This is a genomic window from Micromonospora sp. H61, from assembly GCF_018070325.1.
Classification (GTDB): Bacteria; Actinomycetota; Actinomycetes; order Mycobacteriales; family Micromonosporaceae; genus Micromonospora; species Micromonospora salmantinae.
In genome coordinates, this window is the sequence record NZ_JAGPXY010000050.1 from 1 (window position 1) to 47,979 (window position 47,979).

44 protein-coding genes and 2 pseudogenes are annotated in these 47,979 nt (G+C 70.4%); 22 read left to right on the forward strand and 24 right to left on the reverse strand.

The window, feature by feature from the left end; genetic code table 11:
- Positions 1-168: 168 nt before the first annotated feature.
- From KBX08_RS22485 to map, 3 genes and pseudogenes are all read right to left on the reverse strand, one after another.
- Positions 169-1,824 (reverse strand): sulfatase-like hydrolase/transferase, encoded by a 1,656-nt coding sequence (locus KBX08_RS22485; RefSeq protein ID WP_247669865.1) that lies wholly within the window; start codon positions 1,822-1,824, stop codon positions 169-171.
- Between the two features lie 302 nt (positions 1,825-2,126).
- Positions 2,127-2,819 (reverse strand): annotated as a pseudogene (locus KBX08_RS22490) (CDP-alcohol phosphatidyltransferase family protein); the annotation flags it as partial.
- Positions 2,820-3,005: 186 nt separating this feature from the next.
- On the reverse strand, positions 3,006-3,779 hold the full coding sequence (map, locus tag KBX08_RS22495; RefSeq protein ID WP_210785396.1) for a type I methionyl aminopeptidase: 774 nt from the start codon (positions 3,777-3,779) through the stop codon (positions 3,006-3,008).
- Positions 3,780-3,844: 65 nt separating this feature from the next.
- On the opposite strand from map, the gene KBX08_RS22500 reads away from it, so the two are divergent.
- Together KBX08_RS22500 and KBX08_RS22505 are read left to right on the forward strand one after the other, a co-directional pair.
- On the forward strand, positions 3,845-4,147 hold the full coding sequence (locus KBX08_RS22500; RefSeq protein ID WP_210785397.1) for a helix-turn-helix domain-containing protein: 303 nt from the start codon (positions 3,845-3,847) through the stop codon (positions 4,145-4,147).
- Between the two features lie 194 nt (positions 4,148-4,341).
- Positions 4,342-5,196: an aldo/keto reductase gene (locus KBX08_RS22505; protein ID WP_210785432.1), complete on the forward strand. Its 855-nt coding sequence runs from the start codon at positions 4,342-4,344 to the stop codon at positions 5,194-5,196.
- Between the two features lie 174 nt (positions 5,197-5,370).
- Here the strand turns inward: KBX08_RS22505 and KBX08_RS22510 are convergent, their stop codons facing one another.
- Together KBX08_RS22510 and KBX08_RS22515 are read right to left on the reverse strand one after the other, a co-directional pair.
- On the reverse strand, positions 5,371-6,543 hold the full coding sequence (locus KBX08_RS22510) for a beta-propeller fold lactonase family protein (protein WP_210785398.1): 1,173 nt from the start codon (positions 6,541-6,543) through the stop codon (positions 5,371-5,373).
- Positions 6,544-6,818: 275 nt separating this feature from the next.
- On the reverse strand, positions 6,819-7,568 hold the full coding sequence (locus KBX08_RS22515) for a glyoxalase (RefSeq protein WP_210785399.1): 750 nt from the start codon (positions 7,566-7,568) through the stop codon (positions 6,819-6,821).
- A 167-nt stretch (positions 7,569-7,735) separates the two neighbouring features.
- Between KBX08_RS22515 and KBX08_RS22520 the strand changes: the two genes are divergently transcribed.
- Genes KBX08_RS22520 through KBX08_RS22535 form a run of 4 tightly spaced genes read left to right on the forward strand, consistent with a single transcriptional unit; the run spans position 7,736 to position 10,990 of the window.
- Complete coding sequence (locus tag KBX08_RS22520; RefSeq protein ID WP_210785400.1) at positions 7,736-8,662, forward strand: hypothetical protein; 927 nt, start codon at positions 7,736-7,738, stop codon at positions 8,660-8,662.
- On the forward strand, positions 8,659-9,111 hold the full coding sequence (locus KBX08_RS22525; RefSeq protein WP_210785401.1) for an ABA4-like family protein: 453 nt from the start codon (positions 8,659-8,661) through the stop codon (positions 9,109-9,111). Before KBX08_RS22520 ends, KBX08_RS22525 begins: the two co-directional genes overlap by 4 nt.
- 5 nt (positions 9,112-9,116) lie before the next feature.
- Positions 9,117-10,367, forward strand: coding sequence for a sensor histidine kinase (locus KBX08_RS22530; RefSeq protein ID WP_210785402.1), 1,251 nt, complete (start codon positions 9,117-9,119; stop codon positions 10,365-10,367).
- Positions 10,364-10,990 carry a response regulator transcription factor gene (locus tag KBX08_RS22535; protein WP_210785403.1) on the forward strand — a complete coding sequence of 209 codons (627 nt, stop codon included), beginning with the start codon at positions 10,364-10,366 and terminating at the stop codon, positions 10,988-10,990. Before KBX08_RS22530 ends, KBX08_RS22535 begins: the two co-directional genes overlap by 4 nt.
- A 3-nt stretch (positions 10,991-10,993) precedes the next feature.
- Here the strand turns inward: KBX08_RS22535 and KBX08_RS22540 are convergent, their stop codons facing one another.
- Positions 10,994-11,710, reverse strand: coding sequence for a YoaK family protein (locus KBX08_RS22540; protein ID WP_210785404.1), 717 nt, complete (start codon positions 11,708-11,710; stop codon positions 10,994-10,996).
- A gap of 70 nt (positions 11,711-11,780) precedes the next feature.
- On the opposite strand from KBX08_RS22540, the gene KBX08_RS22545 reads away from it, so the two are divergent.
- Positions 11,781-12,461: a GntR family transcriptional regulator gene (locus tag KBX08_RS22545; RefSeq protein ID WP_210785405.1), complete on the forward strand. Its 681-nt coding sequence runs from the start codon at positions 11,781-11,783 to the stop codon at positions 12,459-12,461.
- A gap of 23 nt (positions 12,462-12,484) precedes the next feature.
- Here KBX08_RS22545 and KBX08_RS22550 read toward each other — a convergent pair whose 3' ends face one another.
- From KBX08_RS22550 to KBX08_RS22585, 8 genes are all read right to left on the reverse strand, one after another.
- On the reverse strand, positions 12,485-14,275 hold the full coding sequence (locus tag KBX08_RS22550; RefSeq protein ID WP_210785406.1) for a gamma-glutamyltransferase family protein: 1,791 nt from the start codon (positions 14,273-14,275) through the stop codon (positions 12,485-12,487).
- Positions 14,272-15,303 (reverse strand): ABC transporter ATP-binding protein, encoded by a 1,032-nt coding sequence (locus KBX08_RS22555; protein WP_210785407.1) that lies wholly within the window; start codon positions 15,301-15,303, stop codon positions 14,272-14,274. Before KBX08_RS22555 ends, KBX08_RS22550 begins: the two co-directional genes overlap by 4 nt.
- Entirely contained in the window at positions 15,300-16,187 is an 888-nt protein-coding gene (locus KBX08_RS22560; protein ID WP_238690068.1) for an ABC transporter permease, read from the reverse strand. The genes KBX08_RS22555 and KBX08_RS22560 overlap by 4 nt, the downstream gene beginning before the upstream one ends.
- Positions 16,184-17,140, reverse strand: a complete 957-nt coding sequence (locus KBX08_RS22565) for an ABC transporter permease (RefSeq protein WP_091399352.1) — start codon at positions 17,138-17,140, stop codon at positions 16,184-16,186. Before KBX08_RS22565 ends, KBX08_RS22560 begins: the two co-directional genes overlap by 4 nt.
- 6 nt (positions 17,141-17,146) lie before the next feature.
- The gene (locus KBX08_RS22570; protein ID WP_210785408.1) at positions 17,147-18,823 is read right to left on the reverse strand and encodes an ABC transporter substrate-binding protein; all 1,677 of its coding nucleotides are present in this window, start codon (positions 18,821-18,823) and stop codon (positions 17,147-17,149) included.
- Positions 18,824-18,940: 117 nt separating this feature from the next.
- The gene (locus KBX08_RS22575) at positions 18,941-20,122 is read right to left on the reverse strand and encodes an MFS transporter (RefSeq protein WP_210785409.1); all 1,182 of its coding nucleotides are present in this window, start codon (positions 20,120-20,122) and stop codon (positions 18,941-18,943) included.
- A 129-nt stretch (positions 20,123-20,251) separates the two neighbouring features.
- Positions 20,252-24,286 (reverse strand): discoidin domain-containing protein, encoded by a 4,035-nt coding sequence (locus KBX08_RS22580; protein WP_210785410.1) that lies wholly within the window; start codon positions 24,284-24,286, stop codon positions 20,252-20,254.
- A gap of 169 nt (positions 24,287-24,455) precedes the next feature.
- The gene (locus KBX08_RS22585) at positions 24,456-25,067 is read right to left on the reverse strand and encodes a TetR family transcriptional regulator (RefSeq protein WP_307850607.1); all 612 of its coding nucleotides are present in this window, start codon (positions 25,065-25,067) and stop codon (positions 24,456-24,458) included.
- A gap of 17 nt (positions 25,068-25,084) precedes the next feature.
- On the opposite strand from KBX08_RS22585, the gene KBX08_RS22590 reads away from it, so the two are divergent.
- Entirely contained in the window at positions 25,085-25,543 is a 459-nt protein-coding gene (locus KBX08_RS22590; protein WP_210785411.1) for a hypothetical protein, read from the forward strand.
- Between the two features lie 499 nt (positions 25,544-26,042).
- Here KBX08_RS22590 and KBX08_RS22595 read toward each other — a convergent pair whose 3' ends face one another.
- Genes KBX08_RS22595 through KBX08_RS22610 form a run of 4 tightly spaced genes read right to left on the reverse strand, consistent with a single transcriptional unit; the run spans position 26,043 to position 31,032 of the window.
- Positions 26,043-27,977: a Na+/H+ antiporter NhaA gene (locus tag KBX08_RS22595; RefSeq protein ID WP_238690064.1), complete on the reverse strand. Its 1,935-nt coding sequence runs from the start codon at positions 27,975-27,977 to the stop codon at positions 26,043-26,045.
- 43 nt (positions 27,978-28,020) lie between these two features.
- Entirely contained in the window at positions 28,021-29,526 is a 1,506-nt protein-coding gene (locus tag KBX08_RS22600; RefSeq protein WP_210785413.1) for a tripartite tricarboxylate transporter permease, read from the reverse strand.
- Positions 29,527-29,546: 20 nt separating this feature from the next.
- On the reverse strand, positions 29,547-30,008 hold the full coding sequence (locus KBX08_RS22605) for a tripartite tricarboxylate transporter TctB family protein (protein ID WP_210785414.1): 462 nt from the start codon (positions 30,006-30,008) through the stop codon (positions 29,547-29,549).
- Position 30,009: 1 nt separating this feature from the next.
- Positions 30,010-31,032 carry a tripartite tricarboxylate transporter substrate-binding protein gene (locus KBX08_RS22610; protein ID WP_210785415.1) on the reverse strand — a complete coding sequence of 341 codons (1,023 nt, stop codon included), beginning with the start codon at positions 31,030-31,032 and terminating at the stop codon, positions 30,010-30,012.
- Between the two features lie 145 nt (positions 31,033-31,177).
- On the opposite strand from KBX08_RS22610, the gene KBX08_RS22615 reads away from it, so the two are divergent.
- On the forward strand, positions 31,178-31,861 hold the full coding sequence (locus tag KBX08_RS22615) for a response regulator transcription factor (RefSeq protein ID WP_210785416.1): 684 nt from the start codon (positions 31,178-31,180) through the stop codon (positions 31,859-31,861).
- A gap of 4 nt (positions 31,862-31,865) precedes the next feature.
- On the forward strand, positions 31,866-33,287 hold the full coding sequence (locus KBX08_RS22620; protein WP_210785417.1) for a HAMP domain-containing sensor histidine kinase: 1,422 nt from the start codon (positions 31,866-31,868) through the stop codon (positions 33,285-33,287).
- Between the two features lie 24 nt (positions 33,288-33,311).
- Here KBX08_RS22620 and KBX08_RS22625 read toward each other — a convergent pair whose 3' ends face one another.
- Positions 33,312-34,256 (reverse strand): TAXI family TRAP transporter solute-binding subunit, encoded by a 945-nt coding sequence (locus KBX08_RS22625; protein ID WP_210785418.1) that lies wholly within the window; start codon positions 34,254-34,256, stop codon positions 33,312-33,314.
- A 180-nt stretch (positions 34,257-34,436) separates the two neighbouring features.
- Between KBX08_RS22625 and KBX08_RS22630 the strand changes: the two genes are divergently transcribed.
- Genes KBX08_RS22630 through KBX08_RS22645 form a run of 4 tightly spaced genes read left to right on the forward strand, consistent with a single transcriptional unit; the run spans position 34,437 to position 36,769 of the window.
- Positions 34,437-34,880: a YbaB/EbfC family DNA-binding protein gene (locus KBX08_RS22630; RefSeq protein ID WP_247669867.1), complete on the forward strand. Its 444-nt coding sequence runs from the start codon at positions 34,437-34,439 to the stop codon at positions 34,878-34,880.
- Positions 34,867-35,235: a type VII secretion target gene (locus tag KBX08_RS22635; protein WP_210785419.1), complete on the forward strand. Its 369-nt coding sequence runs from the start codon at positions 34,867-34,869 to the stop codon at positions 35,233-35,235. The genes KBX08_RS22630 and KBX08_RS22635 overlap by 14 nt, the downstream gene beginning before the upstream one ends.
- Positions 35,232-36,425, forward strand: coding sequence for a WXG100 family type VII secretion target (locus KBX08_RS34760; protein ID WP_210785420.1), 1,194 nt, complete (start codon positions 35,232-35,234; stop codon positions 36,423-36,425). Before KBX08_RS22635 ends, KBX08_RS34760 begins: the two co-directional genes overlap by 4 nt.
- Positions 36,425-36,769: a hypothetical protein gene (locus KBX08_RS22645; protein ID WP_210785421.1), complete on the forward strand. Its 345-nt coding sequence runs from the start codon at positions 36,425-36,427 to the stop codon at positions 36,767-36,769. The genes KBX08_RS34760 and KBX08_RS22645 overlap by 1 nt, the downstream gene beginning before the upstream one ends.
- Positions 36,770-36,837: 68 nt before the next feature.
- Here the strand turns inward: KBX08_RS22645 and KBX08_RS22650 are convergent, their stop codons facing one another.
- Positions 36,838-37,089 (reverse strand): hypothetical protein, encoded by a 252-nt coding sequence (locus tag KBX08_RS22650; RefSeq protein ID WP_210785422.1) that lies wholly within the window; start codon positions 37,087-37,089, stop codon positions 36,838-36,840.
- Positions 37,086-37,388: a DivIVA domain-containing protein gene (locus tag KBX08_RS22655; RefSeq protein ID WP_210785423.1), complete on the reverse strand. Its 303-nt coding sequence runs from the start codon at positions 37,386-37,388 to the stop codon at positions 37,086-37,088. Before KBX08_RS22655 ends, KBX08_RS22650 begins: the two co-directional genes overlap by 4 nt.
- Positions 37,389-37,616: 228 nt before the next feature.
- On the opposite strand from KBX08_RS22655, the gene KBX08_RS22660 reads away from it, so the two are divergent.
- Positions 37,617-38,504 (forward strand): helix-turn-helix transcriptional regulator, encoded by an 888-nt coding sequence (locus KBX08_RS22660; protein ID WP_210785424.1) that lies wholly within the window; start codon positions 37,617-37,619, stop codon positions 38,502-38,504.
- Positions 38,497-38,700: a DUF397 domain-containing protein gene (locus KBX08_RS22665; RefSeq protein WP_210785425.1), complete on the forward strand. Its 204-nt coding sequence runs from the start codon at positions 38,497-38,499 to the stop codon at positions 38,698-38,700. Before KBX08_RS22660 ends, KBX08_RS22665 begins: the two co-directional genes overlap by 8 nt.
- 370 nt (positions 38,701-39,070) lie before the next feature.
- On the opposite strand, the gene KBX08_RS22670 is transcribed toward KBX08_RS22665, so the two are convergent.
- Positions 39,071-39,418 (reverse strand): hypothetical protein, encoded by a 348-nt coding sequence (locus tag KBX08_RS22670; RefSeq protein WP_210785426.1) that lies wholly within the window; start codon positions 39,416-39,418, stop codon positions 39,071-39,073.
- 1,009 nt (positions 39,419-40,427) lie between these two features.
- Between KBX08_RS22670 and KBX08_RS33965 the strand changes: the two genes are divergently transcribed.
- From KBX08_RS33965 to KBX08_RS22690, 4 genes are all read left to right on the forward strand, one after another.
- Positions 40,428-40,757: an aldo/keto reductase gene (locus KBX08_RS33965; protein WP_307850608.1), complete on the forward strand. Its 330-nt coding sequence runs from the start codon at positions 40,428-40,430 to the stop codon at positions 40,755-40,757.
- A gap of 297 nt (positions 40,758-41,054) precedes the next feature.
- Positions 41,055-41,390: a nucleotide pyrophosphohydrolase gene (locus KBX08_RS22680; RefSeq protein ID WP_210785427.1), complete on the forward strand. Its 336-nt coding sequence runs from the start codon at positions 41,055-41,057 to the stop codon at positions 41,388-41,390.
- Between the two features lie 194 nt (positions 41,391-41,584).
- A complete protein-coding gene (locus tag KBX08_RS22685) occupies positions 41,585-43,438 on the forward strand; it encodes a DUF2075 domain-containing protein (protein ID WP_247669868.1) in 1,854 nt (617 codons plus the stop codon).
- A gap of 73 nt (positions 43,439-43,511) precedes the next feature.
- On the forward strand, positions 43,512-44,348 hold the full coding sequence (locus KBX08_RS22690) for an aldo/keto reductase (protein WP_210785429.1): 837 nt from the start codon (positions 43,512-43,514) through the stop codon (positions 44,346-44,348).
- A gap of 146 nt (positions 44,349-44,494) precedes the next feature.
- Here the strand turns inward: KBX08_RS22690 and KBX08_RS22695 are convergent, their stop codons facing one another.
- Both KBX08_RS22695 and KBX08_RS22700 read right to left on the reverse strand, forming a co-directional pair.
- Positions 44,495-45,712: an alkaline phosphatase family protein gene (locus KBX08_RS22695; protein ID WP_307850609.1), complete on the reverse strand. Its 1,218-nt coding sequence runs from the start codon at positions 45,710-45,712 to the stop codon at positions 44,495-44,497.
- A gap of 69 nt (positions 45,713-45,781) precedes the next feature.
- Entirely contained in the window at positions 45,782-46,708 is a 927-nt protein-coding gene (locus tag KBX08_RS22700; RefSeq protein WP_210785430.1) for an AraC family transcriptional regulator, read from the reverse strand.
- A 103-nt stretch (positions 46,709-46,811) separates the two neighbouring features.
- Here KBX08_RS22700 and KBX08_RS22705 point away from each other — a divergent pair, with 103 nt between their 5' ends.
- Together KBX08_RS22705 and KBX08_RS22710 are read left to right on the forward strand one after the other, a co-directional pair.
- Entirely contained in the window at positions 46,812-47,642 is an 831-nt protein-coding gene (locus tag KBX08_RS22705; protein ID WP_210785431.1) for an NAD(P)H-binding protein, read from the forward strand.
- A 92-nt stretch (positions 47,643-47,734) separates the two neighbouring features.
- Positions 47,735-47,979: pseudogene (locus KBX08_RS22710) on the forward strand (hypothetical protein); the annotation flags it as partial.

Below are 47,979 nucleotides of genomic sequence, written 5' to 3' on the forward strand. Positions count from 1 at the left end.
GCGGGAGTAGAAGGCGTCCATCCTCGCGTCCCGCTCGGGATCGCCGTAGTAGACGTCCAGCGACCGGTGCAGCAGGGACAGGGCCGGGTCGGTCCGGAGCGCGGCGATCCTGGTGTCGGTGGTAGCCGTCATCTGTCTGGGGTCCAGTCCGTGAGAGAGGTGGCCGGGTTACGGTCCGAAGGCGGTCAGGAACCGGTCCCGGAAGGCGTCCATTCGCCAGACCGGCGCCTGCGGTCCGGGCTTCAGCCCGTCCTGCCAGCCCCACCCGGAGATCCGGTCCAACACGGCCCGATCACGGGTGATGATCGAGATCGGCACGTCGTGGCTGGCGTTCTCGCCGGTGACGACGGCGGCGGGTTGGTGGTCACCGAGGACGATGAACACGAGGTCGTCGTCTCCGTAGGTCCGCACGTAGGAGATGAGCGCGCCGAGGGTGTACTCGATGGACTTTCGGTAGTCCGCCCGGATCTGGCCGGTGTTGCGGCGCTTGTCGTCCGACCTGCCCGCGCCGGCCCCACGGTAGACCGCGCCGTCGCCGACGTCGGCCCAGTCGAGCAGCGGCGGGACGGGCGTCCAGGGCGCGTGACTCGACACCAGCGCCAGCTCGGTCATCACGTTGCCGTCGCGCTTCGCCTGCTCCAGGCGCTGCCAGCTTGCCAGGGTGTACTGGTCGGGCGGGGTGCCGAAGCTGAACTTCGGGCCACGGTACGCGAGCGCCTTGGCGTCGTAGAACCGGTCGTAGCCGAAGAAGGAACCCTCCGGCCACGGCCTGGTGACGGCGGGCATCACGCCGACGGTCTGCCAGTTCGCCCGCCGGAAGGCGCCATTGAGGGTCATCCGGTCACTGGCCAGCAGGGTGCGGTGCCGCTGGTCGTTGTCGATCCAGAGGCCGGAGAGCAGCGTGTCGTGCGCGAGCCAACTGCCGCCGCCGAAGGTCGGCGAGGTGAGGAAGCCGCTCTGCGCGGCGAAACCCGCCGCGCTCAGCTCGCTGGCGCCGCGGTCGAGGACCGCACCGACCTGCGGCGCGAACTCCGGGTCCTCGACGGCGTCCCGGCCGTAGCTCTCCACGAAGGCGACCACCACGTCCTTGCCGCGCAGCGCGGTCAGTAGCTGGTCACCGGGGGTGTCGCCGAACCTGTCGTCCTCGATCAGCGCGCCGAACGTCTCGCGGTCGTCGAGGCGCAGGCGCACCTGGAAGCCGTGACCGTTGGCCAGTGTGGTCGCGGACGTGTCGGCGACCGGCACGCCCTCGACCACCCGCACGTTGAACGCGGCGCACGCCACCCAGACGACCACCAGCGCGGCCACGATCCGGGTGGTCCCGGTGCGGTGCCGGACCATCAGCCGCCGCAGTCGCCGCATCGACAGCGTGACCAGTGTGGGCAGACCCACGGCCACCACCGCCAGGGTGATGGCGACGCCGGTGGCGGCGGGTCGACCGTACGATTCGCTGAGGAAGGCGAACCCCTCGTCGAGCAGCGCCCAGTCGAGCACCGGGTCGAACGCCCGGCTCAGCGAGGCGGTGAACCCCAGGTCGAGCAGCTTCAACACTCCGAGCAGGCCGAGGGCCACGCCGGCCAGCGTCGCGACCAGTCGGCTGCCACGAGACGGCAGGGCGAGCAGGAGGGCCACGACAAGCAGCGCCTCCAGGGGGATCCGCGCGAACGCCGCCGGGCTGAGCCGGCCGAAGTCGTACGGCACGGTGAGGACGAGCAGCACGAGCAGCGCGGCGAGCACTGTCGACAGCCGGGCGGCGATGGAGCGTTTCGGCCGATCCTCGACGTCGGTGCCGTCGGCGGTGCCGTCCGAGACCTCGTCCCTCATCGCCCTCCGTCCCTGGTTCGGCAGCTGACGTACGCGCGTCAAGAGCGACAACCCGGGCATCCTTCCATGATCTTTGTTGGGCGCGGCATCCGGGCGGATCAGACGCGGGCGATCCCTCGTCGGGCCACGGCGACCGTGGGACGGTCCGACCACGGCAGCCCGTCCGTCCGGCCCGAGCCCAGCGCCGCTGCGGCGCTCGGGGCACTGTGGCTGACCGGGCTGCTCGCGTGGACCATCGCGACCGGGGCGTCGTGAATGTCCGGGGCGTGTCGGCTGCCCGCAGTGTCGTGGATGACGGTGCGGCGGAGGTGACGGGTCGTCCACAGCCACGCGACGTCACGCCCGAACGACTCGACCAGCAGCGCCAGTGACGCCAGCAGCACGACTGTCGTCAGCGGCCCGGGCAGCGCGTCGCCCATCGCCACCGTCAGCACCACGCCCTGGATGGCGGCGACGACCTTGCGCCAGTAGCGCGGCGGCAGGGATCCGCGCATCCACCCCACCACCCAGCTGGCGGCGACGAAGACGTACCGCATCGCGCCGATCACGAGCACCCAGCCACCCACCGTGGGGGCCACGTGCAGGCAGAGGACCAGGACCAGGAAGGAGTCGATCTCCATGTCGAAGCGCGCGCCGAGCTCGCTGGTGGTCCCGGTGCGGCGGGCCGTGTACCCGTCCACGGCGTCGAGGGCCAACGCCACGCTGGTGAGGACGACCATCAGGGTGACCGGCGCCGACCGGCCGAACGAGTCGGCGGCCAGGGCCGTCACGCCGCCGGCGAGGATCGCCCGGCTCAGGGTCACCCGGTCGGCCGGGCTGAGGGCATCCGCGCCCGAGCGGGACATCCCCCGGCTGAGCAGGGCGCACAGGACCACCCCGTACGCCAGCCCTGCCGCCCAGCCCGCCGCGCCCAGACCGACCGTCTCGGCCAGCACCGCCAGCAGGGCGATCTGCACGAGCAGTCCGATGAGCGGACCAGTTCGAACCGTTGACATCGTGCCTCCGTGACTCTGGTGGGTGACCCTGACCGTCATCACGGAAAATATGACCGATCGGTTCATTCTGAACGCGACCCGGCAGGGTGCCACGGAGGGACGTGCCCCTTCGGCGGCCGGTTAATCGTCCACGGTGGGCGGCACGGCGTCGGCTGAGCGATGAGGGCGTCGACAGTGCCGTACGGGTCAGGACGTCGGCAGGGTGAGCACGTCCGCGCCGTCGTCGGTGATGGCGATGGTGTGCTCGCTGTGCGCCGTCCGGCAGCCCGTCGCGCTGCGGAGGGTCCAGCCGTCGGCGTCGGTGACGAGCGTGGCGGTGTCCGCCATCACCCACGGCTCCAGCGCCAGCAGCAGCCCCGGGCGTAGCCGGTAGCCGCGACCGGGGCGCCCGGTGTTGGAGACGTGCGGGTCCTGGTGCATCGTCGATCCGACGCCGTGGCCGCCGAACTCCGTGTTGACCGAGTATCCCGCCGCCTTGAGAACCGAGCCGATCGCGTGGGAGAGGTCACCGATGGGAACGCCGGGGCCGGCGGCGGCGATCCCCGCCTGCAACGCGCGCTCGGTCGCGTCGATCAACGCGAGGCTCTCCGGGGGCCGCACGTCGCCCACGATGAAACTGATGGCCGAGTCGGCGACGACTCCACCCTGGGAGACGGCGAGGTCGAGCGAGAGCAGATCGCCGTCGGCGAGCGGGTAGTCGTACGGCAACCCGTGCAGCACGGCGTCGTTCACCGACGTACAGATGTAGTGGCCGAACGGCCCGCGCCCGAAGGATGGCTCGTAGTCGACGTAGCAGGACTGCGCTCCGGCCTCGGTGATCATGGCCTGCGCCCACCGGTCGATGTCCAGGAGGTTGGTGCCGACCACGCATCGGCTCTTCAGCGTCTGCAGGATGCCGGCGACCAGCGCGCCGGTGTCCTTCGCTCGCAGCACGTCGGCGGGGCTCAGGATCTCGATCATGCAGCGCCTTCCTCGGGAGACCAATAAGTATCCCGGCCATATTATCCCGGTACTAGAATCGGGGCATGGTCAGGTTGCCGCTCACTCCCGAAGAGCTCGAACGCGGACAGCGCCTCGGCGCGCTCCTGCGTCGAGCCCGTGGAGAGCGTTCGATGCTCCTCACCGCGCTGGACGCGGGCGTCTCGCCAGAGACCCTTCGAAAGATCGAGTCCGGCCGGATAGCCACCCCCGCCTTTCCGACCATCGCGGCGATCGCCGACGTCCTCGGCCTCTCCCTCGACGCCGTCTGGTCGGAGATCAACACGTCGGACGGCAGCGCCGAACTCCCCCGGCCGACGCGCACCGCGCGCGAACGGTTGGCGTCCTAGCGCGCGACGGTCTGTCGTCAGGGCGAAACGCGAATGCGGTCAGGACCCGAATGATCTGCCGGCTGTCACCGCGCTGCCGGCAAAGCGCTTCCCACGATAGATAACCTAACAGCGCCTCATCCCGATCGGTATCGGGCAGACGCCCGACTGCGCAGGTCAGTGGGGGTGGCTAGTTTCGCCCAATGCCCACCAACATGATCAGTGCGGAATCTGCGGGTACCTGGACGCTCGGCGACCTGAGCGTCAATCGGATCGGATTCGGCGCAATGCGCCTGACGGGTAACGGCGGCGCGCCGAGCGATCGCGCGCGGGTCATCGGACTGCTACGCCAAGCGGTCGACCTCGGTGTGAACCACCTCGACACGGCGGCGTTCTACTTCTCGCCGCTCCGGTCGGCCAACGAGCTGATCAACAGTGCACTGTCGCCGTACGCCGACGACCTGGTCATCACCACGAAGGTCGGACCGGGCCGCGACCCCTCGGGAGAGTGGCTGCCGCTGGCCCGGCCGGATCAGCTGCGCGGACAGGTCGAGGAGAACCTGCGCCAACTCGGCCGCGACCATCTGGATGTCGTGAACCTGCGCCAAGACGGACTGGACTCGGTGGCGGAGCACTTCGGCGCGCTGGCCGAGCTACGTGACGCCGGACTCATCCGGCATCTCGGCCTGTCCAACATCCGTCCGCACCACCTCGCGCAGGCGCAGGCGATCGCCCCGGTGGTCTGCGTGCAGAACACGTACGGTGTCGACACCCGACGTACGCAGGATCAGCTTGTGCGTACCTGCGGTGAACAGAACATCGCATTCGTGCCGTTCTTCGCGATCGCCGGCGACCGACGTGAGGCCGGCGGCGTAGCCACCAACACGGCAGTGGAGGCGATCGCGCGCACGCACGGCGCGACGCCGGCACAGGTGCGGATCGCCTGGACCCTCAGCCGCGGCCCGCACCTGCTGGCCATCCCCGGTACCGGCAACCCCGATCACCTGGTCGAGAACCTGGCCGCCGGGGCGCTGGCCCTGTCGCCGGACGAGTTGGCCAGCCTCGATTAGCGGCCCCCGGCGGGATTTCAGCCCCGCCACGACCTCGACGGAAGGTCTGTCACCGTGCAGGCAGCGACAACACCCGATCCAGCGTCCCAGCTGACCGGGCTCAGCGGAGGCCGTCCGGAGACCGGCGAGAGCTGGTCCCGGTCGACGAACGACCGGGACCAGCGGGTGGTGCGCTCAGGAGGCGGCGATGCCCTCCATGCCGATGCCGTCGGCGAACTTCGGCAGACCCTCCACTGTGGTGACGAGATTCAGCGACCCGTCATCGTGCACCTTGTAGCCCTGCACGTTGCCGGCGGTGGCGTTCTGCACGTACAGGAAGCCGTCGCTGGTGGTCATGTCGATCGACCCGCCGTTGGTGTCGGCGGCGACGTTCTTGACGAGTTCGAGCTTGCCGTGGTCGTCGACCCGGTAGGAGCTGATGGTGGAGCTGCCGGCGTTGGCGACGAAGAAGTAGTCGCCGACGCGCTGGATCCAGCACGTCGCCTGCTGGCCGTTGGGCACCGACGGGCCGACCTGGTCGAGCGCGCCGTCGTCCTCAAGTTCGAACCGGCTGACCGCGTTCGCACCCGACTCGGTGACCAGCAGCGAGTCATCGGTGTCGAAGGTGAAGCCGAACGGGGTGTTCCCCGCGTCGCTGATGACGGGGTTGCGGGACAGCTTGCCGTTGCGACCGATCTCGTAGCTGAACATGACGTTGGCGGCCTTCGTCGACACCAGGACGAACTCGCTGTCCGGGTCGATCTTGACCTGGGCCGGGGCGGTCCCGAACGCGGGCGGGTTGCCGTTGTGCAGCCCGAGCGACCGGTTGGCGTCCTCGATCCGCGACAGACGCCCCTTGTGCAGCTCGAAGCCCTGCACCGAGCCCTCGCCGCCGGCGTTGAGGACGTAGACGAGGTCGCCACGGGCCGCGACGCTGACCGGCAGCAGGCCGCCGGACCAGATGACCTGGAGCTTGTGCAGCTTGGTGCCCTCGACGCGGAAGACCGTCACGGTGTTGCTGCCGGCGTTCACCGCGAACAGCAGTCCGCGGTGGTAGGTCAGGGAGCCCTGCGAGGCCAGCGCGTCGAGCGGCGCGCCGATGGTGAAGCCGCCCAGCCCGCCGGTCTCGTACTCGCCCGCCTTGGTCAGACGGCCGTCCTCGTCGCGGTCGTACACCTTGATGGTGTTGCCCTCGGCCTTGTTGGTCTGGACGAAGACCGCGCCCTCGTCGCCGTGGTGGTATTCACCCCCCTTGGGGTCGTCGTGGTACCCGGGGCCACCGCCATCGGCGAAGGCGGCCCCGGGGATCGATCCGATGCTGGTCAGACCTGCCAGGAGGGCTGCCGCGAGCGCGACACTGCGCTTCATCACTGACTCCTTGTGCACCCGAAGGGAGGATTATGAGTTTTCCTCTCCTTCGAAAGCTATCGGAGCAGCTAGGTGCGTTCGCCTTACTTACCCTAAAGCGGTAATTTTGTGCCGTTCCGTGGAATGGCGAGACGTACGCGCGAATATGACCTACTGGGAAGCGGACCTTCGTCGCGTCAGGGGCAGGAACTCGGCGGTCAGACTGATCAGCGCCCGGGCGCGTTCGAGGGTCCTGACCGCGGTCCACGCCCGATGAGGCGCGGAGAGGTCCGGGGTCAGCGCGGGCCGGGCCACCACGGTTCGAGGAGGGTGGGGTCGGCGACGTACTGCGCCACCTGCGTCCGCTGCTCCGAGGTCAGGGACAGCGCCTGGAGTCGGGCGCCCCACTCGGGCACCCGATCGGCCTTGTCCAACGCGGTGGCCAACTCGATCAGGCCGGCCAGCGCCATCGCCTGCTCGACCACCGGCGCGTCCTCGGCGTGGCGGCGCATCCCCGAGTCGAGCGCCCGATAGGCCGCCCGGTCGTCCATCTTGAACTCCCGCAGGATCCGCGCGTTGTCGAGCACCCGGGCCAGCCCGTCAAGCTGCTTCGACCCGCCGTACTCCACGTCCTCCGGCTCGTCCCGCTGGATGAAGACGATGGTGTTGCCCGACGGGTCGACGATGCTGAACCGCGACGCCCCGGCGCGGTAGCGGGTCATCCGGGGTAGCCCCTTGACCAGCACCTTGCCGTAGCTGCGGCGCATCGCCTCGGCGAACACCGCGTGGTACGACGCCACCGCGTCCACCATCACCAGGCAGCCGCCGGAATGCTCCTTCGCCGGGTCCAGGTCTTTGGGCGCCGGGCCGTAGTGCAGCTGGAACCCGCTCCAGGTGAACGCCAGATACACATATGGCTTGAGTTGCTCAAAAGCCACCTCGAACCCGAGAGCCCGCCAGAACGCCAGGGTCTCCTCCGGGGCCGCGCAGTGCAGCAGCGGCACTGTGGTCTCGTTCGGTCGGACCTGGTCCGCACTGACCTTCATGATTCGATCCCCGTCCGGTCGGCAGGCCGGCCATTGTGCCAGCACCACCCAGCGGCCTCGACGGGTTTCGTCTCCTACCCGGGGAGGAGGCGCGCTCCGACCACCGGCCACAACCGGGGCTCGGGGTCGGACGCGATCGGCGGGAGCGGCCACGAGCATCTACAGACATGACTACCGTTGTGCGCCGGGCGACGCGCTGGAACCGCCCACTGATGTTCCTGGTATCCGTGATGGCGGTGCTCGGCGTCGTCGCCGTCGTCGGCATCCTCGTCGACCCGCGGGTCCTCACCGGGGCGCCGATCTGGCTCAAGCCGTTCAAGTTCGCGGTGTCGTTCGTGCTGTACGGCGCGACGCTCGCCTGGATGCTCTCCCTGCTGCCGCGACGCAGCCGGGCCGTCGAGTGGGCGGTCGTCGTCATCGTCGCGGTGGCGGTCGTCGAGAACGCGTGGATCGTTGGTCAGGTGATCCGCGGGCAGGCCAGCCACTTCAACGACAGCACCCCGCTGAACACCGCGCTGTTCGCGACGATGGGCGCGGCGATCATGGTGCTGTTCTTCGCGCACCTCGTCATTGGGATCGTGGTCCTGATCCAGCGGATCCCCGACCGCGTCGCCGCGACCGCCGTCGGGTGGGGGCTCGGCCTGTCCTCGCTGGGCATGCTCGCGGCGGTGCCGATGGCGTTGCCGATGCAGGACCCGGGGATCGAGGGGATCGGTGGGGCGCACAGCGTCGGCGTGCCCGACGGTGGGCCGGGGTTGCCGATCGTCGGCTGGAGCACCACCGGCGGTGACCTGCGGATCGGGCACTTCGTCGGGCTGCACGCCCTCCAGGCGTTGCCGATCCTGGCGATCCTGCTGAGCCGGTTCGCGACCCGGTTGGACGAGCGCACCCGCGCCCGGCTGCTGGTCGTCGCGGGCGGCGCGTACGGCGTACTCACCGTGCTGTTGACCTGGCAGGCCCTGCGCGAACAGCCGCTGCTGCGGCCGGACGCCGTCACGCTCGCCGCGGTCGCGGCCCTGGTGGTCGCGACGGCGACCGCGACCGGACGGGTGCTGGCCCGGCGACGTCGCCCGGAACTGGCGCTGGCCGCGTGACCGCGACGCTGTTCTCCCTGACGTTCGCGGTGGCCGCGCCGTTCTGGGCGCTGATGATCCTGCTGCCGCGCTGGTCGTGGACCGCCCGGATCATCGCCTCGCCGCTGATCGTGCTGCCGGTCGTGGTGATCTACGCGCTGCTGGTGCTTCCGGCGTTCGGCGACGTGCTGCCGGCCGTGGCGTCGCCGACCCTGGCCGGGGTGCGCGACCTGCTCGGCACCTCCGCCGGGGCCGCGGCGGGTTGGGCACACATGATCGCGTTCGATCTGTTCGTCGGACGGTGGGCGTGGTTGGACAGCCGCGATCGGGGGGTGCCGGCGCTGGTGATGGCTCCGGTGCTGCTGCTGACCATCCTGCTCGGACCGCTCGGCCTGGCCGCGTACCTCGCGGTCCGGACCCGGTGGCGGCAGCCGGCGGCCGTCGCCACCGGCTCGCAGCACCTAGGCTGACCACCGTGAGCTGGCCGGGGCGACTGTTCGACATGCGGGACGCGCTCGTGCGGATGGCGCTGCTCGACCTCGCTGGGCTGGGCTACCTGTTCTTCGTCCCGCACTCCGCCAGCACGCCCACGACGACACAGTGGATCCTCGCGGTCCTCGCGTTCACCGTGGGGCTGGCGGTGCACCGCTGGCCGGTGGTCAACCTGCTGGCGCAGGCCGCCCTGCTGACGGTCGCGATCCGCCTGCTCGACGACCTCACCATCAACCAGGTTGGCGCGAGTTGGGCCCTGCTCGAGGTCACCATGCGGGCGCGCAGCCCCCGGACCATCTGGATGTCCGCCGCGCTGCTGGTCGTGGTCGACCTGACCGACTCGGTCGGCGACGCGGTCGGCCAGGTCGCCTCGGCCGTCGTCGGGCTGGCCCTGGAGGTCGGTGTGCCGGTGCTGCTCGGTCTCGTCATCCGCACCAACCGGGAGCTGAGTCGGCAGGCCGTGGAGCGGGCGGTGGCCGAGCAGCGCCAGCACGAGTCGGAGAGTCGTGCGGCCCGCGCCGACGAACGCAGCGCCATCGCCCGCGAACTGCACGACGTGGTCGCGCACCACGTGGCGTCGATGGTCCTGCGGGTCGGCGTGGCCCGGCACGTGCTCACCGACCTGGACCCGCGGGTGGGCGAGGTCTTCGACGACGTGCACGGCACCGGCACCTCGGCCCTCGCGGAGCTGCGCCGGCTGGTCGCGGTGCTGCGCAACCCCGACGGGGTACGCGGCGACGCGGCGCTGACCGCGATCGAACCGTCGGCGCTGCCGGCGGCGATCGGCGCGTCCATCGACCGGGCCCGGCAGGCGGGTGTCACTGTGGAGGCCGATCTCGACCCGGCGATCGGTTCACTCGACGCGGTGCGCGGCATGGCGGTGCTGCGACTGACCCAGGAGGCGCTGACAAACGTGGCCAAACACGCGGGGACGTCCGCGCTCGCGCACCTCGTGGTGGCTGTCCGGGACGGCTGCGTGCACTGGGAGGTCACCGACAACGGGCGCGGTGGGGTGCCGGCGGGCGTTCCGGCCGGTGGCGGGCACGGCATCACCGGGATGCGGGAACGCGTCGAGGTCCTCGGCGGCCGGCTGGACGCCGGCCCGACCGGCGCCGGGTGGCGGGTGCGAACCGTCCGTGCGGCCGTGGCCGCCGCGCCCGCCGACGCGCCGGTCGGGTCGGTGCCCCGCGAGCGGGAGGCGTCGGCCGGGTCGCCCGCGCCGGAGCCGGCGTGATCCGGGTGCTGCTGGTCGACGACCAGCACCTCATCCGGGCCGGGCTGCGCATGCTCTGCGACGCCCAACCCGACATCGAGGTCGTCGGCGAGGCCGACAACGGCCGTGAGGCGATCCCGCTGGCCGGGCGGCTCCTCCCCGACGTCGTCGTCATGGACCTGCGGATGCCCGGTGTCGACGGGATCACCGCTACCAGCCGGATCCTCGCCGAACGCCCCGCCGCCCGCGTCCTGGTGCTGACGACGTTCGGCGACGACGACCACCTCTACCCCGCGCTGACCGCGGGAGCGTGCGGGTTCCTGCTCAAGGACGCGCCCCCGACCGAGCTGCTGGACGGCATCCGCCGGGCCGCCGTCGGTGACAGCCCGTTCAGCCCGGAGGTGCTGCGCCGCCTCGTGCAGCGCGCGGTGCACGCCCGCCCCGGGTCACCACCGGCCCTGCCGGGCCTGACCGCCCGGGAACGGGACGTGCTCAACCTGGTCGCCGAGGGCCTGTCCAACACCGAGATCGCCGACCGGCTCCACATCGGTGTCACCACCGTCAAGACCCACATCACCAGCCTGATGACCAAGACCGACAGCCCCAACCGGGTACGTCTGGCCCTGTTCGCTCGCGGTGTCTGACGCTCAGGTCCGCATCCGCGCGGACACGGCGACGACGAGCACCAGCGGCACTATCAGCAGGGCCGGGGCGACGACAGGCAGGTGCAGGGCGACAAGGGCGCCGACCGCCGCGCCGACCATGAGGGCCAGCAGCACCTGAGCCTTGGGTCGCAGGCTGGCCCAGGGGCTGCGCGCGGCGACCCCGGCGATCAGGCTGGTGAGGGTGCCGGTCAGGTACGTGGAGGACAGGCCGGACACGCCGAAGCGTTGGATGGCACTGCTCTGCACGCCCAGCGCGACCGCGGACAGCATCAGCAGCGCCAGGTGGACACCCGCGTCCGGGGTGTGCAGGGTGACCTCCCAGACGACGGCGAACACCACGAACACCGACAGCTCCAGGACCAGCGCCCAGGTGACCCGCCGGGGCCAGACGGGATCGTCGGGCTGTGCCGAGCCGACGACGCGGGCGCCCGCGAGGACACCGACGATGAAGCTGACGATGGCGCAGCCCGACGTCAGAGCCAGGTCGGCTTCGCCCCGGCCGGCGGAGAGCCCGAGCAGGACCATGTTGCCGGTCATCACGCTGGCGAAGGCGCCGCCGAGGGCGAGGAAACCGAGAGCGTCGGCGCTCCCGGTGAGGAAGGTGAGGACGACGACGAGCACCTGCCGTCGCCGCAGCAGGCGCTCGTCTCGGCGCGGGGTGACGTGGGGGTGGGTGACGCGGGGCGCTGTGCTCGACACTGTCGGCCACCTTCCAGTAATTGTTCTTCGTATACACTTTGTCCGGACACGTTCACGGAGAGGCGACCAGGTGGCTGAAGACCTACGGGACAAGCTCGGCGCGCAACACCTGCCGCTGCGAGATCAGGTCCTCGCCGCGCTGCGGACCGCCATCATCGACGGCGACTACCTGCCCGGGGAGCGGCTGACCGAGGACCGGCTCGCCGAGGACTTCGGCGTCTCCCGCAACCCCGTCCGGGAGGCGCTGCGCGTCGCCGAGGCGGAGGGGTTCGTCGTGATCCTCCCCCGCCGGGGAGCGGTAGTCGCCTCACCGAGCAGCGGGACCATCACCGACATGTTCGCCGTGCGCGAGCGCCTGGAGGCGCTGGCCGCCCGGCTGGCCGCCGAGCGGGCCACAGCGGCCGACGTGGCGTCCCTACGGGCCCTGCTCGACCAGGGCCGCGAGGCGACGCAGCGCCAGGACCTGGCCCGGGTCGCCGAACTGAACAGCACACTGCACCTGCGCATCCTCCAGATCAGCGGAAACCCCTGGCTGTCGTCGATCGCCAAGTCGCTCTACCTCCATGTCCAGTGGGTCTTCCGGCTCGGGGCGGCCGAACGCGCGCCACACTCGTGGGCCGAGCACATCCAACTCGTCGACGCCATCGAGTCAGGCGACGGTGACCGCGCCGAGCGGGCCGCGCTCGACCACCTCGACGCGGCATCCGCCGCGGCGTACGAGAACGCCGAAGGCGGCTACGGCACGCGCTGACGGGCACCCGGCTGCGGCATGCGCTACCGGCCGCACGCGTAGCCCTGCATCCCCCGGGGGTTCGCGCCGGCCGCCAGCACTCCCGTCGCCGGGTCACGGGTCACCGCGCAGAGCCGACCGAGGCTCCACCCGTCGGTGACCCGCACCTCGTGCCCGTACGCCCGCAGCGCCGCCAGCACACCCTCGTCGAGCCGGTCCTCCACCACCAGGACACCGGGTTCCATGTCGCGCGGATAGAACGACCCCGGCAGGCTGACCGTGTGCCACGCCGGCGCGTCGATGGCCTCCTGAAGGCTCTGCCCACCGACGAGGTGCCGCAGCAGGAACGGCAACTGCCACTGGTCCTGCTGGTCGCCACCGGGGGTGCCGCAGGCCAGCACCGGCTCACCGTCGCGGTGCACCATCGTCGGGCTCAACGTCGTACGCGGGCGACGGCCCGGCGCCAGCGACGAGGCGAGCCCCTCCTCCAGCCAGAACATCTGCAGCCTGCTGCCCAGCGGAAAGCCCAGCTCCGGGATCGTCGGGGAACTCTGCAACCAGCCGCCGCTGGGCGTCGCGGAGATCATGTTGCCCCAGCGGTCGACCACGTCCACGTGACAGGTGTCGCCCCGGGTCACCCCGTCCGACTGCACTGTCGGCTCTCCCGTGGTGGCATCCGTCGGCCCGGTACGCCGACCGGCACCGGGCCGGACGTGGGCGGGCAGGCGCGGCTGCGCCCCGTCCGGACGCCCCGGCCGCAGCTCCGCCGACGCGCGATCACCGATCAGGGCGGCCCGCTCCCGCGCGTACTGCGGCGACAGCAGCGCCTTGGCGGGCACGTCGGCCCCGTCGCCGTACCATGCCTCCCGGTCGGCGAAGGCGAGCTTGAGCGCCTCGACCTGGGCGTGCACACCCGCCGCGGTCGCCGGGTCGTACGCGCCCGGGTCGTCGAGCGCGTCCAGTGTGGCCAGGGACTCCAGCAGCACCGGGCCCTGACCCCAGAAACCGGTCTTCGCCACCGAGTAGCCGTGCCAGTCGAGGGTGGCGGGCGGCTCCCAGCTCGCCGAGTACGCCGCCAGGTCGTCGCCGGTGACCAGCCCGGCGTGCGGGCGGCCACTGGAGTCCTGGAACGGCCGTCGGCTGAACGCGTCGATCGCCTCGGCGACGAAACCCGTGCTCCAGGCCCGGCGCGCGGCCTCGATCTGGGCCTCCCGGTCGGTGCCGGCCGCCCGTCCCGCCTCGACGAGCCGGCGCAGGGTGTCCGCGTACGCCGGGTTGGTGACCAACTCCCCGGCGCCCGGTGGTCGGCCGCCGCGCAGCCAGAGCGCGGCGGAGGTGGGCCAGTGTTCCTCGAACAACGACCGGACGGCCGCCACCGTGTCACCGACGCGGGCCACCAACGGGTGCCCGGCGCCGGCGTAGCCGATCGCCGGCTCCAGCACCTCGGCGAGGGTGAGCGTGCCGTGCTCGCGCAGCAGCAGGAGCCAGGCGTCCACCGCGCCGGGTACGGCCGCCGCGAGCGGCCCGGCACCCGGGATGAGGTCCATCCCGAGGGACCGGAAGTGCGCGATGGTGGCGCCGGCCGGCGCCGGCCCCTGCCCGCACAGCACCTTCGGTCGGGGGTCCCGTGCGGTGGCCACGATGGCCGGCACCTCGCCACCCGGCCCGTTCAGGTGCGGCTCGACGACGTGCAGGACGAACCCGGCGGTGACAGCGGCGTCGAAGGCGTTGCCCCCGCGTTCCAGGATGCCCATCGCCGCCTGGCTGGCGAGCCAGTGGGTGGAGGACACCATGCCGAAGGTGCCCTGCAACGTGGGTCGGGTGGTGAACGTCATGACAACACCTCACTGGGGTCTGCGGTACGAACGTCGGGGCCGGTGCCGTCCGGCCGGACCAGGTGGCACGCGGCCATGCCGTCGCCGATGGCGGTCTGCGCCGGCACCTCCGTCGCGCACCTGTCGAAGGCGAGCGGGCACCGGGTCCGGAACCGGCAACCGGACGGCGGGTCGAGCGCGGACGGCAGGTCGTCGCCGAGCAGCACGGGCTGACGGTGGCGCTGACGCACCGGGTCGGCCACCGGCGCGGCGGAGAGCAGCGCCTGCGTGTACGGGTGGGCGGGCCGGGCGAAGATCCGCTCGCGGCTGCCCGTCTCGACGAGTTGACCCAGGTACATGACCGCGATGTCGTCGGCCAGGTACTCGACGGCGGAGAGGTCGTGGGTGATGATGAGGACGCTCGTGCCGAGCCGGTCGCGCAGGTCCCGCAGCACCTGGAGGATGCCGGCCTGGACGGTGACGTCCAGCGCTGTGGTCGGTTCGTCGGCCACCAGCACCTTCGGGCCGCAGGCCACCGCCATCGCGATCATCACGCGCTGGCGCATGCCGCCGGAGAGTTGGTGCGGATAGTTGTCGACCCGCTGGGCGGCGGACGGGATCCCGACGAGCGTCAACAGCTCCATGGCGCGGGCCCGCGCCGCCCGTCGGGACATCCGCTCGTGAACCTGGAGCACCTCCCCGATCTGCCGCCCGACGGTGAGCACCGGGTTCAACGAGGTCATCGGTTCCTGGAAGATGTAGGCGATCTCCCGGCCACGGACCCGGCGCAGGGCCGACTCGCGGGCCCCGACCAGTTGGGTGCCGTCCAGGCGCACCGAACCGGTGACCCGGGCGCTGCCCGGCAGCAGCCCGGCGAGGCTCATCGCGGTGACGCTCTTTCCGCATCCCGACTCGCCCACCATCCCGACGATCTCCCCGGCGGCGAGGTCCAGGCTGACCCCGTCGACCGCCGAGACGGTGCCGGTCTCGGTCGGGAACGACACCGACAGGTCGCGGATCTCCAGCACGGGCGCGGAGGCGGTGGTCATCGCCGGTCTCCCTTCGGGTCGAGGGCGTCGCGCAGGGCGTCACCGAAGACGTTGAACGCCAGGGCCAGACCCATGATCACGACGCCGGGGAGGACGGCGGCCCACGGTGCGCGGGCGGCGAACTGCTGGGCGGTGGCCAGCATGGTGCCGAGACTGGGTGCCGGGGGCTGGATGCCGAGGCCGAGGAAGGACAGCACCGCCTCGCCGAGGATCGCGGCCGGGATGGCGACAGTGGCCTGCACCAGGATCACCGAGGTCGCGTTCGGCAGGATGTGCCGGGCCAGCACCCACAGGTCGCTCGCGCCGTCCACGACGGCCGCCGCGACGAAGTCCAGCGACTTGAGGCGCAGCGTGTCCGAGCGGACGACCCGGATCACCCCGGGGATCTGGGCGATGCCGATGGCCACCGCGGCGTTGCCGAGGCTGGCGCCCCGGATGGCCGCCAACCCCACCGCCATGATCAGAAACGGAAACGCCAGCAGCAGGTCGGTGAAGCGCGAGATCACCGCGTCCCAGGCCCGGAAGTAGCCGGCGGCGAGCCCGAGCGGCACGCCGATGACCAGCGACGTGGCCACCGCCAGGAGCCCGACCTGCAGCGACGCCCGAGCGCCGAGCATGATGCGGGAGAGGACGTCCCGGCCGAGGTCGTCGGTGCCCAGCAGGTGCCCGGCGGTGCCGGGAGGTGCGAACGTACGGGCGAAGTCGGTCTGGTCGACCGAGTAGGGCGCGAGCCAGGGCGAGAGCAGCGCGATGACACCCGCCAGCGCGAGCACGACGAAGCTCACCACGGCGAGCGGGTTGCGCCGCAGCCGCCGCAGCACCCGGGTACGCCTGGTGATGCTGGCGGTGCCGGTCTCCGCCATCGGTACGGTGAGGACGCTCATGCCGGATCTCCCGTCACCCGGATGCGTGGATCGATGACCGAGTAGAGCAGGTCCACGAAGAAGTTGATCACGATGTAGGCGGCCGCGGTGAGCAGGACGACGGCCTGGATCACCGGGTAGTCCCGTTGGAACACCGCGTCGATGGTCATCTTGCCGAAGCCCGGCAGCCCGAAGATCTGTTCGGTGACGACAGCGCCCGAGATCAGCCCGCCGAGTTGGAGACCCACGACGGTCACCACCACGATGAGGCTGTTCCGCAGGGCGTGCCGGGTGATGACGGCGCGCGGTCGCAGGCCCTTCGCCTTCGCCGTGCGCACGTAGTCGGAGGAGAGCGAATCCAGCATCGCCGACCGGGTCTGCCGCATGATGATGGCGGCCAGGCCGGTGCCGAGGATCACGGCCGGCAGGACGATGTGGTGCAGGTTGTCCACGGGGTCCTCCAGGATCGGCACGAAGCCGGAGGCGGGGAAGAGCCCGGTCGCCACGGACAGGTAGAGGATCGCCAGCAGCCCCAGCCAGAAGTGCGGCACCGACAGCCCGATCAGGGCCAGTCCGTTGGCGAGCCACTCCGCCGGACGTCCACGACGGACCGCCGCGAGCACCCCGGCGCCGACGCCGAGCGCCGCCGCGATGAGGATCGCCAGGACGGACAGTTCGACGGTCACCGGCAGGGCGGTCGTGAGCATCGACGAGACCGGTGTGCCGGTGCGGATGGACACCCCGAAGTCGCCCTGCGCCATGCGCTCCACGTACTGGGCGAACTGCACCGGCAGCGGCTGGTCCAGCCCGTAGTGCCGACGGATGGCCTCCAGCGCCTCCGGCGACCGGTCCTCTCCGGCCAGGGCGAGGGCCGGGTCGCCGGGGAGCGCCCGTACGCCGACGAAGACCACGATCGTCGACAACAGCAAGGTCAGCGCCGACTGCCAGGCGCGGGTGAGCAGATACCGGGCCACGACGGCCTACTTGCCGAAGCCGGCGAAGGCCGCCCGGATCACGCCGTCCGGGTAGACCTGGAGGCCCTGGATCTGCTTGCTGACGGCGGTCAGGTTGCGCTGCCGGTAGAGGTAGATCAGGGCGTCGTCCTGCTGAAGCAGTGTGACCGCCTGCCCGTACAGCTTCCTGCGCTCCTCGACGTCGCCGGCCTGTCGGGCCTGGGTCAGCAGGGTGTCGAGCTGCGGGTTGCTGTAGCCGGCGACGTTCTGGCTGGCGCCGGTGCCGACGAAGTTCGTGATGTTGGCGTCCGGGTCGATCCGTCCGCTCCAGCCCAGTTGCAGCAGCTCGAAGTTGCCGCGGTCCTGCTCGTCGAGGAGCGACGAGTACTCCACCGGGTTGATCTTCAGGTCGAATCCGCCGTCCTTGACCATGGACTGCAACGCCTGCGCGAGGCGCAGCGTGTCGGGGGTGTTCGAGGCGAGCATCGTGACCGTGTACGGCGTCTGCACGCCGGCCTCGGCCAGCAACTGCTTGGCCTTGGCGGGGTCGTGCGCCGGGCAGGTCTGCGCCTCGGGGGACGAGAACGTGCTCGCGGGTGAGATCGGGGAGCAGGCGGCGGCGTGCAGACCGTTGAAGACCGCGTCGACCAGGGCCTTGCGGTCGATGGCGTGCTCGAAGGCCTGCCGCACCTTGGCGTTCTGGGCGAGGGGGCGGTTGATGGGCTTGGCTGTGGTGCCGACGCCGTCGACGTTGCCGACGTTGATGGTCAGGCCCTGGTAGCCGAGGGACTGCGACTGGAGGACGGAGACCGCCGAGTCCTGCCGGAGCGAGGCGACGTCCTGGGTGGAGACCGAGTCGGCGACCTGCGCGTCGCCGGAGCGCAGGTTGGCGGCGCGGATGCTGGCGTCGGTGAGGATCCGCCACGAGATGGCGTCCAGGTGCACCTTGCTCGCGTCGTAGTAGTTGGGGTCCCGCACCACCTCGATGGAGTTCTGTGGCACCCGCTTCGCGAACTTGAAGGGGCCGACGCAGACCGGCGCCGAGGCGAAGTCGTCGCCCTTGGTCCGCAGCGCCTGCGCGCTCATGATCATGCCGGCCCGGTCGGCGAGGGCACCGAGCAGCGGTGCGAAGGGCTGCTTCAGCCGCAGGACGACGGTCTGCGCGTCCGGGGTGTCGACGCCGTCGATGGGGCCGAGTTCGCTCTTGCGCGCCGACCGGGCGTTGGTGAGGTGGCGTTGCAGGGTGGCCTTCACCGCGGCCGAGTCGAACGCCGTGCCGTCCGCGAAGCGCACGCCGGGCCGCAGTGGAATGGTCACCGTCCGGCCGTCGCCGCTCGTGGTGGGCAGGGCCGTCGCGAGCTGCGGTACGACCTGCGCCTGCTCGTTGACGTCGTAGAGCTTCTGGCACATGGCCTGGAAGACGTAGCGGGAGTAGAGGCTTCTCGACAGCGTCGGGTCCAGCGCGTCGGGCTCGGCGGAGAGGGCGATGACCAGTTTGCCGCCCTGCTTCACGGCGGCGGGGTCGGCGGGCGTGCCGAAGGAATCCTGGCCTGCCGACTGGCCGCCGCCGGACGGGTCGCCGCCTTCGTCGTTCGACACCGGTGAGCAGGCGACGACAGTGCAGACGACGACGGCCGCCGCCACGGCGGCCCGGAGCACCCGGCGGCGGGGCAGGTTCGTGTCGCGGACGGAGAGGTTCGTCATGGAGAGCTCCTCAAGTGGGCGATTCGGGGAGCGTATGTTGTATACGATGACCGCCGCAAGACCTCCGTGACTGGCTCATCAAGCGCCCCGCGTGCCCTGAACAGGCCCGGCCGGTGATCAGCTCGCGGGCCGAGTCCGGCCGCCCCGAACCAGGCTGAGCAGGACGACCAGCGCGAGCACCGCCACCACCGCACTGAAGACCTCGCCGGCCGGGCGCAGACCGATCGTCTGGATCAGCAGACCGACCCCGACCGCTGGCACACCGAGCATGGCGAACAGGATGGCGAAGAAGGTCGACACCGCCTCGGCCCGGTGCTGCGGTTCGGTCTTCATCGTGATCGTCGCGATGCCGTCGCCGACCGCCACCCCGGACGCGACCCCGATGATCGCCGCGCTGATGAGCAGCGTCGCCAGCAACGCCATCCACATGCTGAACGCGAGCACGCCCGCCCCCACGACCAGGCCGGCGCAGGCGCTGGCCAGCGCGGCGCGCGAGGACAGCACGCGGGTCAGCAGCTGACCGAACGCCGCGCCGGTGAACGCCACGAAGACCACCAGCGCGGCCAGCGTGTGTGAGGTCTCGTGCAGGACCATGCCGAGGAACAGCCCGCTCACCGACGTGAGCACCCCGAGGGCGGCGAAGCCCGCGCCGGCAGTGAGTGCCGAGCGGACGAAGTCCCCGCGGATGGTCGCCGGCACGTGCAACCGCTGCACCCGCAGGGTCACCGGCGAACGTTCCCGGACCGTCTCCGGCACTCCGCGCAGCGCGATGATCGCGACCACCGCCAGGATCAGCACGATCACCCAGGGCAGCCGCAGCGGCTCGGGTGCCAGGTCCGACACGATCCCGGACAGCAGGGTGCCGGCGGCCAGGCCGCCCAGGTTCGCGAAGATCGACACGGTGGCGGCCCGCTTCGGGTGCCGAGGGTCGATCAGCTCCGCCAACGCCGCTGTCGCCGCGCCGATGATCAGCGCGGCGGACAGCCCGGCGAGGATCCGACCCACGATGATCATCGCCAGGTCCACAGCGGCCAGGAACACGGCGTCGGCGGCGACCGAGAGCAGCAGCGCGATGAGGATGACCGGGCGTCGGCCGATCTGGTCGGAGAGCCGACCGAAGACCAGCAGCCCGACCACGACTCCCAGCGCGTACAGCGCGTAGACCACTGTCACTGTCAACGACGAGAAGCCGAACTCCAGCTCGTAGAGCGGGTAGAGCGGGGTCGGCACTGTGGTGCCCACGAGCGTGATCCAGAACGCGAACGCGACCCGCACCGCGCCGGACGGGGACCGTGTCACACGTACAGCATGAATCTCGGTCCCGAGCCGAGGTGCGGTAACGGACCTTAAACGCCCGCATCGGGTGGCAGCGCACGGGTCCACGGTGGGAGGCGGAGCCGTCACGGCGCCGCCTCCCACCGCGTACTCCTAGGAGTTGTACGCCTGCGCGGTCACCGTGACCTGGCGGGCGAGGCCCGGCCGGGCCGGCCAGGAGATCCGCACCTCGCGGCTCTCCCCCGGCAGGAGCCAGAAGTAGTTGTCGTCGTAGCGGGCCGGCAGGACCCGCTCACCGCCGTGGTCGCGCACGGCGAGCCGCACCAACGCGGCGACCGTACGACCCTGGTTGCGGACCGTCGTGGTGACGGTGTTGCGCCCGTCCACGACGCGTACGGTGCTCGACGACGTCGACAGTCGGGTGCTCGGCACGTCGTTGAGCGTCCGCAACTGCTCGGCCTTGTCGTAGCGCCAGTAGGTGTTCTCCGCGAGCAGCCGGTCGCGGCTGTCCCGCAGCTCCAGTCGCACCAGGTGCAGCCCGCCACCGTCCGGCGCGGCGAGCGGGAAGGCCGCCGTGGTGGCCGAGCGGGCCACGTCCACCCGCTGACGCTGGGCCGAACCCAGCGACCGGCCGCTCAGGTCGTACCGTCGGGCACTCACCGTGACCCCGCTCAGCGGCGCGGCGGTGTGGTTGACCACCCGGACCTGCCAGGTGCCCGGGTCGGCCTGGACGTGCACCGGCTCGCACCCCTTGCGGGCGCCGTAGTAGGCGCCGTTCACGTCGAGGTCGTAGTCGTAGGTCTGCCAGACCGTGCTGTGCCACGCCGGGTGCGACATCCACAGCAGCAGACCGGTGGCGTCCTGCCACAGGTTGGCGTTCCACGCCTCGAACATCGCGCGGTGGCTCTCGTAGTTGACGAACTGCGCCCGGGTGGCGAACTCGTCGAGCGAGTCGGACTCACCGAGCCGCGCGTCGATCGCCGCCTGGTACGTGCCGACACGCTGGTTACCGATGGTCGACCAGTCGTGGTAGTTCCACACCTCACCGATCGGCCACTCCGGCGCGTCACCGACGAGGTTGCGCATGCTCTCGACCACCGACACCACCGGCATGCCGATCTCGGTGTGGAAGCCGAACGAGTCCGCCTCGTAGATCGTCTTGTCGGTGTAGGTCGTCGGGTCGACCCAGCCGTACGGCCCACGCCCGCTCACGATGCCGCTGGCGGAGTTGGGGATGTAGAGGATCTCCGGGTGCTCGATGGAGACGGCTTGCTTGAGCCCGGCGTCGACGATCGGCGGCGGGTCCCCCTCGTTCGCGCCGCACCAGACGACGATGCTCGGGTGGTGGCGGAACCGCCGGATCGTGTCGGCGGCGATGTCGACGTAGCCGGGCGGGTTGGGCAGGAACGCGCCCGCCTGCCAGAAGTCGTTCCACACCAGGATGCCCTGCTCGTCGCAGGCCTGGTACAGCTCCTCGCGGTTGCTGCTGCCGAGCCAGTTGCGGATCATCGTGAAGTTCATGTCGCGGTGCATCTCGACGGTGTCGGCCAGCCGGTCGGGCAGCACCCGACGCAGCAGCTCGTCCCAGCCCCAGTTGCCGCCCCGGGCGAACACCGGCACACCGTTCACCGTGATCTTCAGCTCGGTGATCTTGTTGCTGACCGCCTTGACGTCGGTCCAGCGCTGCCCGTCGTCGGAGACCTGGATGACGAAGTCGCGGGCGTACGCCTGCTCCCAGACGATGGTGATCTGGTCGAAGCTGACCGGAGCGCCGAGGTCGACCTGGATCCACTGGTTGTCCTCGAACGTCGACGACCAGCGGGTCCGGGGGTTGCCGTCGACGGCCCGGTCCGGGCCGTTCGAGTCGCTGTCGGACGACGACGCGGTGGCGGTCCGGCGCAGGGCCAGGTCCACGTCCGGCTCGGCCTGACGCTGCACCGAGAGCGCCCACATGGACACGCCCCACGAGGTCACCCGCGCGCCGGTCTGGATGCGCAGGTGCTGGGCGGTCTGGCTGGCGAACGTCTCGACCTGGGTGGCCCGGCTGCCCAGCGGGGTGTCGTTGCTGACCGAGGTCACGTCGCTCCAGGCGTCCCCGTCGGCGGAGACCTGGACGCGGTAGTCCAGCGCGTACGCCTGCTCCCACACGATGGTGACCCGGTCGAAGTCGACAGCCGCGCCGAGGTCGACCTGGATCCACTGGTCGTCCTCGGCCTGCGAGGCCCAGCGGGTCGCCGCGTCGCCGTCGACGGCCCTACCGGGACCGTTGCCGTCGTTCTCCGAGGACGACGCGGTGGCGTCGCGGCGCAGGGCGAGATCCGGGCCGGTGCCGTCGGCCACCGACAGCGAGAACATCGAGATGCCCCAGCCGGTGGCGCGCTGGCCGGCCTGGACGCGGACGTGCCGGGCGTGCTGCCTGTCGAACGTGACCGTCTGGGTCGCCGCGCCGTCGACGAACTCCAGGGCGGGCTTGCCGGGCGGCGAGACGACGATCGGCTGGTGCCAGTCGTAGGCGAACTCGCGGACACCGAAGCGGAGCGCACGCCGGTCGCTGACCGAACGCTTCACTGTGGCGGTGAGCGTGAGGTCGTACAGGTGGGGGTCGCCGTAACCGTTGGGCCACCAGAGCCGGGGGTTGCGCAGCCGCAGCGCGCGGAAGCGCTCCGGCGTGAAGGTGACTGTGGTGCTCCCGCCGGCGGGGACGGTCACCGTGGACTCGACGCGTACCCTGTCGAACTCCGCGCGGACGGTGACAGTGGTGGCGCTGGTCGCCGCGTTGCGGACCGGCACCCGGATGGTGACCTCGGCGGTGTCGGTGTCGGGCAGGTCGGGCAGCGTGGTCTGCACGTGCGGGTCGCCGATGACCACGGCGCCGGTGCTGCGCAGGCGGACGTGGTCCCAGAGGCCGGTGACCCGGTCGCGGACGGCGGGCATCCAGTCCCACCCGGACACCGCCAGGTAGGTCGGCGCGTCGAGGTAGTGGTGGGCCGACTGGAGGAAGGTACGACCGTCGGGGCCCTTGTCGCCGGGGGTGCCCGGGTGCGGCATCGGGGTGACCCGGACGGCGAGGACGTGCTCGCCACGGTGACCGGCCAACGCGTCGGTGATGTCGAAGGCGGCCCGCGCGAACGGGTGCTTGACGCTGCCGACCTGCACGCCGTTGACCCAGGCGGTCGCCTCGTGGTTGATCCCGTCGAACTCCAGCCAGATCCGTCGGCCGGCCGAGGTGTCCAGGTCGCGCGGCAGCCGCAGCGCGCGCCGGTACCACCAGGTGTGGCGGGACAGCGCCTCCGGGATGCGCATGTTGTTGAAGCCGGCCACCGGGTCGGGCAGGTGACCCTGCTCGACCAGTGTGCCCAGCACGGTGCCGGGTACCGTCGCCGGCAGCCAGGACCGGACGTCGACGCCGGCGCGGGAGAGTTCGGCGCCGTCGGCGGTGCCGGCGAAGTCGTCCATCGTCAACGACCAGCCCGACTCCAGCGGCACCGTGCCGTCGGCGGCGACCCTCAGCTCGGGGGCCGGGCCGGTGTTGCCGCCCTCCCAACTGGTCCAGCCCTCGACCTTCGGCCGGCCGGCCAGCGGTACGCCGTAGACCTGGAAGCCGTTGAGGCCGACGGGGTTGCTGTTCGAGCGCTTCGTGGCGGTCATCCGGATCCACCGGGCGGTGACCGGCTCGGGCAGCTTGATGGTCTGCGTGCCGCCCTGGCCCTCGCTGGTCTCGTACACCGACCGCCAGGCACGGCCGTCGGTGGAGACCTCGATCCGGTACGCCGTCGCGGCGCTGGAGAGGATCTCGTCGCCGTCGGTGTCGGTGTAGTTGCCGTCGAACGGTCCGTCGGTGAGCGTGGCCTCGAAGACCAGGCAGACGGCCTCGATCCGGCACGGCGCCTGGAGGTCCACCGAGATCCACTGCGGATCGCCGGCGGCGGCACGCCATCCACTCCCCCGGACGCCGACCTGCGGCAGGCCGTCCACGGCGAAGGTGGCCGGCGTCGGCGCGTAGTCGGTCGAGGAGACCGTCACCGGGCGGTACCGGGCCAGGTCGGTGGCGGTGGGGGTGGCGGTCGGCGCCGGCACGGCGGCGGACGCGAGGGCGTCCGGGAGGGCCGCGGTCACCCCGACCGACGCCAGCAGCGTCGCGCCGGCGGAGAGGAAGGTACGCCGGGAAACCGGCGATGGCTCGGACATCTTGCCTCCAGAAATGACAACGTTGTCAGATGGCGGGGGTCTGTGACAACGTTGTCAGATGGTGGCCCGATGTTTCCCGAGAGTCAAGGGCCCGAGTCCATCGTGATTCCCCGAACACGTTCCGCAGCTGTTCCACTTCGGACATCGACGCGCGGGCGGACCGCCGGGGTCACTCCGGCTGCACGCTCAGCCCGTCCAGGGCGACAGTGAGCACGTGATCGCGCTGGTCGGCGCGGGGAAAGTGCCCGGAGGCAATGGCGCTGGTCAGGCGCATGACGTCGTCGATAGTCACGTCGGCGCGCACCTCGCGCGCCCGCTGGGCCCGCTCCAGCAGCGGCCCACCGGCGGCGTAGAGCGCCCGCCGGCACTCCAGGTAGGCGGTGGACTCCCGGTTCAGGCCGGCGGCCAGCGGTTGCTTCGCCCCGATGTACTCCACGAAGCGCCGCAGCCACGCGTACAGGCCGTCACGCGGGGCGAGGCTCTCAGCCTCCCCGGCGGTCGCGCACACCGCCTCGACCTCGGTGACGTAGACGTTCTCGATCAGCACTTCCCGGGTCGGGAAGTTGCGGTAGAGCGTCGCGATGCCCACCCCGGCGCGGCGGGCGATCTCCTCCAGCGGAGCCTCCGCGCCCTGCGCGGCGAAGGCGACCCGGGCCGCCGCCAGGATCGCGTCGTAGTTGCGGGCGGCGTCGGCCCGGTGCGGGCGGGCCACACGCAGGTGGGTGAGGGCCGTCACGATGCGGGTGTCTCCCAGCGCCAGCAACCGGAGGCCGGCTATCACTAGAGTGATTCTTCGCCATGGTGTACGCCATCCGGCCCCTGCAGAACCGGCTCGGCCGTCCCCTCCTGCTGGTGGCGTCCCTCGTTCTCGCGCTCGTCGGCATGGCGTGGCTGTCGCGCATCTCGACAGGCTCCAGCTACTTCCCGGACGTGCTGCTGCCGCTGCTGGTGATCGGAATCGGCCAGGGCATCGCGATCATCCTGATGACCCAGGGCGGCGTGGCCGGAGTCGAACCGCAGGACGCCGGCGCCGCGTCCGGCCTCGTCAACGTCGCCCACCAACTCGGCCGCTCACTCGGCATCGCGATCCTCACCATCGCGTACACCCGTGCCAGCTCCGCCACCGACCCGACGGCGGGCTTCCACGCGGCCTTCGCTGGCGCGGACGTCTTCTTCCTGATCGCCCTGGCCCTCGCGGTCGTCGTGGCCGTCGCCGGCCGCCGCGCCAGTCGGCTGGCCGCTCTCCCCGCCGCCTGAACGCCCCGCGCTGCCTGGGGCCGCGAGTGCTGCCGGGCTCCCGGCGGGCCGGGCTGAGGCGTGCGGGGCTGCGGGGCTGCGGGGCTGCGGGGCTGCGGGGCTGCGGGGAGCGTGCGGCGCTGGACCGTGTGGACCCTAGGGCTGCGGGCGCGGGCTCCCGCAGGGGCGGGCTCCGGAGCCCGGGGCTGAAGGGCTGTATGGGTTGGCGCGCTGCCTATGGAGCTGATGCCGCAAACGATTCGCACCCTCTGTGTGCCGCGGTGATGTCGCAAACGATTCAGCTCCAAAGGCGCCGACCAACACCTCCGCACCCCGCGACGCGGGGGCGGGATCGGACGTCACGGCGGCGGACCCCGTTGATCCGGCGACGCCGCGACTGCCGGACGGTGAGCCAGGTGTCCACCCGTACCCGTGATCGTGGCGGCGCCGCCGACGGCCGGGAGCTGACCACGGCGCCCGTCGACCACCTGGCCCGGTGACGACCGCACGGGCCGCGCGGTCAGCTCGCCGGACCGGCCTCACGGCGGCCGGGATCCCGAGGGTGGTACTCGGGGCGGAGTTTCGCGCTCGCGAACGCCGCCTTCACCGCCGCCGAGAGCGCGGCGATGTCGTACGCGCCGTGGTGCCGCCGGCCGTTGATGAAGAAGGTCGGGGTGCCGGTGACGCCGCTGAGGTCGGCCGAGTCGACGTCCTCGGCGATCCGGTCCACGCCCATCCGCTTCACCATGTGCTCCCGGAACCCGTCCAGGTCCAGGCCGAGCTGTTCGGCGTAACCGAGCAGGTCAGTGGGGTTGAGAGCGTCCTGGTGGGCGAGCAGCAGGTCGTGCATCTCCCAGAACGCGCCCTGCTCCCCCGCCGCCTCGGCGGCCTCGGCCGCGAGTTGGGCGTGCGGGTGGACGTCGGTGAGCGGCAGGTGCCGCCAGACGTACCGGATGTTGGCGAAGTCCGCCAGCAACTCTCGGACCGCCGGCTCGGCCTGCCCGCAGTAGGGGCACTCGAAGTCGCCGTACTCCACCACCGTCACCGGCGCCTCAAGCGGCCCGCGAATGTGGTCGCGATCCGCGTCGACCGGCAGCATCAGGTCGACGATGCCCTCGGCGACGCCCAGCAGCGCACGGGTCCGCCGCGCCGGCGAGAGCCGTCCGACGGAGCGGAACACCAACCACGTGACGAGGGACGCGCCGAGCGTCGCCACGAGGATGCCGAACTTCGCCTCGTCCAGGGCCGGGCCGCTCAGGGCATGGGTGGCGATCAGGAGCGCGACGGTGAAGCCGATGCCGGAGATCGTGCCGACCCCCGCGACGGCAACCCACCCGACGGGCGGCCGGAACCGGTTGCCGCTGAGCCGGGTCACCAGCCACGCGGTGGCCAGGATCCCGGCCGGCTTGCCGACGACGTACGCGACCACGACCCCGAGCGTGACCGGAGAGGTCACGGCCCTGGTCAGCAGGTCGCCGTCGATCACGATGCCGACGTTGGCCAGCGCGAAGAGCGGCACCACCACGTAGCTCGCCAACGGGTGGTAGAGCGTCTGCAACCGCTCGTTCGGCGACAGCGCCGAGGTGAGCCCGGCCCGAGCCATCCGGGCGAGTTGCGGGGTGGGCTGCTCTCGGAAGAGGCGGAACTGGTCGCTGGCCCGCTGCAGGTCGCCTCGGCCGGGAGCGTAGGCGTAGGTCAGCAACCCCATCACCAGGCCCACCGCGACCGGGTCGACACCGGACATCGAGACGGCGAGCCAGGCCGCCACCCCCAGCAGCGCGTAGACCGGCCCGAACCGCACCCCGAAGCCCCGGACGAGCAGCACCACGCCGAAGATCGCCGCCGCGACGATCAGCGCCGTCAGCGAGGGGTGATGCGGGTACGCGATGGCCAGCACCGCGATCGCCACCACATCGTCGACGACGGCGACGGTCAGCAGGAAACCCCGCAGCCGTTCCGAGAAGCGTGGCCCGAAGACGGCCAGCGCGCCGAGCGCGAGCGCCGTGTCGGTGGCCATCACCGCGCCCCAGCCCGCCGCGGTGGTCTGCCCGGCGTTGATGGCGAGGTAGATCGCGATCGGCACGAGCATGCCGCCGACCCCGGCCAGCATCGGCAACGCCAGGCGACGCCGCTCCCGCAACTCGCCGATGTCGAACTCGCGGCGCAACTCCAGCCCCGCCACCAGGAAGAAGAACGTCATCAGGCCGCTGTTGATCCAGGTACGCACGTCATGTGCCACCTGCCAGTCGCCAAGTTGGATCGAGAAGGAGGTCTCCCAGACCGACTCGTACGACGATGCGCTGAGGTTCGCCCAGACGAGGGCCGCCACCGCGCCGATCAGCACCACCCGCGCGCCGCCGGTCTCGGTACGCAGGAACGAGCGCAGCGGGGCGTTGAACCGCCGGTCCCAGACGGTCCGGCTGGTCCAGCGCCGGGGCGTGTTGTCGCTCGTCACGGGAACAATCTTCGTCGACCTGACCGTCACGTGGTCCGGATTGCTACTCATCCTCCGCGAAGACGACAGCGCGGCGCCGGCGGATCGTCGGGAGGACGGCGACGACGAGCGCGACGACGGCCAGGGCCAGCAGCGCCGCGGAGATCGGTCGGGTCACGAAGACCGACGGGTCGCCACGGGAGATGATGAGCGAGCGGCGCAGGTTCTCCTCCAGCAGCGGGCCGAGGACGAAGCCGAGCAGCAGGGGCGCCGGCTCGCAGCCGCACTTGATCAGGATGTAGCCCAGGATCCCGAAGAACGCGATGGCGTAGACGTCGTAGGCGTTGAAGTTCAGTGAGTAGGTGCCGATCGCGGCGAACAGGATGATCATCGGGAAGAGCACCTGGTACGGGATGCGCAGCATGCGCACCCAGAGGCCGATCAGCGGCAGGTTCAGCAGCAGCAGGAGCACGTTGCCGATCCACATCGACGCGATCAGGCCCCAGAACAGCGCCGGCTCGTCGTTGATGACATTCGGGCCCGGGGTGATGCCGTGGACGATGAACGCGCCGATCATCAGTGCCATCACCGGGTGGGCGGGCAGGCCCAGGGTGAGCAGCGGAATGAACGACGTCTGCGCGGCGGCGTTGTTCGCCGACTCGGGGCCGGCGACGCCCTCGATCGCGCCCCGCCCGAACTCCTGCGGCCGCTTCGAGATGCGCTTCTCGACAGCGTACGAGGTGAACGAGGCCAGCACGTGGCCGCCGCCGGGCAGGACACCGAGCGCGGCGCCGAGACCGGTGCCCCGCAGGATCGGGGCGATGATGCGACGCCGGTCCTCGCGGGTCGGCCAGAGGTTGGTCACCTTGCTGACGATCGCCGTGCGGGTCTGCTCGTTCTCCAGGTTGCGCAGGATCTCGGCCACCCCGAACAGGCCCACGGCGACCGACACGAAGTCGATGCCGCCGTACAGCTCGCGCTGCTCGAACACGAAGCGGGGCGTTCCGGTGTAGATGTCCTGGCCGACCGTACCGAGCAGTACGCCGAGCGCGATCATCGCCAGTGCCTTGAGCGCGCTGCCCCGCGCCAGCGCGATCGACACGATCAGGCCGAACAGCACGAGTGAGAAGTAGTCGGCCGGGCCGAACCTCAACGCGACACTGGCCAGGGGCGGGGCCGCGGCGGCCAGCGCGACGGTGGCGACCGTACCCGCGACGAAGGACCCGATCGCCGCAGCCGCCAGAGCAGGGCCTGCCCTGCCCTGGCGGGCCATCTCGTGCCCGTCCAGCGCGGTGACCGCCGCTGACGACTCACCGGGCAGGTTGATCAGGATGGCGGTCGTCGAGCCGCCGTACTGTGCCCCGTAGTAGATGCCGGCCAGCATGATCAGCGCGGTGACCGGCTCGAAGCTGAACGTGATCGGCAGCAGCATCGCCACGGTGGCCGTGGGCCCGATGCCGGGCAGCACACCGACCGCGGTCCCGAGCAGCACTCCCACGAAGCAGTAGAGGACGTTCTGGACCAGCAGGGCCGTCGAGAAGCCCAGCGCGAGGTTGTCGAGGAGTTCCATGCCTCAATCCGGATGCCCCGTCAGAAGCCCAGCCAGGGGCCCCACAGCGGGATCCGCAGCTGAAGTCCGACGACGAAGATGAGCGTGCTGGCCACCGTCAGCCCGGCGGCCACGGCCACCGCCGTGAGCAGCCGCACGCGGGCGCTGGCCAGGGTGGTGAGCAGTGCGGTCACCGCCGTGGTCGGTACGAACCCGAGTCGCCGGATGGTGAACCCGAAGAACAGGACCGCGAGCACGATGACGGCGACCGCCCGCCACGGGACCGGCCCGAACGAGATCACCTCACCGGCGACGAGCCCCTTGCCGGCGATCGCCAGGCCCAGGGCGACCACTGCCGCGCCGACCAGCAGCGGGAAGGCGCCCGGGCCCATCCGGGTCGGGGTGCCCAGCTCGTAGCCGAGCGCCCCCACCACGAATGCGCCACCGATCAGGACGAAGATCCCCCCGGCGAGGACGTCCGGTAACGACCGACGGCGCTCCACCTCAGGACACCTTGACCCCGGAGTCGGCGATGATCTTCGCCCAGGTGCCGAGCTGTTCGTCGAGCTTCGCCCGGTGCGCGTCCGGGGTCGCGTCCTGGGCCGGGACCGGCGCGGTGCCCAGCTTGGCCATCTGGTCGATGACCCCCTGGTCGGCCAGCGCCACCTTCAACGCCTCGGACAGCTTCTGGACGATCTCCGGCGGGGTGTCGGCCGGAACGTAGAGACCGTGCCACACGCTGACCTTCAGCTGCGGCAACCCGGCCTCGGTGGTGGTGGGCAGGTCGGGAAGGCTCTTCACCCGCTCGGGTGTGGTGACCGCGTACGCCTTCACCTTTCCGGCGGCGATCTGGCCGCTGGTGTTTGTCGTCTGGTCGCACATGAAGTCGACCTGGCCGCCGACGAGGTCGGTCAGTGCGGGACCGGTGCCCTGGTACGGCACCTCCTGGAGCTTCACGCCGGTAGTGCTCTGGAACAGCAGACCGCACAGGTGCGACGCGGCGCCGATGCCGGCGTTGGCCAGCGTGACCTTGTCGGCGTTCGCCTTCACGTGGGTCACCAGGTCCTGGAGCGTCGCGGGCGCGAAGTCCTTGCGGGCGACGATCGTCATCGGCACCTCGGTGACGAGCCCGACCGTCTCGAAGTCCTCCAGGGGCTTGTAGCCCAGGCTCTTGTAGAGGGCGGGCGCCGTCGACATGCCGATGTGGTGCATGAGCACCGTGTAGCCGTCCGGCTTGGCCCGCGCGACATCGCCGGCACCGACAGTGCCGCCGGCACCCTCGACGTTCTGGACGACGATCTTGCCACCGAGCTTCGCGGCCATCGGCCCGGCGATCATCCGGGTGACGGTGTCCGTCGGGCCACCCGCGCTGAACGGCACGACGATCGTGATGTTCTCGTCCGGGTACTTCGCGGCGTCCCCTCCTCCGGCGGCACCCCCGTTACCCGAACAGGCGGCGGCGAGCGCGACGGCACCGATCGCGGCGATCATCCGCGCGGTGGCCCGGTACCTGCTGGTCGTTCGCATACGGCGACCTCCCCATCAACGCATGGACATCCCTCGGCGCGTTAGTGGCCCTCAGTCTCGGCTGGTCGGGGCCCGGATGGTGTCAGAAAAATCCCAAGAACCCGGGCCGGCACGAGCACCGGTCCGGGCCGTAGAATTCGCCGGTATGCGGATAACCGTCATCGAGGATGACGACCGCGTGGCGCGGGGTCTGGTGACCGTCCTGACCCAGGCGGGCTTCGAGGTCCACCGCGTCGCCACCGCCGCGGATGCCGAGCGCGCCGGGCCGTCCGACGTGGTCCTCGTCGACCTGGGTCTCCCCGACGGCGACGGGCTCGACGTGATCCGCAAGTTGCGCGACCACCCGCAGACCGCCGTGATCGCGGTGACCGCGCGATCCGAGGAGCACGAGCGGGTCCGCGGCCTGCGCGCCGGTGCCGACGACTACATCGTCAAACCGTTCGGCATCCCCGAGTTGCTCGCCCGGATCGAAGCCGTCCTGCGGCGCACCCGGGCCGCTCGTGCCCTCGGCCAGACCGACGAGCCGCTCGTCCTCGGCCCGATGCGGATCGGCGTCGGCACCCGCGAGGTCACCGTCGACGGCGTACTCGTGCCGTTGACCCGCAAGGAGTTCGAACTGCTCCTGCTCCTGGCCCGGCGGGCGCCCAACGTGGTCAGCCGCGACGTCATCCTCGACCAGATCTGGGGCGCGTCCTGGGAGTCGTCGAGCCGCACCCTGGACACCCACATCGCGGCGCTGCGGCACAAGCTGGGGCCGGACGTGGTCATCCGGACCGTCCACGGCGTCGGCTATCGGCTGCTGGCCGACCAGCCGGAGCTGATCGGCTGACCGCGTGCACCGCCGGCTGCTCGTCGTCCTGGTCCCCCTCGCCGTGCTGCTCGTCACGGCGCTCGGGGTGCCGCTCAGCATCACCGTGGCCGAACGGGAGATGCAGGAGACGTACGTCAACCGGCTCAACGACGTCGGCCGGTTCGCCTCGCTGGCCGAGACCGCGCTGTCGACCGGCCGCACCGAGGCGCTACAACAGGAGCTGACGCGGTACCACGAGCTCTACGGCATTCCGGTCGCGCTGATCGACACGTCGGGCGCGGTGCTGCTCGGGCCGGCCGACGCGTACCAGAAGGCGGCGCGCGCCGAGGCGGCGTTGCCCCGGACCGTGACGGCGGCGCTTGCCGGTGCCCGTTCCGAACCGTCCTGGGAGTGGGCGCCGTGGGACGACTCCGCACTCGTGGTGGCGGAGCCGGTCGGCCGGGACAGTGAGGTCGTCGGCGCCGTCGTGACGATCTCCGACCTGTCCCGCACGCGCGAGCTCATCCTCGTACGCTGGGCCCGGCTGGCCGGTCTCGGGCTGCTGCCGTTGCTCGCGTTGACGGCCGTCGCCTGGCCGGTGTCGGCGTGGGTGCTGCGGCCGGTGCGCAAACTCGACGCGGCGACCTCGCGGATCTCCGAGGGCGACCTGACCATCCGCGCCGACGCCGAGGCCGGCCCTGTCGAGCTGCGGCGGCTGGCGCGGTCGTTCAACTCCATGATGGACGCCGTCGAGAACGCCGCCCAGCGACAGCGCGCTTTCGTCTCGGACGCGTCACACCAGCTACGCAACCCGTTGACCAGCCTGAGGCTCGCGGTGGAGAGCCTCGCGCCACACCTGCGGTCCGACGGCGACGGGCAGCAGGTGTACGACGTCGCCGTCGACGAGCTGAAGGCGATGCAGCGGATGCTGAACTCGCTGCAGGCCAGCGCGCGGATGGAGAGCCTGCGGACGGCGTCGCCGGTGGACCTCGACGAGGTGCTGGCGACCCGGGTGGACCGGTGGCGTGCCCTGACCGCCACCGCCGGGCAGAGCCTGACTGTCGACGTACCGCCGGGGTTGCGGTTGCTGGAGCCGCCGGGCGGTCTGGGCAGCATCCTGGACGAGCTGATCAGCAACGCGCTGCGGCTGTCCGGCGCGCAGGTCGTGGAGGTGACCGCGCGGGTCGTCTCCGCTGGTCCCGGCACCGTCACGGTCGCCGTCCGCGACGACGGCCAGGGCATCGACGTGTCCGAGCGGGCCCAGGCGCTGCAACGGTTCTGGCGCTCACCTCGGCACCAGAACGTTCCCGGAACCGGCCTGGGGCTGGCGATCTGCGCCGATCTCATCGGGGCGGCCGGCGGTGAGCTGCGGCTGGAGGAGGGGTTGCCGCGTCCGGACGGGTCCGGGCACGGGCTGGCCGCGGTGGTGGTGTTGCCGGTCGCACCCGCGTCGACGCCGGCCTGACAACCTCCGTTCCCGGTGACCGGGTCAGCGTTTGCGGTCGCGGAACCAGGCCGCCGCGCCCGGGTGGAGCGGGACCGATGCGGTGGAGATCCCGGTACGCACGTTGATCTGCCACGCCTCCGGAAGGGCCTCGGCGTCGTCACGGCCAGCGGAGGTGATCGCCCCGGTGTGCCGGAAGACCGTGTCGGTGATGGCGTAGACCAGGTCGTCAGGCAGGTCGTCGCGCGCCAGCAGCACGTTCGGTACGGCGACGGTGCGCGTCGCCGGGACGCCGGCGTAGGCAGCCGCGTGGATCATGGCCGGGGCGTAGGGACCCGGGTACGCCGTGAAGAGCCCGTCGGCCTGCGCCTCCAACGGAATCAGCCGGATCGGGTGCCGCTGCGCCAACTCGGTGATGGCGGGCGTCGGGACGCCGGTCAGCGAGAACATCGCGTCGATCGTGCCGTCGCGCAGCGCCGCCGCCGACTCGGCCTGGCTGAGATTCTGGCCGTCGGCTTTGAGCGGGCCGAGCTTCAGGACCCGCAACGACGTGAACTCCGTGCCCGAGTCGTGGGCACCGAGGGACACGTGTTTGCCCTCAAGATCCCGAAACTCGTCGATCGCCGAACCGGCCATGACCACGAGATGCAGATGACTGTCGTAGAGCCGGCAGATCGCCGACAGCCCTCCGGGCGCGCTCCCGTCGCTGGTGATCAGCGCGTCCAGGCTGGTCAGCCCCAGGTGCACCTCGCCGGCCCGCAACATCCGGATGTTGTCGGTGGACGCCCCGCTCGGCACTGTGGTCACAGTGGCGCCCGGCACCTGCTCGGAGATGTGCTCGGCCAGCGCCCCGCCGATCCGCCGGTAGACCGCCCCCGCCGGCCCGGTCGCCAGTCGCAGGTGAACCGGGTCCGCCTCAGGCCGCCGCGAACAGCCGACGAGCAGCCCACTGCCGGCCAGCAACATCGCCCGCCGACTGAACCGCGTCATGCCGAGATGATACGGACGCCACGCCCTGCTGCGTCGATCTTGCAGTTTCAGTCGTCGAGTTGCGGGACTCTGCGTCATTTGTCGCGACAGTAAGTGCAAGATCGCGCAGAGGGGGTCCGGTCTTGTCGCCCATCCCGAGGGGGCATGCACGCAGCGCCACTGGTTGGTAGCGTGCCGGTGATGTCGCCGGTTGCCGCCGGCAGTGGTCCCCTGGGGAGGGTCGACGTGTGGGCGGACGACGCTGCGCTCGACGCGGCGGAGCGCCGGCTCGACGAGTGGGAAACGTCGCTCGCCGAGCGGGCGGCACGAGCGAAGACTCTGGCGGCGACGATGCGGGACCTGACCGGCACCGCCCACAACGCCGCTCGGACTGTCGACGTCACAGTCGACTCGGCCGGCCTGCTGATCGACCTACGGCTCGACGAGCGCGTCCGGCAACAACCCGCGGCGCACACCGCTCGGCAGATCCTGGAGACCACCACTGCCGCGCGCGCCGACCTGCTCCGACAGGTCAGCGACGCAGCCACCCAGTCATTGGGTGACGACGCGAGCGCTCAGGCCATCATCGACTCGTACCGCAGCCGGCTCCTACCCGACCAGGGATCGAACGATGCCCGCCGGTGACGACATCCAGGTCGACCCGGACGACCTGACCGCCCACGCCGCACGCCTCGATCGCTGCGCCAGCAGCCTCGACACCGCTCAGCAGGCAGGCCAGCACGTCCGGTTGGGCACCGACGCCTACGGGCAACTCTGCGCGATGATGCCGGTGCTGCTCGACGGCCTGCAACGGAACTTGGTCGACGGCATCGGCACCGCCGCAGCGTCGGTACGGGACACCGCCGGCAAGCTGCGGGTCGGAGCCGACCGCTACCGCAGCTCCGACGCCCACGCCAAGCAGCTACTCGACAGGGTGCGGCAGCAGGGGCGCGACGGGGTGCAGCCGCACCAGCGCGATGGGGTGCGGCAGCGCCCGTGACGTCGAACCCGCTCGTCGCCGCCGGTGCGGACACCCCACCCAGCGCCTGGGCCGGCGTGTGGATCTGCGAGGACATCGAACTCATCGCCCAGGGCGTCCGCACCGGCAGTTGGATCGACGGCAGCCTCGGCGTCGTGAGCGCCGGCCTGGACGCCCTCGCCTTCGTCTCCGACCCGGTCGGTGCCCTGCTCCAGTACGGAATCGCCTGGCTCATCGAACACGTCAAGCCGCTCAGCGAAGCGCTGGACTGGCTCGCCGGCGACCCAGCGCAGATCACCGCACACGCCCAGACCTGGCGCAACGTCGCCGGGTCGCTCCGCGACGAAGCCGCCGAACTGGCTCGCGGCGTCCGCACCGACGTCGCCGGCTGGGGCGGCAGCGCCGGGCCCGCCTACCGGGCCTGGGCCGCCGAACAGCAACAGGCCATCACCGGCCTCGCCCAGGGCGCCGACACCATGGCCGCGATCACCGAAGGCGCCGCCGGCCTGGTGGCCGCCGTCCGACTCCTGGTCCGCGACGCCATCGCCACCTGCGTGTCCCGCATCATCGTGTACGCGGGAGAACTCCTCATCACCGGTGGGCTGGCCGCGCCTCTGGTCGTGGAGCAGGTCACGACCTTGGTGGCGTCGTGGGGGGCGCGGATCGCACGGTTGTTGCGGGGGCTGTTGGTCAGCCTGCGACGGCTGATTCCGGAGGTGCGCCGGCTCGGCGACCTCATCGACAAGCTCGAGCAGGCGTTGGGCCGACTCCTGAAAGGTGAGTCGCCGCCGAGCCGGAACAGACCGGAGCCTGAGCCGCCTCGCGAGACCCCAGGCCATACGGTGACGGAGCAGCAACGAGTCCACGATCTCGGCATGGATCCGGCCACCGGGAGATTTCGTCCGGGCGAGGCGGAGACGGCGGTCCGGTTGGAGCACGAAGCGGGCGTGCGCCTGCAGCGCGCTCCCGCGGACTCCTCTGCCGACTGGGTCGACGAGGCCGGACGGACCTACGATGCGGTTGGCAACTTTCCGGGCCAGTTCTTTGACCGCCAGTGGCCGCAACTGCAGTATCAGATTGAGCGACATTTAGACAAAGCAGACCTGGTGCCGGTTGACGTCGCGAAGTTCAACCCGGAACAGGTGGCCCGCATCGAGCAGTTCATTACGGACCGGAGCCTCGGTCCGCGAGTATTCATCGTGGGGAAATAATGGCTGGCCTCATCTTGCTGAAACCCGGCGTCGACTGGACCGCGACCGGAGGGTTGTTCGACTGGACGCTGGAGTTCCTGATCTCCCGCCTCTCGGACAGGCAGACCGCCAACCACCTGCAGGAGATCGTCGACAACAACCTCGGCTCGTTGTGGATCGACGACCTGCCCGCCGCCGCACAGCAGGAGATCGTCAGCCACTGGCGCAATGGGCTGGTGGCGGCTGGGGAGCAACAACTGCCGGAGACTGAGCACAAGGTCGACGTCATTCGCCATCTGCAGGAACTGGTGGACGCGACCTACTCAGCCGGATTTGCGGGTTCTAGCGACCCCGGTAGCCAATGACGCCGTGCCGGTGGGGCTACCGATTATGGAAGTCGCCGTGAATCGGGCGATCCTGGATGTTCGGTACGTCAGCGGCGTAGGCGGCGGGAGCAGGCGCCATCGTGGCCGTCGCGGAGCAGGCAACGCCGGCCGACTACCATCGGCAGGTCGCAGAAGACCCGGTGCCGGACGAGCTGATGGTCCTCTTCGGAGACGGTCGTCTCCCCCGGGTCGGTCATCGGCAGCACCAGCATCCAACGGCCGATGACCCGGGCCAGGCGCTGCGCGGCGGGCAGGTCTGTGGCGACGACGGGCAGGTGGATGACGTACCGCTGGCTCATCTGTCCTGGCCCCGCTCGTTGCGGGCGCGGGCCTGATCGGTCTGCCAGCGACGCAGCCCGGCCTTGATCCGGGCCGTCTCGCGGCGGCTCTCGGAGAGAGCGGCGTAGACAGCGGCCATGTCGACGGCGACCCGGTCGAGGAAGGCGTACACGTCGTCAGGTTTCAGGCCGCGACGCCCGAGCCCGACGGGCGGGAAGCGGCGCTCACGCACCTGCCACGGCAACAGGCTTGCGTACGCGGCGGAGCGGCAGGTCGCACCACCGCTCGCCGTCCCTGGTCGCTGGTCTCTGGCGTTCATTTCTGCCTGCCTTCCTGACACGGGGGCGAGGGTGCTCGGGGAAGCACGGCGGCCGTTCGAGGGACCGGACGGCCGCCGTGCTGTGATCAGCCTGCGACACTCCGGAGTGGAAACGCAACGTTCTAAACCGCAATTTCGCTGTTGTGCATTGACTTTCTTTGCTGAAACCCGTAGGAGTTGCAGGAGCAGGTCACGCAGTGTTGCGTGCTGGAACCAGGGAGTGCGCGGATGCCCGAAGACATCGGATCGACCGTGCCGCGTCGGCAGCTCGGCCGGCTGCTGCGGCAGTTCCGCAACGAGGCCGGCGTGACGCTCGACGCCGCAGCCGAAGCCCTCGAATACAGCCGGCAGAAGATCTGGCGCCTCGAATGCGGCCAGGGCTCGGTCCGTGTCCTTGACGTCAAGGCGATGTGCGAGCTGTACGGGGTGTCGCCCGAGATGACCGAGGCGATGCGCGGGCTGGCCGTAGAGACGAAGTCGAAGGGCTGGTGGCACGCGTACGGCGATGCAGTGCCGAGCTGGTTCGAGCTTTACGTGGGCCTGGAATCCGCAGCCGCCCACCTTCGCGAGTACGGCGAAAACTTGATCCCCGGACTGCTCCAGACCCGTGCCTACGCACTCGGTCTTTTCCGACCCACGAGCCGGTTGAGCACCGAGGAGCGCGAGCGGGCGGTTGAGGTACGGCTGCAGCGTCAGATCCTGCTCACTCGTCGGCTTCCACAGCCGCCGCACCTGGATGCCGTTCTCTCGGAAGCGGTGCTACGCCGTGTCGTCGGCGGTCCGACCGTGATGAGTGAGCAGCTCGCCCGCCTGCTCGAAGCATCGGAGCTGCCCAACGTGTCGGTTCGTATCGTGCCGCTCGCGGCAGGGCCACATCCCGGTGCGGTCGCAGGATCCTTTGTGGTCTTGGAATTCCCGGCCACGAAGGGCGGACGAGCCGCACCGGAACCGTCGGTCGTCTACAGCGAATCGCTGACCGGGGCGCTCTACCTCGACAAGCCAGACGAGCTTCGGGCCTATGAAGACGTCTGGAAGGGTCTGGATGCGCTCGCCCTCGGTCAGGCAGACTCAAGGGACATGATCAAGCGAATCGTCGGGGAGATGTGGCATGACTGACCTGACCAGCGCCGTCTGGCGTAAGAGCACCCGCAGCGGCGACAACGGTGGAAACTGCGTCGAGGTCGCCACCAACCTCCCTGGCACTGTCGCCGTCCGCGACTCGAAGGATTCCACCGGACCGCTTCTCACCTTCACCGCCCAAGCGTGGGCGGACTTCATCGCGGCCACCAGGCGCGACGGAAGGGCCAGTTAGTTCGCCTTCACCGATCGTGCATGGAAGCAATACGAGTCCTGCTCCCACCGGCCACCATTCACGCGCAAAGTCCGGCGTCGATACGACTGCGCGGTGCGGCTCTCCGCTGATCGGCTCGAGGGCGCGCACAAGCCACAGATCGCCGTACGCCGCAGCGTCCTCGTCGGCAAAGGCTCGGCCCGCTGCTGCTGTCCACGCTGACGAGTAGCAATCGGTTGGGGTAGACGCTGCCGTCGTCACCTCGAAGGTCCGGGCGAGGGTTAGCCGCGAGCTCGCCACAGCAAGGCTACGACGTCATGGTGTTTGTGAGATGACGACCGATGTAACCGACGTACACCTTGCCGTCGACGGCGGATGCGTCGAAGAAATGTCAACCGGCCCGGTAGGAGAGGTAGTAGCCCTCGTACGGCCAGCTGTGGAAGTTGTTGAGCTCGGACGCAGCGCCGGTGCAGTCGGAGGTCCGGTAGCCCGAGACGGAACCGAAGCCGTTCCAGCCGATCGCCCAGATCGCCTCGGCCGGGACCGGGCGGCAGATACCGTCGGGCGTGGCCTGCCTGCCTACGATGATCTGCGTGTAGGCCTGGTAGAAGACGAGGCCGGTGTCGGGAACCTTGAGCGTCTCGACAGCGGCTGCGGGCGACGCCGGTATCGTCACGGCCAGTGTGGTGATCAAGGCGGCGGTGAGACCCGCAGCGATTCGGCTGGTAAATCTGCGCATGAGCTTCCCTTCCTAACGGTGTTCAGGGCGGGACCGGAGCTCGTTCAGCCCAGGGATAGATTTATTTGTATCGATTATGTTCCCCGTGTCAACCAACCCGCCGCTGATCGCTGTCGCTGAGCGGCCCGAACGCAGAGCTGGCTGCGAGCCGGTCGCCTGCCACCCGAGTCGCGGGGCGTTCGGAGGTGGCCGGATCGGCCGGCGGCCGGGTTCCCGGCTGGCGCCCTGCCGTCAGTGACCGTAGGCGCCACGGCCTGCGGTGCGGGAGCAGCTCGTCGCCCTGACCCCTGGCCGCCGACCGATGGTCCTGCTGTCGTCGCAAGCTGCGGCGATCGTGTCGCATCGCCCACCTTGCTGCGAATGATGCGGCCGTCCACCTGGGCGGTAGCGCAGGTACTTGACGGTGCAACTTTCCGGCGGTAGCTTGAATTAATTCATTCTCTTCAATGGAAGTAGGTAGCCGTGCTGTTGAAACCCTTCGCCATCGCCGGGGTCATCGCAGGTGTGCTAGCTGTTGCCCCTCCTGCCTCGGCGGCACCCCAGTCGGGGGCCGGCGTCTACCCGCCCGGGAACTGCCAGCCGGGCACATTCTGCGTCTGGCCCCACTGGGACCACCCGAACGGGGTTCCTACGGCGACTCCGTCCCTGGTGACCACCACGGAGTGGAGCGGCAACATCACGGGTTTCAACTACTACAACTACACGAACCGGAACGCCGAGATTAGCTGGTCGTTCACCACCCAAGGAATGACTCTCACCGGCACGGACTGTGCTACTCCTGGTGACGGGTTCTTCTACGTTCCCATGACCGTGACGAAGGTGAGTTGGCGGACGCACGTCTGCTGAATCCCGCCGCTTTCTGCCTTCCCGGATTCGGTGCTTCCGCTTTCCCGGTGCTCTTCGTACCGGGACGACCACCGGAAAGCGGGCGCTCCGCCCGCCGCGATGGATCTCCCGAGACCGAACGGCGTTCCGACCCGCTGAAGGGTGGGTCCTCGACTGACGGGCGATCACCCGGAACCGGCGCGACCGGATTGACCTGTATCTGATCCACTGGCCGAACCCGAAGGTCGACCTGTACGTGCAGGCGTGGCGGGCGCTGATCGAGGCGCGCGAGCGTGGCCTGGTTCGGCACATCGGGCTCTCCAACTTCCTGCCCGAGCACATCGAGCGGCTGGTGGCCGAGACGGCCCCTGATGTTGACGAGATCCGTCAACACGCGCTCCTAACCGGCCACAACAGGGTCCCCTTCGGTGCTGTCCTCAGTAACTTGGACCAGCGAGGGGCCGCTCCGGTTGAGGCACCCAGTGGCGATTGTCGGCATCCGTCCGGGAAATGAGCTGCTCGGTCATCTCCACTGCGGCCTCCTACCCGTCGTTACCAGCGCGGCACGCCTTCGCCTGCACCGGCTAACCCCACCCGACACCCGAAAGCCAACACCGTAGCCAAACCCTCACCACAGGAGTCATCAGAGCCCAGCCCTCGCCCACCTTATGAGGGCCAGTCAGGAGGCCGGACCAAGCCTGCAACCGGCCCGTTCCTTACAACAAACCCCAATGACAACGGTCAGTAGTCACTTCGTTGCACGGATTCCTCAGTGCCCGGCGGTACGCGTCAATCTGCGATGCTCCGGGTCATGGACGACCTGACGGGCCGCGTACGGGCATTCGCGGAGGAACGGGACTGGCAACAGTTCCACACGCCCAAGAACCTGGCCATGGCGCTCGCTGGCGAAGTCGGTGAGCTGATTGCCGAGTTCCAGTGGCTCACGCCGGAGCAGTCTGCGACGGTCATGGCTGACCCGGACGCGGGTAGCCGGGTGAGGGCCGAGATCGGCGACGTCATGATCTATCTGACTCGGCTCGCCGACGTGCTCGGCATCGACCTGACAGAGGCGGCTCTGACCAAGCTCGAGGAGGTAGCCCGCCGCTACCCCGTTGAGCAGGCTCGCGGCTCGGCGGCGAAGCGGTAGCCGCGGGCAGCGTCAACATGGCGCTCAGTTGATCTCTTCGCTACAGTCCATCACGTAGAAGCGCGTCACGACGGGCTTCCGGCGGCTGCCGGACACGCCCCCCATGCGCACGATCACTTCGTGCTGCCCGGGGGCAAGTGTTGTCAGCGTTCCGTACGTCTGCCGATGGTCTGCTACGCCTGAGCGGCACCGGCATGCTCGCAGACAGGATCGTGGAGCAGATCGGGCGCAACGTGAGCCCGGCTGAACGTCGTTCCTGGTCGCACAGCCTCGCCGTGCTGGGGCAGGATCTCGCCGACGCGGGCCTGGGCCAGGTGGAGATGTTGGTCGAGTATCAGTTGCCGCTGACCAGCAAGCGGGTGGACGTGGTGCTTGCCGGTGTGGACCCTCGGACGTCCCAGGACTCCTACATCGTCGTCGAGTTGAAGCAGTGGTCCCACGCCGAGTCCCACGAGGGCTCAGAGAACCTCGTGGCGGTGGAGCACGCGCGTGGCCCACGGCTCCACCCCGGTGTCCAGGTCGAACTCTACTGCGAGTACCTGACGGACTTTCTCGGCATCCTCACCGAGCAACGGAACCCGGTCCGTGGGGCGGCGTACCTGCACAACGCGACCGACCGTGACATCCGTGATCTGTTCGATCGCAAGGCGACCGAGCAGAGCCGGATCTTCACGAAGCAGCGGCGGGGCCAGTTCCTCGATTACCTACGCGCTCACCTCGCCCCGGCCCCTGGTGCTGGCGCGGCTGATCGTTTCCTCACCAGCTCGGTTCGGCCCAGCCGACATCTGCTGCGCTACGCCGCCCAAGAACTGAAGGATCGTTCGCGCTTCACGCTGCTGGATGAGCAGCGCGTAGCGTACGAGTTGGTGTTGCACGCCGTGGAGAAGGCGCGGTCGGCGGACCGAAAGTCGGTAGTGGTCGTCTCGGGCGGACCGGGCAGCGGCAAGAGCGTGATCGCCCTGTCGGTGCTCGGCGAGTTGGCGCGCCAGAACCGCTCCGTCATGCACGCCACGGGCTCGCGGTCGTTCACGCAGACCTTGCGTAAATACGCCGGCACGGGCTCGACCCGATTGAAGAGTCTGTTTGGCTACTTCAACAGCTTCATGTCCGCCGAACGCAACGGTCTGGACGTCCTGATCTGCGACGAGGCGCACCGCATCCGGGAGACCTCCGTCAACCGGTTCACGCCGAAAGCTAGGCGGGCGGAGGCCCGTTCGCAGATCGACGAACTCATCGCCGCGGCCCGGGTGCCCGTCTTCCTGCTCGACGAGCACCAAGTGGTGAAGCCGGGCGAGTTGGGCAACGTCGAGGTCATCTCGTCGTACGCGAAGCAGCTCAAGCTTGACGTCGAGGTTGTGTCCTTGCACGGCCAGTTCCGCTGCGGCGGCAGTGAGACGTACGAGGGTTGGGTCGTTGACCTGCTCGGTCTCGATGGCGGCGAGCCGTCGGTCTGGACCGGCGACGGGAAGGTCGACCTACGTTTCGCCGATTCGCCAGAGGAAATGGAAGCCTTCCTCGCCAGTAAGCAGGTGCCCGGTGTGACCGCCAGGATGTCGGCCGGGTACTGCTGGCCGTGGAGCGATCCACGTCCGGATGACAGCCTGGTGCCGGACGTGCAGGTAGGCGGTTGGTCGCGACCCTGGAACGTCAAGAGTGACCGCAGCGTCGGCGAGGCGCCAGGCAGCGCGTTCTGGGCCACCGACCCGAACGGTTTCGGCCAGGTGGGCTGCGTCTACACGGCGCAGGGCTTCGAGTACGACTGGTCGGGCGTCATCGTCGGGCCGGACCTGGTCGCCCGGGACGGCCGGTTGGTGACACGACGCGAGGAGTCGAAGGATCCAGCGTTCCGCAGCCGCAAGGCGGTCAGCGACGCCGAAGCAGATCTACTGATCCGCAACACCTACAAAGTCCTGCTGACCCGCGGGATGAAGGGCACGATCATCTACTCCACCGATCCCGAGACGCAGGAGTACCTTGCCTCGATGGTCAAGGTGATCCGGCCCGTCGAGACGGTCTACGAGGCGGCAACCGACGCCGACCTGAGCTGATCGACCGGTTGGTCTCGGCGGCCCAATCCGTGCGGGTAGGGTCCAGTCACGGTCGACGAAAGGTAGATCAACCATGACGATTCCCCATCTCACGGCGGCCGACGGCACCACCCTGCCGGCGATCGGGCTCGGCACGTACCGGCTGAACGGCTCGGCGGGTGTCGACGCGATCGGTCAGGCGATCAGGGCGGGCTACCGGTTGATCGACTCGGCGGTGAACTACGAGAACGAGGGCGCGGTCGGCCGGGCCGCCCGTTCGGCCGGTGACCTGCGGGACGAGCTGGTCGTCACCTCGAAGCTGCCGGGGCGGCACCACCGCTACGACGAGGCGCTGACCACCATCGAGGAGAGTGTGTTCCGCACCGGCCTCGACCGGGTCGACCTGTACCTGATCCATTGGCCGAACCCGAAGGTCGACCTGTACGTGCAGGCGTGGCGGGCGCTGATCGAGGCGCGGGAGCGCGGCCTGGTTCGGCACATCGGGCTCTCCAACTTCCTGCCCGAGCACATCGAGCGGCTGGTGGCCGCCACCGGGGTCGCCCCGGTGGTCAACCAGATCGAGGTGCACCCGTACTTTCCGCAGCAGGAGGCGCTCGACTACCACCGGGAGAACGGCATCCTGGTGCAGGGGTGGAGCCCGCTCGGCCATGGCAACGACCTGCAGCAGCATCCCGTCGTCGTGGAGATCGCGACCGCGCACGGCGTCAGTCCGGCGCAGGCGATCCTCGCCTGGCACGTGGCCCGTCAGGTGATTCCGCTGCCCAAGGCCGCCTCCCCGCAGCGGCAGGTCGAGAACCTGGATGTCTTCGGCATCAAGCTCACCGACGCGCAGGTCGAGGCCATCACCGCGCTGGGCCGCCCGGACGGGCGACTCTCCGACCAGGACCCGGCGGTGTACGAGGAGTTCTGACCGCCCCGACCATGCTCGGCCAGGACCACGGAACGTGACGTCTGAGGGATCGGACGCAGTGATGAGCATGATGACTGTGAGGCATCACGCTCATCACCACATCGCCGGGCTGATCCACCGCGCTCGGACGTCGGCGTGACGAACGCTTAGACGAGCCCGCCGAGGGCCGGGTCGCTGATGCTGTCCTTGCCGTTCTCGACATGACCCGCGCAGCGGTACGCGAAGTCGGCGTCGCCCGCGACGGAGACCGTCAGGTCGTACCAGCCGTGGGTGCGGGCGAGCGCCCAGGTGACGCGCTCGGTCTCGCCGGGGCGCAGCGACAGCGTGACCGGGCGGGCGTTGTACCCGTCCCGGACGGTCACCTCGACCCGCTTCGATCCGCGGTTCTTGAGCGTGAGGGCCAGCTTGTAGTCGCGCTCGTCGTAGGCGGGGGTGACGTCGAGGTGGGTTCGACCGTCGGTGAACCGGCGGAAGAAGCCGTTCGGCCCGTGCACCGACAGGTCGTACCCGGAGGTGACCGGCCAGGTGTCGGTCAGGTGCTTGCCCGGCTCGACGGTGTAGCTGCGCGGGGCGTCCGCACTGCCGGCCTGGCGGACCTGGAAGACCGCGGCGACCCCGCCGGAGTTGCGGAAGTCGATCCGGAACGAGTCGTCGCCGCGGTGCCCGTCCGCGTGCAGGGTGTACGGGATCGGCCGCGCCGGGCGTACGCGGTGCTCCTGCTTCGGTAGCCGCTGGTCCGCCGGCGGGACCGGCACCTCGTCGGGGTGCCGGACCAACTCCTCGGGCTTGAAGTCGTCGGTGTCGGGCAGCCTGACCTCGCGTGAGCGGTTCGGGTGCCGGAAGTCGAAGGCCGTGGTCAGGTCGCCGACGACGGCCCGCCGCCACGGGGTGATGTTCTGCTCGATCAGGTCCGGGCGGCCGTGCCCGAACCGCGCCTCCAGGAACTTGATCAGTGAGGTGTGGTCGAAGACCTGGGAGTTCACGTAGCCGCCGCGCGTCCAGGGCGAGACGATGACCATGGGCACCCGGATGCCGAGGCCGTACGGCCCGGCCGGGTGGTCGGCGTCGCCGGGGAAGATCTCGTTGGTGGTCGGCACTGTCGACTGCCCGTGCTCGCGGGTCTGCGGGGGCGTCGGCGGGACCACGTGGTCGAAGAAGCCGCCCTCCTCGTCGTAGGTGATGAAGAGCGCCATCTTGCTCCACACCTCGGGGTTCGAGGCGAGGATGTCGATGACCTGCGAGATGTACCAGGAGCCGTACGCCGGCTCCCAGTTCGGGTGCTCGGTGTACGCCTCGGGCGCGGTGATCCAGGAGACCTCCGGCAGGCGTCCCGCCTCGACGTCGGCGCGGAAGTCGGCCAGCAGCGCCTCCGGGGTCGCGGCCCTGCGTCCTGACCTCCGTGCCGGTCTTCGCCTTGTCGGGAGGAGTACCGGTCACGCCGCCGTGGCGTCGACCCGGGTGAGTCGTCGATGCCCGCTCGGGCTCATGCCGTGCACGCGTTTGAAGGCCGCGCTGAAGCCGAACGCGTCCGCGTACCCGAGGTGACGTGCCACGGCGGCGACCGTCGCTGTCGATTCGGACAGCATGTCGGCGGCCACTGTCATGCGCCAGTCGGTCAGGTAGGTGAGCGGCGGCTCGCCCACCAACGCGGTGAACCGTTTGGCCAGCGTGGACCGGGACACCCCGGCCTGCGCGGCCAGGCTGGCCAGGGTCCACGGCCGTCCCGGCGCGTCGTGCATGGCGCGCAGCACCGGACCGACAGTGTCGTCGCTCAGCGCGCGGTACCAGCCGGGCGCCTCGGCCTCCGGCTGGTCGAACCAGTCGCGCACCGTGCACACCAACAACCAGTCCAGCAGTCGGTCCAGCACGACCTGCCGTCCGGGCCGACCCGCGTCGAGTTGGGCGTCCAGGTAGTCGCGCAGCGCGGCGCAGTCCTGGTCTTCCGGCACGACGAGCACCGGCGGCAGCGCGTTCAGCAACCGCTGGGGCACCCGACCCCGGACGTGGTACACCCCGACCAGCAGCACGAGACGGTCGGTGTGGTCCGTGCCGGCCGGGTCGACCACCCCGGTCTGGCCGCGCCGGACGTCCCGCACTTCCCCGGGCTCGAAGCTCAACCGGGGCTCGGCGGAGAAGACGAACGGCGCCGGCCCGCGTACGGTGGCGGCCTCGCCGACGCGGACCAGGCGAGGCTTGTCGCTCTCCGGGTGGGAGATCCAGCCCTCGCCCCGCATCGGGACACAGAGCGTCAGCGGGGCGCCGTCGGTGAACCGCAGCGCCCACGGCGGCGTCAGCACCGACCGGCCGAAGGCCGCGCCGTCGGCGTGCACGCCCCGCAGCAGATTGTCGAACGGGTCCATGTCACCGACGATAGATCGCGGAGGATGGACCGCGGACGATCGGACATGCCTGGCGTACGACAGGACATGTCCCGCCCGCAGCCGGGCGCGTTGACTCGTGGTCATGACGACTGACGCACCTTCGACACTCGTGATGGCCGGCACCGGCAAGACCGGTCGTAGGCTGGTCCAGACGCTGCGGGCGGCGGGTCGGCACGTCCGGGCCGCCTCTCGCTCGGGTGAGGTGCGGTTCGACTGGTCGCGGCGGGACACGTGGCGGCCGGCCCTGGCGGGCGCCTCGGCGGTCTATCTGCTCGCCCCGGAGGACCCGGCGCCGGCCACCGACTTCGTGACCCAGGCGGTCGACTCGGGTGTCGGCCGGATCGTGGCGCTCTCCGGCCGGGGGATCGACCGGGTCGGTGACTTCTCCCCCGGCATGCTCGCCGCCGAGGAGGCGGTGCGGAAATCCGGCATCGAGTGGACGATCATCCGGCCGAACAACTTCAGTCAGAACTTCAGCGAGGACCTGTGGCGCCAACCACTGCTCGACGGTCGGCTGGCCCTGCCGATGGGCGCCATGCCGGAGCCGTTCGTCGACGCCCAGGACGTCGCCGACGTGGCCGCGACGCTGTTGACGTCGCCCGGTCACCACGAACAGGTGTACGACCTGTCCGGTCCTCGTGCGCTCACCTTCGCCGAAGCGGTGGCGACGATCGCCCGAGTGAGCGGCCGTTCGATCCGCTACGTGGAACTCACCCCGGAGCAGTACCACGCCGAACTGCTCGCCGAGGGTTGTCCGGCGGAGACGGCCACGGCGCTGAACGCCCTGTTCGCCGGGATGCGGGCGGGCCATCTCGCCGAACCGACCGACGGGGTACGTCGGGTTCTCGGGCGGGACCCGCTCGACTTCGACAGCTACGCCGCCCAGGCCGCGGCGGCCGGCGCGTGGTCGTAGTCCGCCCGGCGGGCGGCATGAGCGGCGGCGTGAGAGCGGCGTAACAGGTGATCTGCCCGCCTACCGCGAGTACCGCGACGTACCGTGAGATCGTGCCGACGAGAGAGATACTCACCAAGGCCGACCTCGCCGAACTTCGCCGCTCGGCGCTCGGGACGGCCGATCCGCTCGGTGTCGCCGCCGACCTCGCGGAGGCCGCCGAGCAGGGCCGGCTGGAGGACCCGGACGACGCCGGGGACGCGCTGACGCTGGCCGCCGAGATCGCGGAGATCCGGGCCAGGCCCGAGGCCGCGCTGCGGTACGCGGAGCAGGCCCTGGCGGCGTACCCGTCCGGCGA

Coding starts and splice junctions, on each gene's coding strand:
- KBX08_RS22560 (WP_238690068.1), bottom strand. CDS start 16,187: ATGAGCGTCCTCACCGTACCGATGGCGGAGACCGGCACCGCCAGCATC.
- KBX08_RS22660 (WP_210785424.1), top strand. CDS start 37,617: ATGCCCGAAGACATCGGATCGACCGTGCCGCGTCGGCAGCTCGGCCGG.
- KBX08_RS22600 (WP_210785413.1), bottom strand. CDS start 29,526: ATGGAACTCCTCGACAACCTCGCGCTGGGCTTCTCGACGGCCCTGCTG.
- KBX08_RS22520 (WP_210785400.1), top strand. CDS start 7,736: ATGACTACCGTTGTGCGCCGGGCGACGCGCTGGAACCGCCCACTGATG.
- KBX08_RS22690 (WP_210785429.1), top strand. CDS start 43,512: ATGACGATTCCCCATCTCACGGCGGCCGACGGCACCACCCTGCCGGCG.
- KBX08_RS22555 (WP_210785407.1), bottom strand. CDS start 15,303: ATGACCACCGCCTCCGCGCCCGTGCTGGAGATCCGCGACCTGTCGGTG.
- KBX08_RS22700 (WP_210785430.1), bottom strand. CDS start 46,708: ATGGACCCGTTCGACAATCTGCTGCGGGGCGTGCACGCCGACGGCGCG.
- KBX08_RS22645 (WP_210785421.1), top strand. CDS start 36,425: ATGGCTGGCCTCATCTTGCTGAAACCCGGCGTCGACTGGACCGCGACC.
- KBX08_RS22500 (WP_210785397.1), top strand. CDS start 3,845: ATGGTCAGGTTGCCGCTCACTCCCGAAGAGCTCGAACGCGGACAGCGC.
- KBX08_RS22505 (WP_210785432.1), top strand. CDS start 4,342: ATGATCAGTGCGGAATCTGCGGGTACCTGGACGCTCGGCGACCTGAGC.
- KBX08_RS22630 (WP_247669867.1), top strand. CDS start 34,437: ATGTCGCCGGTTGCCGCCGGCAGTGGTCCCCTGGGGAGGGTCGACGTG.
- KBX08_RS22625 (WP_210785418.1), bottom strand. CDS start 34,256: ATGACGCGGTTCAGTCGGCGGGCGATGTTGCTGGCCGGCAGTGGGCTG.
- KBX08_RS22705 (WP_210785431.1), top strand. CDS start 46,812: ATGACGACTGACGCACCTTCGACACTCGTGATGGCCGGCACCGGCAAG.
- KBX08_RS22685 (WP_247669868.1), top strand. CDS start 41,585: ATGCTCGCAGACAGGATCGTGGAGCAGATCGGGCGCAACGTGAGCCCG.
- KBX08_RS22570 (WP_210785408.1), bottom strand. CDS start 18,823: ATGACGAACCTCTCCGTCCGCGACACGAACCTGCCCCGCCGCCGGGTG.
- KBX08_RS22665 (WP_210785425.1), top strand. CDS start 38,497: ATGACTGACCTGACCAGCGCCGTCTGGCGTAAGAGCACCCGCAGCGGC.
- KBX08_RS22670 (WP_210785426.1), bottom strand. CDS start 39,418: ATGCGCAGATTTACCAGCCGAATCGCTGCGGGTCTCACCGCCGCCTTG.
- KBX08_RS22580 (WP_210785410.1), bottom strand. CDS start 24,286: ATGTCCGAGCCATCGCCGGTTTCCCGGCGTACCTTCCTCTCCGCCGGC.
- KBX08_RS22485 (WP_247669865.1), bottom strand. CDS start 1,824: ATGAGGGACGAGGTCTCGGACGGCACCGCCGACGGCACCGACGTCGAG.
- KBX08_RS22615 (WP_210785416.1), top strand. CDS start 31,178: ATGCGGATAACCGTCATCGAGGATGACGACCGCGTGGCGCGGGGTCTG.
- KBX08_RS22610 (WP_210785415.1), bottom strand. CDS start 31,032: ATGCGAACGACCAGCAGGTACCGGGCCACCGCGCGGATGATCGCCGCG.
- KBX08_RS22550 (WP_210785406.1), bottom strand. CDS start 14,275: ATGACGTTCACCACCCGACCCACGTTGCAGGGCACCTTCGGCATGGTG.
- KBX08_RS22590 (WP_210785411.1), top strand. CDS start 25,085: ATGGTGTACGCCATCCGGCCCCTGCAGAACCGGCTCGGCCGTCCCCTC.
- KBX08_RS22655 (WP_210785423.1), bottom strand. CDS start 37,388: ATGAACGCCAGAGACCAGCGACCAGGGACGGCGAGCGGTGGTGCGACC.
- KBX08_RS22635 (WP_210785419.1), top strand. CDS start 34,867: ATGCCCGCCGGTGACGACATCCAGGTCGACCCGGACGACCTGACCGCC.
- KBX08_RS22650 (WP_210785422.1), bottom strand. CDS start 37,089: ATGAGCCAGCGGTACGTCATCCACCTGCCCGTCGTCGCCACAGACCTG.
- KBX08_RS22510 (WP_210785398.1), bottom strand. CDS start 6,543: ATGAAGCGCAGTGTCGCGCTCGCGGCAGCCCTCCTGGCAGGTCTGACC.
- KBX08_RS22680 (WP_210785427.1), top strand. CDS start 41,055: ATGGACGACCTGACGGGCCGCGTACGGGCATTCGCGGAGGAACGGGAC.
- map (WP_210785396.1), bottom strand. CDS start 3,779: ATGATCGAGATCCTGAGCCCCGCCGACGTGCTGCGAGCGAAGGACACC.
- KBX08_RS22515 (WP_210785399.1), bottom strand. CDS start 7,568: ATGAAGGTCAGTGCGGACCAGGTCCGACCGAACGAGACCACAGTGCCG.